The organism is Pseudomonas sp. Irchel s3f7, from assembly GCF_900187615.1.
GTDB lineage: Bacteria > Pseudomonadota > Gammaproteobacteria > Pseudomonadales > Pseudomonadaceae > Aquipseudomonas.
In genome coordinates this window covers 1-57,671 of sequence record NZ_FYDO01000001.1, presented here as the reverse complement: position 1 = coordinate 57,671, position 57,671 = coordinate 1, and the positions used below count along the sequence as shown (strand labels likewise).

Genomic DNA, 57,671 nt, shown 5'->3' with positions numbered 1-57,671 from the left:
GGCGCAAACAGCCTGGCCGTGGCGATTCCATGCCACCGCGTGGTGCGCAGCGACGGCAATCTGTCAGGCTATCGCTGGGGCGTCGAGCGCAAACGTCAGTTGCTGGAGCGCGAGTCGCTGGCGCTGGACTTACCGTGAGGTGTAGGGCATTGCGAAATCACGACTGGCCTTGCACCAGTCGTTGCGTTACAAATCCTGCTCCACCGTCCCAGCCCGAACTCAACGTCGGAGAACACTGCACATGAACCAATGGCCAGATACCCGCATTCTTGACCTGCTCGGGATCGAACTGCCGATTATCCAGGCGCCCATGGCCGGCGCCACGCTCTCCTCCATGGTCATTGCCGCGAGCAACGCTGGCGGTCTCGGCTCAATGCCGGCCGCCATGTTGAGTACGGAGCAATTGCGCGAAGAACTGAAAACGATTCGCCAACACACCCAGCGCCCTATCAACGTCAATTTCTTTTGCCATCAACCGCCGATGGCGGATGAGCAACGTGCGCTGGAATGGAAAAACCTGTTGCAACCCTACTACCAGGAACTGGGTGCCGACTTCGACGCGCCGACGCCGGTTTCCAACCGTGCGCCCTTTGATAACGCCACATGTGAAGTGATCGAAGCGCTTCGCCCCGAGGTCGTGAGCTTCCACTTTGGCTTGCCGGAAAAATCCCTGCTTGATCGTGTGAAAGCCACCGGCGCGAAGGTGCTGTCCTCGGCCACCACCGTTGAAGAAGCAGTGTGGCTGGAGCAAAACGGTTGCGACGCGATCATCGCCATGGGCTATGAAGCCGGAGGGCATCGCGGGATGTTCCTCAGTGATGACTTGAGCAGCCAGGTCGGGACCTTTGCGCTGGTTCCGCTGATTGTCGACGCGGTGAACATTCCGGTGATCGCCGCTGGCGGCATCACTGACGCACGCGGGGTTGCGGCCGCATTCATGCTCGGCGCTTCGGCGGTGCAGGTCGGAACGGCTTATTTGTTCACGCCGGAAGCGAAGGTCAGCGCGTCCCATCACAAGGCGTTGCGCACCGCCAAGGAAAGCGAGACGGCGGTCACCAACATTTTCACTGGCCGTCCGGCGCGGGGCATTCTCAATCGGGCGATGCGCGAACTGGGTCCAATGAGCGCCAAGGCGCCGGCCTTCCCGCTCGCTGGCGGCGCACTGATGCCTTTGCGCGCCAAGGATGAAGCGGATTTCAGCACCCTGTGGGCCGGGCAGGCGTTCAATCTTGGCGTTGAGCTAACCACCGCAGAACTGACCAAACACCTCGCTGAGGAAGGTTTGGCCAGATTGCTGGGGCGGTAACACGCCACCCTGTTGCAGCTGACGCGCCCTGCTCAGCTGCAACAAAATTGTGATTTGTGCATTTTCGACGTTCCGTTTGCATACAGTTCGTTATATATTTTTGTACATAACGAATAACCCCCTGGCTGCATTTGCCTACGACGGAGCCGTTTCATGATCATCCGCGCCTCACGTTTTGTCCCCACCGGCCTCGCAAGCCTGCTTGCCGTGTTCGCCTTCGGCTCTGCCCAGGCAGACGAAGTGCAGGTTGCCGTAGCCGCCAATTTCACCGCACCCATTCAGGCCATTGCCGCCGATTTCGAAAAGGACACCGGGCACAAACTGGTTACGTCCTTCGGTGCGACCGGTCAGTTCTACACCCAGATCAAGAATGGCGCGCCGTTCGAAGTGTTCCTCTCGGCAGACGACAGCACGCCGAAGAAACTTGAAGCCGAAGGTGATACGGTCAAAGGCTCGCGCTTCACCTATGCGGTTGGCACCCTGGCACTGTGGTCGGCTAAAGACGGCTATGTCGATGCCAAGGGCGATGTGCTGAAAAAGAATGAGTACCAGCATTTGTCCATCGCCAACCCGAAAGCCGCGCCTTACGGCCTGGCAGCGACTCAGGTGCTGGCCAAAGAGGGCCTGACCGACAAGGTCAAGGACAAGCTCGTTGAAGGCCAGAACATTACCCAGGCCTACCAATTTGTCTCCACTGGTAACGCCGAGCTGGGTTTTGTCGCCCTGTCGCAGATCTACAAGGATGGCAAAATCACCAGTGGCTCGGCCTGGATCGTTCCGGCCAGCCTTCACGACCCGATCAAACAGGACGCCGTGATCCTCAACAAAGGTAAAGACAACCCGGCTGCCAAAGCCCTGGTTGACTACCTCAAGGGGCCAAAAGCGGCCGCGGTTATCAAGTCCTACGGCTACGAGATCTGAATGTCGCTATCGAGTGCCGATTTTTCCGCCATTTGGCTGACCCTTAAACTGGCGTCCCTGACGACGGTCATCCTGTTGATCATCGGCACTCCGATTGCGTTATGGCTGTCGCGCACCCGCTCCTGGCTGCGCGGCCCGGTCGGGGCGATTGTTGCCCTGCCCTTGGTGCTGCCGCCCACGGTGATTGGTTTTTACCTGTTGCTGGCCCTCGGGCCCCACGGGTTCATCGGTCAACTCACCCAGTCACTGGGGCTTGGCACCCTCACATTCAGTTTTGCAGGGCTGGTCATCGGTTCGGTGCTGTATTCCATGCCGTTCGTGGTCCAGCCGCTGCAGAATGCCTTTTCCGCGATAGGCACCCGACCGTTGGAAGTGGCCGCAACACTGCGCGCCAATCCCTGGGACACCTTCTTCAGCGTGATCCTGCCGTTGGCCCGCCCCGGATTCATCACGGCGGCCATTCTCGGTTTCGCCCACACCGTCGGTGAGTTCGGCGTAGTGCTGATGATCGGCGGCAACATTCCCGATAAAACCCGCGTGGTCTCGGTGCAGATATACGATCACGTCGAAGCCATGGAATACGCGCAGGCCCACTGGCTGGCAGGGGCGATGCTGGTGTTCTCGTTTGTCGTCTTGCTGGCGCTGTATTCCAGCCGTAAAACCAAAATCGGCTGGAGTTGATTGATGATTCGTGCGCGTCTGAAACTGGCTTACTCGGGGTTCGCCCTCGATGTCGATCTGGAACTGCCGGGGCGTGGCGTCACTGCCCTTTACGGTCACTCGGGCTCGGGCAAGACCACGTGCCTGCGTTGCATCGCCGGCCTTGAGCGGGCTGATGAAAGCTTTATCCAGGTCAATGATGAAGTCTGGCAAGACAGCGAACAGAACATTTTCGTGGCGCCACACAAACGTGCCTTGGGCTATGTGTTCCAGGAAGCCAGTCTGTTTCCTCACCTCTCGGTGCTGGCCAATCTCGAGTTCGGCCTCAAGCGCATTGCGAAGCACGAGCGCCGGGTCGACATGGCGCATGCCACCGAACTGTTGGGAATCAGCCATTTGCTGGACCGACACCCGCAACACCTCTCGGGCGGTGAACGGCAGCGCGTAGGCATGGCCCGCGCCCTGTTGACCAGCCCGAAACTGCTGCTGATGGACGAACCGCTGGCCGCGCTGGACGCCCAACGCAAAAGCGAAATCCTGCCTTACCTGCAACGCCTTCACGATGAACTCGACATCCCGGTGCTTTACGTCAGTCATTCCCAGGATGAAGTGGCGCGCCTGGCCGACCACATCGTCCTGCTCAACAACGGTAAGGCACTGGCCAGCGGCCCGATTGGTCAAACCCTGGCCCGCCTCGACTTACCGTTGGCGCTCGGGGATGACGCGGGCGTGGTGATCGAAGGGTGCGTCAGTGCGTATGACAGCGACTATCAGCTGCTGACCCTGCAACTGCCGGACACCACTTTGAGTATTCGCGTGGCCCATACGCCGATGGCGGCGGGCCATGCACTGCGTTGCAAGGTTCAGGCACGGGATGTGAGTCTCAGCCTGCATAACATTGAGCAAAGCAGCATCCTCAACCGTCTGCCGGTCACGGTAGTCAGCGAAATGAGCGCCGACAATGCCGCACATGTCCTGATACGGCTGGATGCGGCCGGCACTCCGTTGCTCGCGCGCATCACGCGCTATTCCCGGGATCAGTTGGGTGTGCACCCCGGTCAGCAACTCTGGGCACAGATCAAAGCGGTGGCGGTACTGGCCTGAATCTCACGGCACGACCGCATCGGCGCGGGGTCAATCGCAGTAACGGCCACTGACTCCAGCGCAAGGACTCTCACCATGTCCGATGTATTGCCGCCCGACTTGCATTATGTCGATGACACTCAACCCGGCATCACCCGTAAAAAACTGCGGGGCAAGTTCTGCTACTTCGCCCCAACGGGGCAGCGCATGACCGACGCGGATGAGATCAAGCGTCTCAACTCACTGGCGGTGCCTCCGGCCTACACCGATGTATGGATCTGCACCGATCCACATGGGCATCTGCAAGCCACCGGCCGGGATGCCCGCGGTCGCAAGCAGTACCGCTATCACCCGCGCTGGCGGGAGGTGCGTGATGCCGACAAATACTGGCGCCTTCGGGATTTCGGCCGGGTCTTGCCGAAACTGCGTCAACAACTGGACCTAGTGCTGGCCGCGCCGGGCTTCAGTCGCGACAAAGTCATGGCCACGGTCATCACCCTGCTCGATTCGACCCTGATTCGCATCGGCAACAGCCAATATGCACGGGACAACCGCTCCTATGGCCTGACCACCTTGCGCAGCCGTCACGTTGAGATCAACGGCAGTGCGATCCGCTTCCAGTTTCGCGGTAAAAGCGGTATCGAACACCAGATCACGGTGAAAGACCGGCGCTTGGCACGAATCGTCAAGCGTTGCCAGGAGATCCCCGGGCAAAATCTCTTTCAGTACTTAGATGAAAACGGTGATCGGCACACGGTCAGTTCTTCTGACATAAACACGTACCTGCAATCGCTCACAGGTGCCGACTTCACCGCCAAGGATTACCGCACCTGGGCCGGCAGCGTACTCGCGTTGGCCACATTACGTGAATTGCGCTGGGAGACCGAACCGGATGCAAAGCGGCATGTGGTTGAGATGGTCAAAAACGTCGCCAAGCAATTGGGCAATACCCCGGCGGTCTGCCGAAAGTGCTACATCCACCCGGCCGTGCTCGATGCCTTCATTCTGGGAACGCTGGCGGAGTTGCCCAAACCACGGGCCCGTAAAGGCCTCACGCCCCAGGAAGTCGGTCTGGCGATGTTTTTGGAAACGATGCTGACCGCCCCCAAACCGACGAACTGACCTGTCTATTTTTTGCACGATCGCCAATGGCTTCTATAGTTGATCTGACATAAATCAACAGCGGAGACGCCATGGAAGACATTTTCGTCGTCAAGCGTTGCAACAAGATCATTATCCATGGCCGCAGAGATGGCGAGTCCGATCACCTGCCTCCGGACGCCGCCGTCTGGTACCGCATTGCGGACACCCGTACCCAGGGTTTCATCGGTGACGGCTACGATCTTGAAGAAGACGCCCAGCGTGTTTGCTTGCAGTTGAATGCCAAATCACAAGTCACAGCCAGACAAGGCTGAAGGACGCTCATCATTTTTTAACGGGTCTATACTCAATAGGCTGAAGGACCAGTGACCCCATCAGCAGTCAGCTCGCTCCCTGCGGGCTTTTTGCTGCCCTATCAGGTTCTTGAACGGAGGTGTTTCCCATGTCCGAAAAAGAGTCCATCACCACCCTGCTCACCCTTCTTGATTCACGTCAGGCCCGCCTTGCAGCGGCGTGCAAGGAAATCGCCGATTGGGTTGACCATCAAGGCGGGCATCCAACCGCGCTGAGGATCCGTGATCGCCTGAACGACATCGAAAAGGACACGCCGCTGATTCGCAATACGCTGTCTTCGCTACAACCGGTCGACCGGCCGCTGCCTCGGTTCAGATGATCAGATCCGGACACAAGGTACGAGAAAGCGGGTTGAACCCAGGCCTAGGATCGGCGATGCCACGGTCCGCGTGAGCGTGTGCGCCTGATCAAATATTGCGTTTGCCCCCCCCAACCCAGCCTGGCGCTGGGTTTTTTGTGGCTTGAAAACAATCGAACGTCACCGTGCCCGTGAGGTCAACCGTTCACACGACACGAAGGAGACGTTCCAATGGTGACTCACTTCAAAATCAGCGGGCACCTTGCCTGTGGTCACAAGGGCAGCAACCTCATATCAACGCGCGAACTCAATCGCGTGAAATGCAGAAGTTGCCGCAACACCGATGCCTACAAAGAAGCGCGCAAGGCCGAACGTAACGCAGTCCGACGCGCGAAGCGTAAAACCAAAACCGCCCGAATCCTCACGGACTGGCGCTCGGCCTGGACTGAAAGGCTGACCGCAATGGAAGGCTTGCAACGACTGCCACGTGGCTTTACCGGCCAACCCTTCGTTTAATTACCGTCTTCACGCTTAGGGCCCTACTGGAGGGAGATGCGATGAACAGAATTGTTCTGTTCATCATCGCCAGCCTGGGGCCCACATTCGCAATAGCGCTGGGCTGATATGTCATCACGTGAACGCGGTGGCGGCAGCTGGAATTCGAAATGGTTACTGAAGGTCGGACTCAACAATTGCCGGTGCCATGATCTCGCGCAACGACATGCGCTTGAATGCTTCAACCAGCCCTCGTCCCTCCTGCGGTTCACAAGTGATCGCCAACCGCATCGTCGCCTCGCCCAAGTGCCAGATCAGAAACGCGGCTTCCTCAATCTGTTGTGCGTCGCGCCCTGGATACACGCGAAGCATCGCCTCTGTCAGAAACCTTCCGGCCACCCGACTCTCCTCCAGTTCGAGCTGCAACAGCTGCTTGTCCGCCTGGGTGGCCGACCAGATGTCGCGCATGACCGGTGTCGCAAAAACAATCTCGTAGTACTGATCAAGCAGCCCCGAATACGCTGCCTGCAGTCCGGCCGCATCTTCAACCGCAGCCAACGCCTCTTCAATGCAACGACGACTCTCGGCGTTGTATCGCTCGGCCAGCGTGCGGATGACAGAACTCTTGTCGGGAAAATACTGGTACAGGGAACCGATTGAAATGTCAGAACGCTCGGCGATTTCGCTCATTTTGAGCTGGTCGCTGCCCTTGCTCGCAATCAACTGTGTCGCCACACCGAGAATTCGCTCCTGGCGCTCGCGGCTGCGTTGCTGGGTGGGACGGCGTCGAGCCGCTTCCATTGGCTGCTTCAAGGGTTCGATGGTCTTTTTGGGCACGAGCGTGCTTCCCGATCAATAACATGACATGTACTCACCTTAGCACTGCACAGGCGTGCCCCCAAGATGATGTCCATCCGTCGGGGATTTGAATTCGTAGCGTTGACGAATAAACATGAGCATCTATCATCTTTTAAACGTGAGCATAACTCACATTAACCGATGGAGATGACCGCGATGAAAACCTCTCAAGAAACCGTGCTGGTACTCGGCGCCACAGGCAAAACCGGCCGGCGGATCACAGAACGTCTTCAGACGCTTGGCGTACCCGTTCGCCTCGGCTCTCGAGATGCCAATCCACCCTTTGACTGGGAAGATCGATCGACCTGGGATGCCGTGCTGGACGGGGTGCAGGCGGTCTACCTTTCCTATCAACCGGACCTCGCCGTCCCTGGTGCGCTGGAAACCGTTCGGGCCTTCACCGACCTGGCTGTCAAACAGGGCATCCGCACATTGGTGCTGCTCTCCGGGCGCGGTGAAATCGAAGCGGAACACGCTGAACGTGTCGTGCAGAACAGTGGGATCGACTGGACCATCCTGCGAGCCAGCTGGTTCTGCCAGAACTTCAGCGAGGCGCACTTTCTTGAGCCGATTCTGCAAGGAGAACTGGCGCTCCCCGTGGGTGACATCGCCGAGCCCTTTGTCGATGCAGAAGACATCGCGGAAATCGCCGTCGCGGCACTGACCCAACCGGGGCACAGCCACCGACTCTATGAACTGACCGGCCCGCGAGCCCTGACTTTTGCACAAGCCATTGAGGAGATTGCCAGCGCAACACACCGCCGGATCGATTTCATCACTGTCCCTCGCGAAGCCTATCGCCAAGCACTGGAGCAGGAGCAACTGCCCCCTCAACTGATCGACCTGGTGTTGTATCTGTTCACCACCGTGCTCGATGGCCGCAACACCCCGGTGGCCAATGGCGTGCAGCAAGCACTGGGTCGGCCAGCGCGCGACTTTTCCGAATACGTGCGACGCACGGTCGCTTCAGGGATATGGGGAAGTGAGCGTTGAAGTCCGACGCCCAGCATTGGCGCCATCAAGCTTCCTCGACTAGGGTTCCGTATCGAACTGCAACACCTTAATTGGCAGGAGCCTGATAAAGGAGGAAGCAATGTCACCCATTCGTAGTGCCGAAAAAACCTACCGCCAGTGGTCCAGCCCGATCTTGCTTGAGCTCAAGGAACGAGAACATCAGTTGGCACCGTCGGACCGCCAGGCACTGCAGAATATTCTGCAGGAAAGACGGTTGATCAACCTCGGCAATCCATCCGGTAATGAGCGGCGCAATGCTGGCACGGAGACTGACAACAACTCGCGGTAACAGTCGGCCGCGCCGTTCATAAATCTATTTTTGATAATTATTAATTTCCCAACGCTTCTCCCGTGAGCCTTCAATGCACCTGGGAGGAGATTTTATCCAGAAGCCTGCAGGCGGCGGCTTTTAAGGATGTTCATCGCCGGTAAATCTGCATTTGTAGAGCGGCCCTCTCCTCCCAAGTGCGCTGTTTTGCCCCGCGTCTTGACCCAAGACAGGCAGAACAAAGGCCACATGCCGCACTTCGGTTTTTTCCACGTTCCAGACGCGGCGAAGCCACCACACGGAGGGATTCCAGGATGCTGATAAAAATCGAAAAAGCGAGTACGTCGGAAGGCTGGAATGTCTGGATGGACGGGTGGTGCGTTGCGTTCTGCAGCTATGCACAAGCCTTCGCATTCGTGACCAGGTTGGAAGGCCGAATCAATTCACCGCACCCCCTGCCTGTCAGCGTGGGCAAACTAGAATTGGAACTATCCTAATCACGCTAATACATCAGGAAATCCCTTCTAACTTTACGCCACGCCCATTCGCGTGGCGTTTGCCTTTCAGACGTTTAGCCCCACCCAGACGCGGCAGAAGTTGAACCGACGTTTCCGGTTCAAATGTCCATATTTGATAATTATTAATTTCCCTACTTCCGTCGCCCAGCTTTAAATGCGTCTCGAGGAGGGTTGGTGAAGGTGGGGTTTACAGGTGACGCCTTTAACGGACACTTCAAATCCAGCCCAGTCTGTATTTGAAGAAACCAACCTTCCTCTCCATGTGTACTTCTTTTGCCCCGTATCTTCCCCAGGAGAGCGGGGCTTTTTTTGGTCGGTACACATCGGAACCCCGAACCTCATCTGACCGTTCAGGTTTAACTCGTAACCCCCATCGCCTTTAGAACCACCAGCTGCGATTGTCGTCCAGTTCCTGGCGACACTGCTTGAGTTGGGCATTGTAGATCTCAGACTGCTGTTGCACTTTGCGTGCTACTTGCATCAGCCAAGGTTTACTGCGATAGGTGTTACGGCTATAGCCACCACGTCCCTCGTGGTAAGCCAGGTATTGATTGTAAGTGTCCCATTGGGAGATTCCGAGCTGACGGTGCGTGCCCGTGGCGTACCAACCGATAAACATGATCGCGTCATCAAAGTTGTCACGCGAACCACCGTTGCCAGTCCCCGTCTTGTATTCACCCCATACCGGATCCTGGGCCTGCGCATACCCGTAAGCAGAACTGACTCGCCCCCATGGAATCACCCATAGCAAGTAATCGCGAGGCGGTAATGCGTCAGCCACAAAGCTGCTTTCCTGCTTCATGATGGCCAACGCCACGTGCAGAGGCGTCCCATATTCCTTCTGCATTTCCAGCGAATCCTCGTACCAGTCAGGGTACTCACGATAAATACTGCAGATATTGCCTTGATCACTGGGTGGCGAAGTCACGCACCCAGTCAAAAACATAAACAATAACGTCAGTAGTAAAAACTGTTTCATTCATATCCCTCAAGAAAACAGAGCATAAAACGCCCTGGGTTTGCTGCAAGAAACCCGTGAGAGGTAAGCGCAGGCAAAAATGTCAGAAGACATGCATCTTGGCAGAGTCACTCTTTTGAGAGGCTGCTTTGTAAGTCGCTGTTGCGCGGGGATCCTGAAAATATCATGACTCAAGCATCGAAAGTATGCCTCGGCACAACGTGATAACGCTTCGCAGTCTAGTGATCAAACATACTTTCACTCGCTGGACCGGTATCGCCTCTGGCTTCCACTCTTGAAAATGGGCACACGCTACGAACGTTCGTGTGTGGGCTTATGTCGTGATGGCGACACTATTGGGGCTGTGTATCGGGAGTTTCGTGCAAGGATTAGTCGACATTCATTCCGAATGTGCAGCCTACGAGCAACCTGTAGGCCCATGCCTCTTCAAACACATCAGCCCGTAGGGTTTGACAGTGGTCCGGCAGGGAAGCTAGTTCGATTGCCTCCCGGTCGGGCTGCCTGGGTTAGTGATAGGCGTTATCGGTGATGGCTTAAACCTGGATCAGAACGCTGGCCTGCTGCGAATCAATAGTCGGGACCAGCCCCGAGCCCTGTTGATGTGCGAGCCAGGCCCGAGTCAACTTCACGTCGAATCGCCAGCCATGGGTTTCCATCCAAACGAGCGCTGTATGGGTAATTCGATAGTGTCCGCATTTCGCGCATGCTCTTTCATGGTAATCATCACCAACATCGACATCCGAAGCAGGCGCATCGCAAATTAGGCATTCCATATCTACCTCCATGGTTTGCCAGTGGACATGATGACCGGGGGGCTCGCCGATGAGCCGCGCGAGGTCGTGAAAATCCGGTCTGGAAGAGCGATTTGCAGATGCCGATGCTGGATTTAGAAAACGCTCAGGCAGAAATTACAACCTCCCTGTTTACTGTCTGTCATACCAGCCTCCACTGCATTACAAATCAGCCAGTGCAATATCTATAACTCACAGTCAATTAATTTTCACAGGCATTACTTACACAATCACATTTTTGATCATTCTTGCATTCAAACTTAGTTTCTCCACAGATGCATGCTTGCTTTGGGCTTCCTGCGTGACCAGCGGACCCCGCAGCAAGCAGTTGATTTTTATCATGTCTATCCGTCAAAACCGAAGAGCCTTTTACGTTACTTTCTTTGTGAGAATCAGCCGCCAGAGAAAAGCCAGATGATAAGACCATCATCATACAGAACGAACTTATTATTAACCTCATGATCCAACCCTCTAATGACGGCAATAGTTTTCGAATCGGATTTTTTATACCCTGGAAACTCAATTCACAAATATTACTTAGCTATATAGAAAGGAGGATTACGTGCTGTGCTTTTTTATCGCACACAGCTGACTGTTAAACTAACGTTACACCTCAAACATTGGTTAGCTAACGATCGCGCAACTCCAACAATCGCCATAATAAACATTCAGCAAAGGCCAACGGTTCCTTTGGCAGCGATGGACTTACCCGCCCTGCCCCCTGCCACTCTAAAGTCAGCCGTTATAGCGACAAGGACAGGTATTGCCCGATAAAAACAGTGGTGCTCATCGCAAACGCTATCGTGAATTTTCGGGGCGAATCGTCATCGACACCATTGCGTCTCACAGGGTACACCGTCGTTGTCGCCGTCCATTTCCACTCCTGGACAATTTTGCAGAAAGCTTTTGGCCTCTTTGCACGAGGTCATCTGTGAGCAATATTTGCGCCCATCGCATTTGACTCGAGCGGAAACGGGTTTCGGCGCAGTCACAGCCGTAGAGGTTCTCTGGGGATTCGAAAGCCGAGCCTCAACCCAGAACTTTAATTCAGGTGAAAGCTTCAACGCCAACAGACCAATAACAAGCACCACCAGAATCAGTTTCATCTTGATCCATCCATGAAGAGAGACCGTTTGCGTTCTCACGTTGCCAACAACCGCCTACCACCAAAAAAGGTCATGTCCACCGAAGACTCTGGGCCCGAATTACCCCTAGGGAAGCCCCGTTACATCGCGCAAGGCAAACAAATGTTCGTGCGGTACACGCGGGTCGCGGCCACCCTAAGCACATGTGGAATGTGCGTCTCCTCCCGCGCCCGCAAAAAAACCTTCCCAACTGGCTGATCTGAACGATTTACGTAGCTTTCCTAAATCGACTCTGAAAAAGCACCTTACCGTTTAGAAAATGATCTGTTTTATTATATTTTTGCAGCGATATGTTGACGAGTATAGTCGACATCAGGCCACTGTAAGCCCGAGACTTTTCAATAACATCGCTGCCTGACTTTTAGAGATAATCGCCCCCTTGAACTGCTTCGCCTCCATTAGCTTCAGTCCGTGCAAGCTAGCTTCGCGTAGGTCGACATTGTCAAATGCGGGCACCATTTACCCGGACATTACTTAGACTCCAACCTTTGAATACAGAGTGACGAAAATCCACTCCCCTTAGATCAGCGTCGGAAAAACCCAAATTATCCAGCTCACACTTAAGAAAGAAGAAACCAAGGAGAAATGCACCCACCAGCAATGTTTCTTTGAAGATAACCCCCCTAATGAAACAGCCCCGCTGAAATTAGCCCCCGTCAACTTGTATTCCGTAAATGTAACCATGCTCAAACGACAATTCTGCCAGTCATTGTTATTAAAGTCGCTATTCGACCCATTACGGCCGCTCGATGGAATGGTTAAGTAGCTGTCGCGATTGGCCATTTCTCGCCAAGCTTGGAGTCACCATAGGTTTTGATGACCTCAGAGATGATGACTTGATAACCGGCAAGCCAATTTTCCTGAGCAGCCTTTGCCTCAAGGTGGCGGGGATGCTCAACCAATACCTGAAGTGCTTCGAGAGAACTCCAGTAGTACACATTGGAGAAGAGACCCGTCTGTGGATTCTCCCAAGCTTCTTCGCCAAGGTAACCAGGGATCGATTTTGCGATTGCAGCGATTTCCTGATCGAGTCGGTGGAAGGCTTCATCAAACTGCTTTTTGGCAAAGATGAACGTTGAAGAGTACATAGGCTTTGCTCCTTTCGCGGCGTTTGCTTGCCGATGATTGCACTGACCGGACTTGGGTTTGCCTCAAACCTATGCTAGCTGGTTGGCACCCCAACTATTAGTAGACGATGCATCTGGCGTCATGTTTTCCGCCGATTGTGTCTGATAGCGTTCCTTGTCCGATGCGTAACTCCTTGTTCGGCTTTAGTGTCGCGCGGTAATCCCCCCTGAAATCCGAGCCCGGAAGCCTCTGCTAAAAGTAAAGATTTCAATCTCACATGCGTATTTTTCTGCCGTGGAAACCATGGTCGACTTTTTCAACAGAATCCGCCAGAAGCAGTCATTCGCACACGCCTATTTCAAGCCCGATAAAAGCCTGAGCACTTCAGGCTGAACGGGTTTGCGCCGAGACTATTTTCTACTCAGTGACCCAGCGGTCCGTCAGCTTCGCGCGCTAACAACTCATAAATCCGGTCATCTATCGAATGCGCTACATTGAAGCGCATCCAGGGCACTACTCGAGCATCCGGCATAAACAATTGCCCAGGTGCAAGCAGGATTTTTTCATCCCTGGCCTTCATGGCGAGTTCGGTGGAATTCTCGATCAGCGGATGGCGAGCCCACAGAAAAAGTCCTGCGTGTGGCTTCACAAATATTTCCATTCCCACGGATTCCAGCCGCCGAGCCGCGGTTTCGTGAGCGTGCGCCAAATTGTTTTGCAGCTGTTTGATGTGTTTGCGATGCCGTCCTTGCAGTAGCACATCGAGTACCAGTTCTTCGGCTATTTCCGAAGTAGTCAGGCCGCTGACCAGTTTTAGCGGCACCATTTCGTCGATCAATTCCTGGTGAGCGGCGATAAAGCCGACTCGCAGCGCCGGGGCGATGGTTTTGGAAAAACTGCCGACATAGATCACCCGCGATAACTGATCCATGCCGGCCAACGCCTGTTGACCGGTCGGGTCAAGGTCGGCGTAGATGTCGTTCTCGACGATCAGGAAATCGTATTTTTCCGCCAGTTGCAGTAGTCGATGGGCGACGGCCAACGACAGGCTGGTGCCGGTGGGGCATTGCAGGCGGGTGTTGGTGAAAAATACCTTGGGCCGATGAAGAAGAATGAGTGCTTCAAGTACGGCAAGGTCAACTCCGTCGCGGGTGCGCGGTACGCCCAGTAGCTTGGCCCCTTGCATATGCAGGTTGAGGAACAGGTTGTGATAACCCGGCTCGTCGACCAGTACATTGTCACCGCGTTGCACCAGGTAGCGCACCACCAAGTCCAACGCATGGCTACCGCCGCTGGTCAACATGATCTGCTCCGGGTGCGCAGCAATGCGCGTGTCTGCCAGTTTCTCAGCCAGCTTGGCCCGTAATCGTGCGCTACCCTTGGCGAGCCCGTAGCCGGAAAAATCACTCAATTCTCTACGGCCTAAGGCACGCAGGCTGCGTTGCAGGCCTTCGTGATCGGTCCACTGCTCGGGTAACAAACCGACGCCGGGACGCAGTTCCATACCCATTGGCTGAAAGACCTTTTGCAGCAGCAGATAGGCGTCGAAATCGACTTCGTTGTCTGTCGCGGTTGTCGCTGGTGGTGGCTCGGCAAGCGTCCCGCCCGACATGTCGCGCACGTAGAAGCCAGCATTACGCACGGGTGTCAGATAACCGAGCGCAACCAGCCGATCATAGGCCTCGACCGCTGTGAAGTGGCTGACTTTGTGAGTCTGGGAAAATTTGCGAATAGACGGCAATTTGCTACCGGGGCGCAAGCGCTGCTCTTTGATCGCCAGGCTGATACCGGTGACGATCTGGCTGACCAGCGACTCCTCCGAGCTGGGGTCTAAAAACATCATAGAAACAACCGTCCAAGCGTGGCGTTCTGCGGTGGGTGTATCGGTAAAACGACCATAACAGTGATGCAGCCCAGAAGTCTTTTCTGTTCATGGTGCCCCGGTAAAGGGTGTTGCACGATCACCCCATAGCCGGTCGACCAATTCGGTCGAAACATACCATGAACAAGGATGCGTAATGCACGACATCAGCTATCAATTCGATCGTAGCCGGATCTCCAGCGAAGAGTGGGAAACCCGATGCGATCTGGCTGCACTTTATCGATTGCTCGCCCACTTTCGCATGACCGATCTGATCGATACGCATATCTCCGCCCGCGTACCCGGTGAGGAGGGGCACTTCCTGATCAATCGCTACGGTGTGCTGTTCCACGAAATGCGCGCTTGCGATCTGATCAAGATCGATCATGAAGGCAATGCCGTGAACTCACATCACGGCCCCGGGAGTGTCAATCGCGCGGGGTTTAACATCCACTCGGCGATCCATGCGGCACGTCCCGACATCGCTTGTATCGTGCATACCCACACGTCAGCCGGTATTGCGGTTTCCGCACAGGAAGAGGGGCTGCTGCCGATCAGCCAGCATGCACTCAAGTTCTACCGACGGCTTGGATACCACGACTATGAGGGTATCGCGTTGAACCCCGAAGAAGGCGACCGGCTGGTTTTAGACCTGGGTTTGCACATGGCGATGATTCTGCGCAATCACGGGTTGCTCGCCGCAGGCCGGTCCATCGCCGAAGCGTTCAATCAGATCTATTTTCTGGAGCGCGCTTGCCAGGCCCAGGTTCAGGCCCTGGCCGGCGGCCGGCCGCTGCGGACGCCCCCTGAGGCAGTGTGCGAATTAACCGCGCGACAGTCCGATGACGAGATCGATCAAGAGCTGCACCAACTCGCCTGGACTTCCGCACTGCGCCTGATTGCCGGTGATCGAGAGGATTACCGGTGCTGAAGTACGGTCGACGGTCAGACCGTTGCCGATGACAGGAGTCACCCTTCTACTGGCCCCAGAGTCAGGGATGGGATAGCTGTCAGTGATCCCCCTGAACACTGCCAAGCGTGTTTCAAATCTGCCAAAACCAATAATCCTAGAGGTAGACATGAATAAGAAAACAATCGGAGCCTTGTTCCTCACAGCCATCACGTCGAGTGTCATGGCGGGTGAAATGACCGTGATTTCGTTCGGCGGAGTGAGCAAGGACGTGCAGTCGGAAGCGTTCTATAAACCATTCGAAAAGGCCACCGGCAACAAGGTGGTGGCCAGTGAGTACAACGGTGAAATGGGCCGCATCAAGGTCATGGTCGACACCAACAGCGTCAACTGGGATGCGGTACAGGTCGAGGGGCCAGAGCTGCTTCGCGGTTGTGACGAGGGGTTGTTTGAACATCTGGATACGGCACAGTTCGGCAAGCCGTCGGACTTCGTGCCCGGCACGTTCTCCGAATGCGGTGCCGGTCTGCTGGTCTGGTCGATGGCGATAGCTTACAACGCTGACAAACTCAAGGTCGCGCCGACCGGCTGGACCGACTTCTGGGATACACAGAAGTTTCCTGGCAAACGCGGCCTGCGCCGGGGGGCCAAGTACACGCTGGAAGCCGCATTGATGGCCGATGGCGTGGCTTATGCCGACATCTACAAAGTGCTGTCTACCCAGGAGGGGGTTGATCGAGCGTTTCGCAAACTTGACCAGATAAAACCTGATATCCAATGGTGGGAGGCAGGCGCGCAGCCGATGCAGTTCCTTGCCAGCGGTGATGTGGTCATGAGTACAGCGTTCAACGGTCGGGTTTTCGCTGGCCAGGAATCGGGGGCCAATGTACAGATCGTCTGGAAGGGAAGTATCTATGCCATCGACTCATGGGCGATCCCAAAAGGCAGCAAGAACAAAACGATGGCCGAGCAGTTTATCGCGTTCTCCCTTCGCCCGGAAAACCAGAAAGTTCATACTGAAAAGCTAGGTTATGGTTCGACCAACCAGCAAACCGCTGCATTGCTTGAGCCGGCGTTGGCGGCTCGCCTGAACACCGCCCCGACTAACCTGGGACAGGCGATGCCGATCGACAATGAGTTCTGGGTCAACCATGGTGAAGAGCTTGAGCAGCGCTTCAATGCCTGGGTGGCTAAAACGAACTGACGGTGTGTGGTGATGGCAGCCGACAAGGTGACGATTGACTTGACGTAGAGGAGGCAGCAGTCGAGATCAAAGACCGCAGGAAACGACCTCTGTTCAGCCCAGCCACTTCCCCTTCCCTTCACCGCCACACTATGAAAACACAAGCCCATGATTTTCCTTGAGAACGTCTGGGCTTGTGGTTTTTGACGACTAAAAAAGGGCCGGCGCATGAAGTCTGCCACGCGTTCATAGTCCTCAAACGGAAACTCCACGCCATAGCCGGCGGTCTGCCAATACGGCCGGTCCATGCAGTGGACGGCAGGAGCAGGGTCGTAGCGTTCGGCACCCGAACACTTGGCGTGAGCTGAGCGTCCACTTGAACTGACGCACGAACGCTTCGAGGTGGTTCTGCACCACGCGGTACAAAGTCACCAGGTCGCCGTTGATGTCGTTGAGCACCTCCTCGACCACGGAGGGTTCAGAAGTCGTATTTGACCCCAAGCATGCCCTCGTAGCTGTGGCTATCACCATCGAAGGCCTTCTGATAGCCCGCGGAGATGTAGAACGTGACTTTCTTGTCCGCCTGATAATCGACGCCCAAATTGGCCTCCCACCAGCTCCCGCCGATATCGGCCTCGAAGGGCACGAAGCCGTCGGCCGAAGAAAACTCGGTTTTTGGCTGGCCCTTGAACTCATGCCAGACGCTGGGACGCAGCCAGCCGTTGGTTCGCAAAGTTTCTCCTTTGTCGTTTTCGCGAAACCAGTCTTTGGCCAGGCGCACGCCCAAGCGGCCGATCAGCGAGTCAATGTCCTTGAAACGCACGTCGGCAGCGATGTCGTTGCTGTCATCGAGGTCGATGCGCGAATAGATCAATTGAGCCTGGGGTTCGAGGTAGAGATTTTCGAACTTGTCCTCGCCTTCACCTTCATCGATCAGGAACGGGTAGCCGCCTTCCAGTGACGCGGTATAACCCCAGCCCTTGCTGTCCAGCTCATCGATATCGCCCGGTTTGGCCTCGATATCGAAATGGTGGAGTTGCAGCACGCCATCGACGTAGGCACCTTCGGGACTGAAGTGCGTCCAGTAACCGCCCAGACTGTAGGCACGCAGCACGTTATTCCCGGCACCGAATCCGGTGTAATGCTCCACACCACCGTCAATCTTGCCGATGGCCAGGGACAGGCCTGCTTGGTCGTGGCTGCCATCAGTGTCTTCACCGTCGGCCTGCTCGGTTCGTAGTCGCATCAAGCACGGCCGCATTCGACTCAAAGCTGATGGTGGCGACCGGTTGAAACCGGCCAGAAGCAAGCCGTCATCGATTATGTGGACTCTCGTCTAAGTATCGATTTGGCGCCAGCACGGTCGCCAGTAATGTTTTAGGCAGACGCAAAAGAGCCATGTGTTTTCTCTTATCGTGGTGGTTCGAGGACTGCTTTTTCCGCAGGCGCCCTACTCTTCGAATATCGCCACCGCCCGAACAAAACCCGCCGACGCATGCTTGATCTTGTAAGGGAAACACGACACCTCGAAGCCACTGGCCGGCAGGGATTCCAGGTTGGCGAGTTTTTCCATTTGCCCGTAACCGATATCACGTCCGGCCTTGTGCCCTTCCCAAATAATCGAGGCATCGCCGTCGGCTGCAAAACGCTCACGGGTATATTTGAACGGCGCATCCCAACTCCAGGCATCAGTGCCAACGACCCGCACCCCGCGTTCCAGCAGATACAACGTGGCTTCTCGACCGATGCCCACACCGGCATCGAGATATCCCGGCTGGCCGAACAGCGCGCCGGCCCGAGTGTTGATCAGCACGATGTCCAACGGCTGCAATGCGTGACCAATTCGAGCCAGTTCCGCTTCGATCTCGTCCGCGGTCACCACATGACCATCGGCCATGTGCCGAAAATCCAGCTTCACACCCGGTTGCAGGCACCACTCGAGCGGCAACTCATCGATACCAAAAGCCGGCTGTCCGCCATCGGTGGTCGAGGCGTAATGCCAAGGTGCATCCATGTGCGTGCCGCTGTGAGTGGTGATGTGCAGTCGCTCGGCGGCCCAGGATTCGTTGCCCGGCATCTGCTCGAGTTGCAAGCCGGGAAACATCGCGGCCATTTCCGGCCAGCCTTGCTGGTGATCCATGTAATCGATCTTCGGCAACAATGGTGGCGGATCGGTGTAGGGGTTGTTGTCGAGGGTGACAGACAAGTCGACGAGGCGACGTTTTGGCTTAGTTGGCTGCGACATGAAAGGTGTCTCCGGTCAGCGGAAAATGTCTGGGATTCGAAGGGTTGAGGGCGTTGCGCACCAGCGTGGCCGCGTTACGGTCATGGTTGAATCCGGCAGCGCGCGCCTGCGGTGTTTTCAAGGGCGGCATACGTCCGAACAATGCTTCCAGTCGGGCGTCCGGCACAAAGCCGATCAATGCGCGGCGTTCCTGCCCATAACGCTCGGCCAATGCGTCAATCACCTGGGCAATCGACAGATGCAGAACCGGCAACTGCCACACCCGTTGCGCCCCAAGCAAGGTGCCATCCAGCTCTGCGGCGTGGATCAGGTTGTTCACGCAACAACGGGCGGACATCCACCACGCCGTCGCTTCTGGAGAAACCGGGCATTGATAGGATTGACCGTCGGCGAAGGCTCGCATCAGGTCGCTCATGAATGCCGAACGCAATCCATTGGGTTCGCGAGGTCGGGCGACGATGCCTGGCAGGCGCAACACACGACCGTCCACATCACCCCGCCGGGCTAGATCACTGATGGCGCTTTCCACCATGGCTTTGTGCGTGCCATAGGACAATTCGGGACGCAACTCGGCCGTCTCGTTCATCCGTGCGGGTAGAACACCGCCGTACACCGCCACGCTGCTGGCATACACCAAAACTGGCGGATGGGTTTTGTTGCGCAGCTGATTAAGCAATTCCAGGCTGGCCAGCAGGTTGACCTGGTAGCCGAGGTCGTACTGCTCTTCTGCCGTGCCACCGGGAACACTCACCAGATGGAACACCACATCAATGCCGTCGGCCAATACCCGACGCATCAAGGCCAGATCCGTCACGCTGCCGAAATGACGACGAAGACGGGCATCTTCCGGCAGGCCCTGCAAGTCTTTGTCCAGTACCAGCAACGAGTCGATGGCCTGCCCTCGCAAGCTGCCCAGCGCCAGCAGACAGCGCACGAGTTCACGTCCGACAAAACCATTGGCACCGGTAATCAATACACGCATAAAGCGCTCCTCAGCCTTGGGCCTGAACGATGCATTGATCGATTGCGCCGAACAGCGACTGGCCATCGCTGCCGGTGACATCCATGTGCACGCGGTCACCAAAGCGCATGAAGCCGGTTTGTGCGGCGCCCAGTTCGATCATCTCGATGGCGCGCCGTTCGGCAATGCACGCCGATCCCGCGCTTCTGTCGGTATTGGAGACCGTACCGGAACCAATCAGCGTGCCCGCTCGCAGCCTGCGAGTGAGCGCGGCATGGGCAATCAACTGGCCAAAACTGAAGTTCATCTGCCCGCCGTGCGGATGACCAAACCATTGGCCATTCCAGTGCACCTGCAAAGGCAAATGCACACGCCCGTCGCGCCAGGCGTCGCCCAGTTCGTCGGGTGTGATGGCCAGCGGGGCGAAGCTGGAGGACGGCTTGGCCTGCAAAAATCCAAACCCCGTACTCATTTCCCGAGGGGCCAGGGCGCGCAAGCTGACGTCGTTGATTTGCAGGATCAGTTTGACGTGTTGTTGCGCCACCTCGGCGGCGCAGCCCATCGGCACATCATCCACGAGCACCACAAACTCGCCTTCGAAATCGATGCCCTGGCTCTCGCTCGGCAGCGCGATATCGTCCCGTGCGCCAATGAAATCGTCGCCGGCGCCCTGATACATCAGCGGCGTGTTTTCGACCCCGTCGATGGGGTCAAGGTTGAACGCTTTCTGCATCAGCGCACCGTGACTGAGAAATGCCGAGCCATCGCACCATTGATAAGCTCGGGGCAATGGCGCCATCGCCTGGGCGGGATCGAAGGCGAAGGCATCCGCCGCCTCGCCCGCATTCAACTGAGCCGACAGCAACTGCAAGCGAGGCTCGGTAGTGCTCCAGTTCTCGATTGCCTGTTGCAAGGTGAGCGCCACGGAACGGGCATCCACTGCCCGGGCGAGATCCCGCGAGACCACGACGAGCTGACCGTCGCGGCTGCCGTTTTTCAGTGTGGCGAGTTTCATGCCGATGCTCCCTTGCCATTGCTCAACTCAGCGGCGAAACGCCCATCAAGCAGAATGAAGACCATGCGCGCCATCGCTTCGGTTCGGTTGCTCCAGGCGTGGTTGGTGCCACGTTGAACCACCACGTCGCCGCGTTTGAGGTGCACCTCTTCCTTATCCAGCACCAGCCACACCTCTCCTTCGGTGACGATGCCGTAGTCGAGGGTCTCGGTGCGGTGCATCAATTTATGCCTGGAGTCGTGTTGACCGGTGCCCGCTTGGGACTCGCCGATTTCAGCAAACACCGCCGCGGCATCTTCGGCGCTGACCTGGTTCTGCACGCTGTCCGGTGGAATATCCACCACGCGAATGACGCTGCCCTGTGGCCCGGGACTGAGTTGCAGGGGCTTGCTGCTTGGGTCACTGGCGTTGTCGAGCAAAGCCGGGCTGGTGCTGCTGTTCCACAGTTCGTAAAACACCGTACCCGGCACGGCCGATAGCGGGAACACGTTCGGCGTGGGTCCGCTACTGGCGACGATGGCCTGGCCCTGCTGATCGTGGCCGGTGACCACTCGTTTGAATTCAGGAAGCGCTTGCATGGAAAATCCTCGTTCAGTTTCCGTCGCCAATGGTCTTGCCACCGGCTTCAACATTCGCGTGCTGCAACAGACCGCCGAGCCTGGGTACGGCCAGGCAAAACACCGCCACCAGCAGTTGCGATCCGCCCACGATCCCTAACGCACGGGGCAGCGCCATGGCGTCACCATGGGTCAAGGCGAGAACCGCCAGGGGGCTGATAAATTCGCCGGCGAAGATGGCCGCGGTAAAACACCCCGCCGCCCGCCCGCGTTGATGGAAATTGACTTGCGCCATGATCCAGGTGATCAGCGTCGGCAACATCAAGCCAATGCCCAAGCCGTTGATGGTCACTGCGACCACGACCTGCACATGGGTCAAGGCCTCAGCCATCAGCAACCCGCCGATACCTGCCAGCACATAGGCGATCAGCAGCATGTGGTGCCCACGCATCCCGCTGAACAAACGAAAGCTCAGCGCACCGATCAGCACGCCCAGTTGGTTGGCGCCCATGGTCATACCGATTTGTTGCGGGGCATCTACTTGCAGAAGATTGAGCAGATAACCGGCCTGCACCGGCACGATAAACAGGCTCAAACCTGCCAGCAGTGACAGCACATACATAGGCATCAGCGCACGCCACGGAAACTTCCCGGTTGGCAACGACTGCAGGGGTTGTCCGGTTTGTGGGCGGGCTTGCGGCTCCCACAACTTCCAGGCCATCAGTGGCAGGAAAATCAAACCCACGGCGTACAACGCAAACGGGGTGCGCCAGTCGTTTTGACCCAGGAAGCCACCCAACGCGATGAACACAGCAGCCGACAACGACGTGGCGACCATCTGCAAGGCAAACAGACGCTCACGCCTGGCACCGCTGTAGTAATCGCCCATCAGCGTGGTGCAGCAGGTCATGATGCCCGCCTCGGCCAATCCGATACCCGCCCGGCTGAGTACGATGGCCTGCAGTGAATCGAGCCAAAGCGGCAGCACACCACAGAGGACATACAGCAGCATGCTCGCCAGCAACAAGGGCTTGCGCCCAAGGCGATCGGCGATCAGCCCGGCGAACGGCGCCAGCAAGGCAATCACCAACGCTGGCAGCGTCAGTACGATGGGAACCAGTACGGCGCTGCCGTCGACGCCAGCAAAGTGCGCCTGCATCCGCGGCAATACCGGGGCCAGCAACACCGCACCCAACACCGGCAGGCAGCTGCCGAGCAGCAACAACATCGACTGCGCCAAACCGGCCTGACGGATGGGTTTTACGAAGGTATCAGCGACCATGGCAGTGCTCCTTGAGGCGCAGGTGATGAACGTCCGCGACCACTGCTGGCTCGGCCCCCGCCCTATGGGCCACCGGCATTGGTACAACGGCGTCCTGCGCATTGCGCCCTGCGGGTAACAGGAAGTACGCCAGCGCGGGCAGCAACACCAATGCACCGACCATGTTCCAGACAAACATGAAGGCCAGCAGCACGCCCATGTCGGCCTGGAACTTGATCGGTGAAAACGTCCAGGTCGCCACGCCGATGGCCAGGGTGATTCCGGTCAGCATCACCACCTTGCCGGTGGATACCAGTGCGCGGTAATAGGCTTCGGACAGGCTCGCCCCTTGGCGCAGGTGACCCAGGAGAATGCTCATCACGTACAGCGCATAGTCGACCCCGATGCCGACGCCCAAGGCGATGACGGGCAGCGTGGCGACTTTCACGCCGATGTTCAGCCAGACCATCAAGGCTTCGCAGAGGATGGAGGTGAGCATCAGCGGAATCACCGCGCACACCGTCGCGCGCCAGGAGCGGAAGGTGATCAGGCACAGCAAAATGACCGCGCCGTAGACCCAGACGAGCATTTCGCGATTAGCTTGCTTGACCACAATATTGGTCGCCGCTTCGATGCCGGCGTTACCCGCCGCCAGCAGAAACTGCACCTCGTCGGTGTTGTTCTCGGCGGCAAATTTTTCCACATGCTCAACCAGGCGGGTCAGCGTCTCGGCCTTGTGGTCGGTAAGGTAGGCGTACAGGGTCAACAGGCTGCAATCTTCGTTGTACAACCCTCGCGGCGCGCTGGCGGTGATCATGTTGAGCATCGCCTGATTGTTCTGCAGCTCGTACCACTTCGGGTTGCCTTCACTGAGCCCGACCAGCATGCGCCGGTTAAGCAACGCCAGCGAGTTGGTCGAATCCACGCCCGGCAAGGCGCGCAGTTGCCAGTCAAGGGCATCGACCTTGGCCAGGATGTCGTAGCGTGCACAGCTGCTGGCCGGGGTTTTCACCATCACCGCGAACAGGTCGCTGCTGGCGCCGTAATGTCGGGTCAGAAAAGCATCGTCCTGGTTGTAACGCGAGTCCGCACGCAGCTCTGGAGCACCGGCGTCGAGGTCGCCGATTTTCAATTGCAGGCTGACCAGAAAGCCGAGTGCTGCCAAGGCGAGGCTGATGGCGATGCACAGGCTGGCCCAGCGCCGATGAGTGAACAGGTCCAGAAAACGCCAGAACGCATGGCGCGCCTGCCCGCTTTGTTCGGCCTGTTCGCTCTTGAGGCTCAGCTGCGCGGCACGCGGCGTCACGCCGACATAAGAGAGCAAAACCGGCAGCAAAATCAGGTTGGTGAAAATCAATACGGCCACGCCAATGCTGGCGATCACGGCAAGGTCCTGAATGACCTGGATCTTGATCAGCATCAGTACCGCAAAACCTACAGCGTCACACAGCAGCGCTGTCAGCCCGGCGAGAAACAACCGGCGGAAGGTGAAACGTGCAGCCACCACGCGGTGCATGCCACGCCCGATGTCTTGCATGATGCCGTTCATTTTCTGCGCGCCGTGGCTCATGCCGATGGCAAACACCAGAAACGGCACCAGTACCGAGTACGGGTCCAGCTGGTAATTCAGCAATGGCAGCAGACCGAGCTGCCAGACCACCGCCACCAGCGAGCACAACACCACCAGCACCGTACTGCGCAGGCAACGGGTGTACCAGAAAAGCACGGCAGTGGTGATCAAGATCGCGACGGCGAAGAACAGCAGGATCTGCTTAAGGCCGGCAATCAGGTCGCCGACTTTTTTTGCGAAACCGGTGATGTGAATCTCGATGTTGGCACTTTGATAGGTGCTGCGCAGGGTCTCCAGTTGTTCGGAAAGCACCGCGTAATCCAGCGCCTTGCCGTCGGTGGTGGTTGCCAACAATGGGACGTAGATGATGCTGGAGGTCTGGTCGAAGGCCACCAGTTGACCGAGTTCGTTGGAGCGTTGCACGTTGCGGCGCAGAGCATCGAGATTAGCAGCGGTGCCACTGTAGTCGTCCGGGATCACCGGACCGCCATCCAGGCCATCTTCGGTCACTGCGACCCAGCGCGTGGCCGGTGTCCATAGCGACTTCATGTACGCACGGTCGACACCCGGCAGCAGGTAGAGCTTGTCGCTCAGGGCCTGCAGGGTCTTCAGGTACTCGGCGTCGTAGATGTCGCCGCGCTTGTTCGCTACCACAATCCGCAGGGCATTACCCAAACCCGTGAGCTGTTTCTGATGCTCAAGGTAGTTTGCAATGTAAGGCTGCTGTGTGGGGATCATCTTTTCGAAGCTGGCATTGAGCTCGATACGGGTGGCTTGATAACCCAATACCAGGGTCGTCAGCACACACACCAGCAGGACCCACAGGCGGTGGTTGAACAGCGTGCGTTCCACCACTGAACCGGAGCGTGGATCGAAATTCGCCAGGCTGGCCGTGGCGTTGTCGAAAGACTTCATAACCTCACTCCGAAGCGTTGGCGTTTGACGGCGATAGGCGCGTCAAACCAGTGAAACCCGCCAGCGTCAGGCTGCCATCGGCGGCCTGGATAACACTGGAGACGGGCTTGCCGAGCGGTTTGCCATAGGGCACGAGCGTTGCACCGGGCTGGCTGTTGGTGCGAAACAAGGCGCCGCTCTGATTGACCAGCAACAACTGGCCGTCGTCGGTACGGATGGCATCGCTGAAAGACACCGGCATCGAGACCGGCGCAGGCTGGAAGCTCTGGCCCAGGTCGCGGGAGGCAAACGCATTGCCCTTCAACCCGGCCACCAGCAGCACACCGTCGTCGCGCATTTGCACGGTGAAAAAACTCCCCATGTAAGGGCTTTCCAACTGCGTGAATGATTGGCCCGCATCGTCGGAGCGCGCGAGGTAGCCCTGCTCGCCGGCGAGGAACCAGTGTTGCCCCTGTTGAGTGATCGCGGACAAATGCGCGCCCGTGGGGTTATCGATTTGCCCCGCGATGGATTGCCAGGTGGAGCCGCCATCGTCGGTGCGAAAGGCCAGGCCGTACGCCCCTACAATCAAGCCGTGTCGGGCGTCGACGAACTGCACGGCCAGAAACGGTTTGTCAGCCCCGTCACCCACCAGTCTTTCAGCCGTTTGCACACGCGCGGCGGCGGCATCCTGGTCGTTGGCCAAAGGCAGTTGTTGGCGCGCGGCAGCCAACTCAAGCTGTGCGGCACGCAGGCCATCCAGTTGCACCACCCAGTGCTCACCTCCGTCACGCGATGCCAATACAACACCCGCATGCCCGACGGCCCAGCCCGTCTGGGCGTCGACGAATTGCACCGCCGTAAGGCTGACCGAGACCGGCACTGCCGCTTGACGCCAGCTGACGCCGTTGTCATCGGACAGCAACACAATGCCCCGCTCACCCACCGCCACCAGCCGTGCGCCCGCCCGTGCCAGGTCCAGCAGCACCGCAGATTTCGCTTGCGGCGCCTGCATCGCCGGCGTTTCGAGTGCGTCGCCCACCGTAGCGGCGTGCGCGTGGCACAACGGCAAAGCCATAAGGCACATCAGCCGACCCACCACCTGACAGAATCTGTTCATTACCGACCTCGACAAACCTTTTGAAACCGGATCGCGATTCGCAAACCGCGATCCGGTCCGTCTCAACGAACCCCGGCACCCGCCATCGCCGCCGGCGAAAACTCGGAGGCCTTGTAGCGATCCACGATGCCGTACTGCTCGGGCTGACCGGTGTAGACGTTCTGGATAAACCAGGCGCCGGAGGTCAGGTCGTAAAAGCCCGAAGACAATTGCGCTTGCGCAGGCAGGTCCGGGAGTACTGCCGGCAACGACCACAGGGTCTTGGCCAGTTGACCATTGGCGTCCCAACGGTCGCCGAGCATGGCTTGCCAGGTGTCCTCATCGAGGTAATAACGACCCTTCGGCAACTGATGGCGCTTGCCCGGTGCCAGGTCCGCTTCCACAACCCACACTCGGTGCAATTCCCAGCGCACGTAATCCGGGTTCATGTGGTGAGCGAGAAACAGGTCTTCAGGTTTGGCAGCGGCCTGAACTTTGTTGGTGTTGTAGGGGATGTACATCTCCTGCTTGCCCACCAGCTTCCAGTTGAAGCGGTCCATGCGACCCTGGAATACGCTCAACTCGTCGAACGACATCACCCCGGCAGTCGCCGGCGTCGGCGTGTCGCAGCAGGCATTCGGCAGCTTGCGCACGCGACGTTGGCCGGTCAGGTAAACGTGCGCCTGGGACAGGTCGCCGTTGATGTTGGTACGGCCCATGATCTGTTCACCGGCGCGCAATGGCGGACCGACGTTGAGCAGTCGGAACATCCAGTAGTCACCGGCAAAGGACTCCGGTGTCCCTTCCTGGTAGTAATACGGCATCTCCTGAATGGCCTTACCGTCAGTGGTCATGACCTGCTTGCCGTCGGCGGTCATCAGGTAGTGACGAAAATGCATCGACACCGAGGTACCGCGCCAATTCAACACGTGGTTCCACATGGCTTCGGCGCCGTTTTGCGGGATCGGAAACGGGATGCCGCCAAAGGCGCCTTCGGGTACCGGGCCGGCGCTGCTATCCACCAGCTTGGCGCGGGTGGCATTTTTCAGGGTGTTGTCATACACCCACTGCGGCGCGGCAGCGGTGCGGCGTGTCGGGTAAACGTCGATGCGATACGTGTCCGGGAAACGCTTGAACATTTCCTTGGTGCCGTCGCTGAGTTTGCCGGCGTATTGCGCAAGGTTCTTCGAGGTAATGCTGAACAGCGGTTTGTCCGCCGCGAACGGGTCGGTACGCTTGCCGCCTTCCTTGAACGACGGATCGACTTTGGTGTAACCACCGTCCCAGGCGGGAATGGAGCCGTCGGCGTTACCGGCGCGCTCGGCCCCGAAGGGTGTCAGGCTTTTCGAGAGTTTGGCCGCGTCTTCAGCCGTCGCCGCCAGTGTCACTTGGCTGCAAATGGCCAGGCTGCCGAGCAGTGCCAGGCAAAGGGCTTTGAGCTTGAAGGCTCCGGATTTCTTGTTGTAGGTCATGCGCAAGTCCTCTTAAAACGTGGTCTTGACGGAGAAAGCCAGGTAGTCCCGGTCTTTCAGCGATTGCTTGTAATTGAACTGGCTGGCCGCGTTGAGGTTGGTGTCCTCGGCGCCGTAGTAATGCGTGTAGGTCAGGCCGGCGGTGACGCGATCCAGGTAAGTGGCGGTGATGCCGATGTTCATGTCGCCGCCGTTATCCGGGCCAAAGGAGCTGACAACGGCCGACTTGCCCAACGGGAAATAGCTGACGCCGATTGGAATGCTGATATCGATGCCGGAGAAAAACTGGCGGTAGGTCGGGGTGTAAACCATCTTGAATCCGAGGCCGTCATCAGTGGCGTTGGGGTCAAGCGCAGCGCGGTTTTTCGTGACGCTCAGCAGTCGGTTCCAGGCGATCTCACCGACCAGTCCCGATTCCCTGGCAATGAAGTTGGGGCCGAACGAAGCCAACACGTTGAGGTTGACGTGAGCGGTACGACCCACGGCGTACAGGGCATCGTCATCGTTATCGGCGACAACGCCCGGCAAGACGGTTTGACCGTTGGAAACCAGCGGCATGTTCCAGCGCATCGACGCTTCACCGGCAAAGCTGTACTCATCGACGGTGGTCGAAAAACTGGTACCGAATGCGCGAATGTCTTCCGGGTAAACCCAGTAGTACTCGCCGATCTGGCCCGTGCTGAAATTCGGTGCACCGCTGTTGGGCTTGAGGTAAAGCTTGGGGGTTTTGTCGTGGTACTGAATCGCGTACAGACCGTACTCGACGGTTTCCGCGCTGTACTTCAACTGCAGCCCGCCCTGCCCCGAACTCTTCGCCTCCTTGTCATTGCCGTGGAAAAACGCCGCCGGGCTGCCGGGATTGCCGCCGAGGAATGGGGGAAATGGCGCGCCCACGATCAAGCGTTCGTTGCCTTCACCAATGGTGTCGCTGGTGGAGAAGTAACTGCCGGCACCCGGCAGGCGCGTCTCCTCCCACTCCAGCTGGTAAAAGGCGCCGAGCGAGACGTCATCGGTCAGCTGGAAAGTCCCCGACAGTTGATTGACCGGCCGGGTGATTTCCTTGAACTGGGTGTTGGGTACGGACTGCGCTTTCACCACGTCGACCGGCGCCATGCCACCGGCAATGCCGTTGGCCCCGAAGAACAAGCTCTCGCCCCAGATCAAGCCGTGGCGGCCGGCGCGCACGGACGTGGCGTGATCGGCCAGCTCGCCGTTCCAGTACACGAATGCATCGAGCAACTCACCGTCACCGCCATGCAGATGACGGGTGTCATCGGTAAATTCGTCGTAGGCCACGGAACGGGCGTTGGCACGCGCCGGATCGTCGTTATCGTTGTCGTGCTGATATTCAGTGTCGTACCAGGCGGCGCCACTGAGGCGCGCGCCGACGTTTTTGAACGACATGTCCAGCTCGGAAAGGATGTCCGTGCGGTTAGAGATCAAGCCCTTTTTGAACGCCCGATCGCCGTCGTCCTGATTGAGCGCAACCCGCCCCTCACTTAGTTTGCTGCTGGGATCCTGGGCGCGCCATGCGGCGCTGTACTTGACGGTGTTGTCCCAACGCAGGCTGAAATCCGGATTGCCGGTATCCACCTGAAAGGCGTGTGCAGCCTGGCTGCACAGCACCAACGCTGCGGCCAACGAGAAACCAAAGGGTGCAGACATGCAGACCGGGCGGCGCGCAAGCGTCGCAGTCATGGAGCTAACCATCGCGTTAACCTCTTGTTTTTATAGTGGTAACTGCTGTGGGTGACGGCCCTGTCGAATCAGATCGGCTCAGCCGTGCGCGCAAGCATTTGCTTGACCAGGCCGATGCGGTCGAACTCGCGGTCGTGTTGCATTTCCTTGTCGCCCGCCAGCACCGAGCTTTCGCTGATGAACTTGCAGCGTTCGAAACGGCGTTCCATGAAACGCTGGAGAATTTGCTCAATACTGCCGTCGCCGGTCAGTTCTTCACTGAGCACGATGGCATCTTCTATCGCCATGCCCGCCCCCTGCCCCAGGTGTGGTGTCGTCGCATGGGCGGCGTCGCCGATCAACAAAACGCGGCCGCGGTACCAAGGCTCATTGACGAAAACCACTTCCATTGGCTTGTAAACCACTTGGCTGCTGTCGGTGATTTGTTCACGTAACTGGCCGACCAGGCCGGTAAAGCCTTGCAAGCGCTGACGCATCTGCTCGGCCAGCGTCTGCGGGTCCATCCAGGGATTGGATGGTTCGTGGGAGGTGAGGAACAGGTACATCAAGTCACCGGCCAGCGGCACCAGGCCAGCGTTGCCGTCAGCACTCTGGTAGTTGGCGAGGTGATCGATTTGCGGGTCGCGCGGGAAGTTGTAGCGCCATACCGATTGGCCGGTAAACCTGGGCGTGTACGTGTCACCAAACAGCAAATCGCGCACTTTGGAGAACAAACCATCGGCCCCCACCACCAGGTCATAACGACCGTGGCTGCCGTCGGTGAACAACACGTCGACGCTGTCGTCCTGGTCATTCAGGGTTTCTACGCTGAGTCCAAGGCGTACTTTGGCGCCCAGTTCCAGGGCCGTTTCACTGAGGACTTTATGCAGTGCCAGGCGTGAGATACCGACGTTCGCCGGGTAGGCAGGCCCAGCCAGGCGCTGACCCGGGATGCGTGCCAATTGCTGACCGGCCGGGCCATAGATGGCGACGTCTTCAAAGGCATACGCCGCATCGAGATAACCGTCGAGCACGCCCAGCTTGGCCATTTCGCGAACGACGTTGCTTTGCTGGATGATCCCGACACCGTAAACGGTCCATTCTGACTTGAGTTCGATCAGGTCGACTTCAATGCCCTTGCGCCGCAGTGCGATGGCTGCACACAAGCCGCCAATACCACCGCCCACGATCAGAACTTTGTTCACTGCACTCATGGTGTACTCACTTTTTATTCTTGTGATTCGATGCAGCGCCGGGCACTGCGTCGTTAGGTCCAGCTTCTCGTCAAAGCAGGGATTTGACTAATCGCGAGTAGGGATGCGATGTATCGCCAAACGCGATACCTCATCCGCCCCTGATATCGCCGTCTTTACAGGTATTTCCAACACCACCCAGCCCTCCTCCAGACGCCATGACAGCGCGTCCAGCCGTTGGCCCAGACACGGGCCGTAGACACATTCGCCGGTGTCCGGAAGGAACTGCGCACCGTGGGCGTAACAGACGATCAACTGACCGTCAGCCGACAAAAACCGGTCCTTGCGGTACTCCAGGCGTACATCGAGATGCGGGCAACTGTTGCGATAAATCCGCACCTGCCCTTCGTGCACCAGTGCAAAAACTGTGTCCCTGCCGCACTGCGATGGATCGAATCCGCGCGCCTGCCCTTCTGCCAATTCGTCCATCCGGCACAGGAAAAAATCGCTGTGGTCCATGACAGAAACCTTTGTAGGAGCGAGCCTGCTCGCGAAAAACCTGAGAGCACCGCGGGGCATCAGGCTCCCCGCATCATCGTTTGCCTCCATCGCGAGCTTGCTCGTTCCTACCGGGGCGGACCGCCCGGCGCCCATTTTTCTTTCGAGGTGAACAGGAACAACTGCGAGTTATCCGCCGACAGTGGTGCGCGGCGCGCCTCCCAGGCGTCATCGTGTTTGTCCATGTCGGCGTCGTATTCGATGTGGCAGCCCAGCGGACTGTTGAAGTACCAGAACCAGTTGGAACCAAAGAGATGACGGCCAGGGCCCCAGAAACTGGTCCAGCCTTTTTGTTCGAAGCGTGTACCGGCCAACAACACTTCAGTGCCACTGCCCATGTGAAAAGTGAAGTGTTCGCAGCCCTTCATGTGCGGCGGAGTCTGGATCATGAACAGGCAATGGTGGTCATCGGACCCCGCCGGACGCATGAATGGCCCTGCCCCGATGAAAGTGTCGGTGGTTCGAAAACCCAGGCGCTCGGCGTAGAAGGCTTCGGCCTTGGCGGCATCCGGGACGAAATACACCACGTGCGACAGCGTGCGCGGCGTGGCGCTCATCTCGAGGGTGATGCCCGGTTGGTTAAGCGGACGTTGTGGCGCGTGGCCGGCGGCGTTGGTCAAATCGTCTGGCGCGACGTAGGACTTGCGGACGGTGACCTGGAAAGCGATGGCAAACCCCATGTCGTCGACGCTGTGCAGCACGCCGTTTTCTCGGGTGACCTGACGGTCTCGCGCCAACTCGTCTTCGATGGCGTCGAGGTCAGCCACGCTGGCAACGCCGTAAACGGTTTCGCGAATCGACGGCGCCGGGCCGATGGCAATCGGTAGCGTCGGATCGTCCGCACGGCGAATGATTACGGCCGTACCGTCCAATGCTTCAAAACGCCCACCGCTGCTGTCGACGTCAACCGGCGCGAGGCCGTAATCACGCAGGCAATCGGTACAGGCTTGGATGTCATCGACGCCAAAGATCAGGGCATCAAGGCCAATGATGTTCATCGCTACCACTCCATTGAAATTAGTATCCGGAAGCAGGCACTGGCGGCTCGCAAGCGCACTCAGCGATGCATGGAATCCGGTGGTGGTGTCGGCAACAAGGCCGACTGCGGCGAAGATTGCCGTGCGGTTTGGCAGTTGACTAATCGCGAGTGAGGATGCGACCTATCGGCAAACGCGATACCTGAGTGCGCGGGATAACGGCAGACGGACGGGGTTGACGGAACGATGAATTAACCGGAATGTATCGCGAAAATAAATACAAAAGCGGATATGCCTGATGCGTTTCAACCACTTGGACCTGAACCTGTTGGTCGCACTCGATGTATTGCTTGAAGAGCAGAACATCACCCGTGCCGCCGAACGCCTGCACATGACGCAGTCCGCCACCAGTGGGGTATTGGGACGCCTGCGAACCTATTTCGAAGACGAATTGCTCGTGCAAGTGGGGCGTAAAATGCAGCCAACGCCTTACGCGCAAGAGCTTGCCAAACCCATCCGTGAAGTGCTGCTGACGATCCAGTCGTCGATCACTGCCAAGCCGGTGTTCGACCCTACGACCAGCAAACGTCATTTCCGCCTGGTGACTTCGGACTACCTGATCAGCGTGCTGTTTGCCCAGGTGATACAGAAGATCCATCAGGAAGCGCCCAACATCACCTTCGAAATGATCGGCCCCGGAGACAGTTCCGCTGATTTGTTGATTCGTGGCGAGGTCGATCTGATGATCGTGCCTGAGCGCTACATCATCGAAGGTCACCCTCACCAGTTGTTGTTCGAAGAAGAGCACGTCTGCGTCGTCTGGCAGGGCAATACCCAGGTCGGCGACAGCCTGACCCTTGAGCAGTACATGGACATGGGCCATGTCTCTGTCGGTTTTGGTCGCAGCCGGCACTTGAGCATCGAAGAGTGGTTCATGAACCAGTACGGTTTCAACCGCCGCATCGAAGTCATCACCAACGACTTCAACACCCTGCCGCAACTGGTCGTCGGTACCCAGCGCATCGCCACCATGCACCAACGTCTGGCACGGTTGTACGCCGAGCATTTGCCGCTGCGCATCCTCAATCCACCGGTAAAGATTCCGGTCATGTGCGAGTTCATGCTCTGGCACCGCAGCGTCGACGGTGACCCCATGCACCGCTGGCTGCGCGAACGCATCAGCGCATTCATCCAGCATCTTGAACACGATCATATCGCCGCTCGCGATACCTCCCATCCGGAGTCACGATTGGCTAATTAGCCGGGGCGTCCTTAACGTGCCTTGTGAACGACAAGGCAACCACAAGGACAACAACAACCATGTTCCGTTACTTCCCGACCAATTACGTATGGAATCTCTCCGTCGACCTGGCCATCGAGATGGGCGCCCGTATGGGCGAAATTGAAGAGATGTGCGCACCGCTACAGGAAGCCGCCCAGCAACCCGATGCTGCTGGAACCAAGGCGTTTCGCGAAACCTGGGCAAAGATGGCCGACAAACTCTGCGGCCTTGCTGAAGAAGATGAAGGCAATGGCCGACTGCTGTCTGCTGGTGAAAAGTACAACCGCGCCGCCACCTACTACCTGACCTGCGAACGTTTGCAAGCCCACGGCGCGCCGGGCCGGACAGAGCTGTACCAGCGTTTTCTGCAGACGTTCAAACGCGGTATCGAACTGTCTCGCGAGAACTGTGAGCGCGTAGAAATCCCCTACGAGGGCAAACATATTTCCGGTTTACTGGTACGTGCCGAAGGCGTGACCGGTCCGGCCCCGATCCTGGTGCAGGTCAATGGACTGGATTCGACCAAAGAAATGAAATATCGCGTCGGGCTGCCAGCGTGGCTGGCGAAGCGCGGTATTTCATCATTGATCATCGATCAGCCCGGCACAGGAGAAGCGCTGCGATTGCACAATCTGGTCGCCCGTTTCGACAGCGAGCATTGGGCCAGTCGGGTGGTCGACTGGCTGGAAAGCCGTAGCGACGTGGATGCCAAACGTATTGGCCTGGAGGGCGTCTCGCTCGGCGGCTATTACTGCCCGCGTGCGGTGGCGTTCGAACCACGGTTTGCGTGCGGTGTGGTGTGGGGCGCCAACCATGACTGGCGCGATGTGCAAAAACGTCGCCTGGAAAAAGAAGGCAGCTTCCCCGTTCCGCACTATTGGGCACACGTGTGCTGGGTGTGGGGAGCGAAAGATATGGATGAGTTCATGGCCATCTCCGAAAACGTGCACCTGGATGGCGTACTGGACCGGATCAAGGTTCCATTCCTGGTGACCCACGGTGAAAAGGACTCACAGATTCCATTGAAGTGGGCACATCGCACGTACGAGCAACTGATCAACAGCCCCAAACGCGAGCTTAAAATCTTCACCGAACGCGAAGGTGGCGTGCAGCATTCCAGCTTCGATAACAGCATCAACGCGGGCCAATACATCGCCGACTGGATTGCCGAAACATTAGGCGGCCACACCGCGTAACCTGCGTCCTCTACAAACTCGCTTGCCAGCGATGGCGATGTCACATTCGCCATCGCCAGCAAGCCGGCTCCTACCGATTTATGTGGTACCAAACAATCCGAACTCCCCCTCGATCCTGTAGGAGCTGGCTTGCCGGCGATGGCGTTTTGTCGAGCGCTGAACGAGCTCAGTTGGGTGCTCGAGGTACAGCAGCTATTGACGCCATCAATACGCGAGCATTGATGCAAGTTGCTGGTGGCATGCATGGCCCTGCCCTAGCCTCGCTTTGCATAACAACCCACACAGTGAAACGCCATGCCCGCCCTACACCTGAAATGCCAGACCCTGTTCGACGGTACCGGCCTGCAAACCCGTCAACAGCAAACCCTTATCGTGGAAAACGGCCTGCTGTCGTACGTCGGCCCGACCGCCCTCGCGCCGCCGACGCAACCGGGCGACACCCTGCTGGACGCCGGCGATAATTTTGTCATGCCGGGCCTGGTGGATGTGCACACCCATTTGGCCTTCGGCAACGCGCAGAGCGAAGAAGACATTGATATCTGGACCAGCGACGAGTTCCGTGCGCTGCGCGGCATGTTCTTCGCCCAACACGTGCTGGCCGCCGGTGTGACCAGCATGGTCTGCCCGGGCGATAGCGGCCAACTCAGCATCGCTGTGCGCAACGCAATCGCTGCCGGTTTGTTCGAAGGCCCGCGTATCGCCGCCAGCAGCCGGGTCATCACCAATCGACAGAGCCTCAACGACTGGTTTCCGAGTCGAGTAGGTGCTCCGGAGTATTTCACTGCGCGCCTGGTCACCAGTCGCAGCGAAGCGTTGGCTGAAATCCGCAAACAGGCCAAGGATGGCGTCGACCTGATCAAGATCGCCATGGACGGCACCCACCGCCGCCCGAACGGCGAAATCATCGCCGCGTTCACCGCCGAAGAAACCTATGAGATGGTCGAAGAAGCTCACCGCCTGGGCTGCAAAGTGGCGACCCACGCCTATGGCCGAGAAGCTGTGATGTACGCCGCACGCGCCGGTGTCGATCTGGTGTTCCATGCCTTCTACATGGACGACGACTGTATCGAGGCATTGCTCGAAGCCGGCAGTATTCTCGCGCCGACCATGACCTTCCCGCAAAACACCGTGGACTTCTGCCAACCCCACGATCCAGCCATCAGCACCGGTTATGCCGGTTACTGTGCCCGCACCCTGGAAGTCGGTTCGGCGGTGCTCAAACGTGCCAAGGCCGCTGGCGTGCCGTTCGCGTGTGGCAGCGACAGCGGTTTTGCGGTAACGCCCTATGGCGAGTGGCACGCTCGTGAGCTGGAACTGTTGGTCACCCGGCTGGGCTTCACCCCCGCAGAAGCGCTGTATGCCGCCACCAACGTCGGTGCGCGCTGCATGCCACGCGGTGAGACCATCGGCACCCTCGAAGTGGGCAAGCAAGCAGACTTCCTGTTGCTCGACGGTTCGCCGTTGCACGACATCCGCATCCTGCAAGACCGCTCTCGCCTTAAAGCCGTGTACAAGGCTGGCCAGTCCGTGCGCATGGAGCGCAGCCCCTACAACCCCAAACAGGTCTCTGATTTCAACTCGCTGAAATGGACTGATCTTTACACCCGGGACCGCGTGACCCAATTGGGCAAGTGGGCACAATGAGGACCAACGCCATGCAGCAACTCGACCTGATGACCGCCACCAACATCGCCAGCCATGCCATCCGCATCGCTCGGGAAACGGGCATCAACCCCCTTGCGGTGGCCGTGCTGGATGCTGCGGGTCATCCGCTGGCAGTCTTGCGTGATGAACATGCCAGTTTCCTTCGACCACAGATCGCCACCGGCAAGGCACGGGGTTGCTTGGGAATGGGCTTTGGCGGGCGCGAACTGGCCCGGCGCGCACAAGCGATGCCGGCGTTCTTCGACGCTATCAACAGCCTGACCGGCGGTGAGGTGATTCCCGTCGCCGGAGGCGTGTTGATTCGCAATGCCGAGGGACTGATTCTGGGTGCCATTGGCGTCAGCGGTGACACTTCAGACAACGACGAGCGCTGCGCTTTACAGGCTATTGAACAGGCTGCGCTGGTGGCGGATACCGGTGATCAGGTAGAGCACTGATCAAGCAACGCGGCCTGCTGCGATAACAGGCCGCGAAACCACACCATCGCCGGGTCATGATCTTGATAAGGGTGCCATTGCAATACCTGAACGGCATCAGGAAATGCCAGCGGTGCCGGGTGAATACGCAACGGATAATGTTGAGCGAAGCGCTGCGCCTGGCGGCGAAACACGGTGGCGATCCGGGCAGTACCGACGATGAATTCGGGCATCAACACAAAGCTTTCCAGGGCCACTGCCACTCGGCGATGAACGCCCGACTCATGCAAGTGCGCTGCATCCATCGCCAGATTTCGACCCTCGGCAAACTCGCGTACCACGTGCTCCGCCGCGCAATAGTCGGCCAGGCTCAAGCCTTCGGCGAACCGGGGTTGCCGAGCGCAGACGATGCAACAGAGCTCGTCGTTCATCAGCGGGATATGGGGGTAAGCCGGGTTCAATCGCCGCTGAGGCACAATCACACAATCGCTGCGGCGATAGTCGAGCGCTTCGCTGACCACGTCACTGTCACGCGGCACAGGCATGTCCCGCAGACTCAAGCGCACACCAGGTGCGATTCGGGCCAACTCAAGACTGACGGCTGGCAGCAGGACGCCAGCTACGTAGTCGGAAGCCACCAAAGTGAAGTGCCGAGTGCAACTGGCCGGTTCAAAATTGACCGGTGCATCGACAATCTCACGAGTCAGAGCCAACGCTTCACGCACTCTGGGAAGCAGTTCCAGACCCAACGCCGTGGGTTCCAGACGCCGTCCAATCTGGACCAGCAACGGATCGTTGAAATGCTCACGCAAACGTCCGAGCGCCGAACTGGTTGCCGACTGCCCCAGGCACAATCGCTCGGCGGCCCTGCTGACACTACATTCGCTCAACAAGGCGTCCAAGGCGACCAGCAGGTTCAAGTCAAGACGTCGATAACGCATGTCGTATCCAGTTTAAGTTTTCAGGTGTTTGAACTACGTCGCTGATCACACCCAGCGGGAGTGCTTCAGGTGTCGCGGTGAAACGCCCCTACCGCTTCACCAAGGCTGACGCTCAGGCGCTGCAAGTCGCCATTCGCTGTCTCCAGCCGAGCACACTCCTCGGCATTTTGCTCGACTACCCTGTCCACCTGCCCAAGCGCTGCATCGACTCGACAGGCTATGTCATGTTGCGATGCTGCAGCGTGGGCAATTCTCTGTCCGCTGTATTCAACTCGCGAGATGGCCTCGGTAGTCGCACCCAGGACCTGACTGGCGCGCACTGTCAGCTCAACGCCTTCGGCAGTCCGTCGCTGACTGTCGAAAAGACTGGTTGCTGTGTCGCCGGTGACCTTCCAGAGGCGTTGAATCATGCTATCAATCTCGCCTGTCGATGCTCGCGTTCGACTGGCGAGCACCCGAACCTCGTCGGCCACTACAGCAAAACCGCGACCCTGCTCACCGGCTCGCGCTGCTTCGATGGCGGCATTCAAGGCCAATAGATTGGTCTGTTCGGCGAGTGCGCTGATCACATCCAGCACACTGGTAATGGCCTGGCTTTCGCTTTGCAACAGTTGCATGGAACCCACACTGCTGGTCATTTCCCGCGATAGCTGCTGAAGGCTTTGACTCGCCTGTCGCACCAGGTCGTCGCCATGATGAATCAGCTTGCAAGCATCGCCCAGGCTCGCCTGGCTTCCCGCGACTTGCTGGTTGACCTGTGCCGCCGCTTGGGTCATATGCTGCATGGCCGCAACCACCTCGGCGGTCTGCTCGCGCTGTGCGCGCACACCCTGCCCTGTGCGATCGACCATTGCACCCAGCGAGACGGCCGCGGCGTCCAGTTGTTGCACGTCGCTGCCGATTCGCCCCACAAGATGGCGCAGCGCCTGCAACATCAGGTCAATAGCACTACCGAGCTGGCCCAACTCATCTTGTCGATCAAGCAGCGCGGGACGATCCTTCAGATTTCCCGCAGCCACCCGTTGCGCCAGACCCAGCATCATTTTCAGTGGCGAAACAATTGAACGCTGGATCAAAAGGCACGCGCCGATACTGAGCAACACGGCAAGCAGCACCATCACTGCAAGTTGCTGATCCAGACGTCTTTGGAGTAATTCATAAGATTGTGCAGCCCTCGCCCGCTCGGTTTCCAACACCATCGTCACTTGTTCAGCCGACACCGACATGCTCACTTGTTGCGCCATGGCCTGCTCACCGCTGCTGGCAAAACCCAGAAATGCCTCGCGGTACTCGGCCAACGCTGCACTGGCCTCATCCAGTGCTCGACGACGATCGCCATCGAGCTGCGAATTCAGACTGCCTAGCGCGCTGGCAAGCTCATTCACCCGGTTCACCCAATCGTCCCGATAACGGTTTTGCGGATCGAGGGAAAAATACAGCTCGCTGTCACGCAGATTGGCCAAGCGCTCGCGCAATGCCACCGCCTCTTCCAACTGCTGCATTGACTGCGCTTGGGGCAGCTGGTGTTGCTCAAGATTGAGGTTGATATCGTCTAATTGGTCGAGGAATACTTCGCTGAATCGCTGCCCTGTCGTTTCCGCCAGCACTTGCATACGCAGCCTCGCCCGAATCGCCTGGTAGCGCGCTTCGGCATAGGCCTGAAATGCCTTCAGGTAACGGTCGGATGACTGGACGAGCGTCTGCCTGAAACGCTCTCCCGAAAGAGCAAGCGACGGTCCGACTTGTAGTTGACGTAAAGAATCCTCGACCTGCGCAACCGATTCTCGTGACGGCAGCAAACCAAAATCCCGCTCGGCAAGCCGCGCCTGGGCAAGACTGGCTTTCTGGCGATCCAGCTCCCGTAACTGTGTGGTGCTTGATTGCGTTACCCGCACCGAATACCAAGCGGTGAGCGCCATGCCCATCGTGCAGATCAGGACCAGACCGAAGCCGAGCGTTAACTTGCCGCCGACACTGAGGCGGTTCAGCGAAGCACCCAATCGATGGACTCTCACTTGCTCGGCCTGTATGCGGCGATAGAGCGATCAGCCATCGAGTGAACCCCATTATTGTTTTAATCGGGGCAGGTTGACGTGACAGTGCGAAGCTGACCAATCGCTTGTGTGGATGCGACCCATCGGCAATCGCGATACCTGAAAGGCACTCGAGTTTCAGGCACCCAGATTCAAGCGTCTTCGGGGTCGTACTCGTTCACATTGGCGACCTGGGAATGCAGTCGGCCCAACAACTCGACGAGGGTGTCCACTTCCGAGGCAGATAGCTCGCTGAGCAGCCGCCGCTCACGTTCCAGTGCAACCTTCAGGACTCGCTCATGCAGGGCTTTGCCGCTGTCCGTCAGGCTGACGGTATAGCGCCGCGCATCCTTTGAATCGACCTGGCTGCAAATATGCCCGGCACCTTCCAGCGACTGCAATGAACGGCTGACCGCGCTCTTGTCGAGGCCGATCGTCTGGCAGATTCGGTTGGCGGTGATGTCATTTTCCACAGCAAGCATCGAAAGCATTCGCCATTCGACGACACCGATTCCGAAATGCTTGCGATAGCACTGCGATGCGCCTGAGGAGAGCTTGTTGGACAAGAAATTCAGCAGTGCCGGGACATAACGCGTGAGGTTCAGTTGGGATTCTGCAGACATTGAGCGAACACCTTGGATCGGCGGGGCCTTGGAATATTAGTTGACACCGCAACTAAATAATCGGAGGATTTCTCTACCGAACGTCACGGGCGATTCGCTGCATGATATGCCGCCGCCCTGCCTCATAAAAATAATTATCAGGTTTTGGTCATGAACCCCTTCAATCTCATCGCCTTCGTCTTTCTCGTGCCAGCACCCGGCTGATCCGTCCCCGGCCAGTGCTCTAACCGACGCTTTTTTTTCAGCAGCCACTTCAGTGTGGAGGGACAAGTCATGCTTCAAGTCAACGTCACCCGCAAAGCAGACGAAGCCGAAGGCATCTGCAGTTTCGAACTATGTGCCGCCGATGGCAGCACGCTGCCGGCGTTCGAGGCCGGCGCCCACATCGACATTCACATTGCCGATGGCCTCACCCGCCAATACTCCTTGTGCAACGACCCCAAGGAACGCCACCGCTACCTGATCAGCGTGCTCAAGGACCCGAGCTCCCGGGGCGGCTCCAGAGCCATGCACGAGCAGATTCAGTCTGGGCAAACACTCAGCATCAGCACTCCGCGCAATCTTTTCCCGCTTGATCACTCAGCCAAGCGACACCTGCTGTTTGGTGGAGGTATCGGTATCACGCCCATGCTGGCGATGGCCTGGGAGCTGTCACATCAAGGGGCCGATTTCGAACTGCACTACTGCTTCCGTTCGAGCCAGCGCGCAGCGTTCGTCACGATGCTTGCTGATACCCCATTCGCCGACCGCATAAAACTTCATGACGACAGTGGCCCCCAGATACAGAAGCTGGATGCGCCAGCCTTGCTCACGCCCTCCCACGCTGACACCCATCTGTATGTGTGCGGGCCGGCCGGTTTCATGAGCTACATCCTCGATTCAGCGCAGAACGCCGGGTGGCCGCAGGACCGGGTACACAAAGAATTCTTCGCTGCCGACCCTATCGATCAAAGCGCCAATGCATCGTTCGAAGTTGAACTGGCAAGCACTGGCCAGGTTTTTCAGATTCCTGCCGAGCGTACGGTGTTCGAAGTACTCGACGAGGCCGGCATAGAGATCGAGTCATCTTGCGAGCAAGGCGTCTGCGGAACGTGCGTCACTCGCGTACTGCGGGGCATACCCGAACACCGGGACAAGTTCCTGACAGTGGCCGAACACGCCGCAAACGACCGCTTTACCCCCTGCTGCTCTCGCGCCAAGTCATCACGCCTGGTGCTCGACCTGTGAATTCAAACAACAACATCAACCGTGCCTCCTGGAGAACACCATGAACACTTCCACTCTCCAAACGCTTGCCGAAGAAATCCCGGCGCCTGCCTTGCCCAGCTTTCCCCTCAACCAATGGTACGTCGCTGCCCTGGGTTGGGAGTTGAAGGACAAACCGGTAGGCCGGACATTACTCAACAAGCCTGTCGTGCTGTTTCGCAAGGCCAACGGCGAGGTCGCGGCATTGGAAGACCGCTGCTGCCACAGAGCATTGCCACTGTCGAACGGAACGCTGGAAGCGACCGGCATTCGTTGCGGTTATCACGGCCTGCTGTTCGATGACCATGGAAAATGCGTCGAAATCCCGGGGCAAGACAAGATCCCGAGCAAAGCCAAAGTGCCTGCGTATCACGTGCGTGAGCAGGACCAGATCGTCTGGATATGGTTTGGTAGCCAGGCTCAACCCGAGCCGATGTGTGAGCCGCCGACTTACTCCGTCCACAGCAGCGGCAAATACCTGTTCGACGGCAACGTCTACCACTACGACGCGCCTTATCAATTAATCCACGACAACCTCATGGACTTGAGTCATTTGGGGTATGTCCATCTGCGCACCATCGGTGGCAACGCCAGCATCCATATGAATGCGCGGATGAATGTGGAAAGTGAAGACAACGTCGTACGGGTCGTGCGCCATATGCCGGACTCTGTTCCACCGCCCACCTACACCGCCGCCTACCCCTTCAAAGGCAACGTGGACCGCTGGCAGGAAATCGAATTTCACGTCAGTCATCTGCGGATCTGGACCGGTGCGGTGGATGCCGGTACCGATTCACTGGATAACCCTGATCGCGGTGGCTTCCACATGCGCGGGTTCCACGGGGTAACGCCGGAAACCGACACCACCAGTCACTACTTCTGGACCATTGCCACCAACCCGGCGAGTGATCCAGAAACCATCAAGGCCAAGGTCGTTGAGCAAACCATCCTGACCTTCGATGAAGACAAGGAAGTGATCGAAGCCCAGTACCAGAACATGTGCCGGTTCGGCGCGCGTCCGATGATCGACATCCACGTCGATGTCGGCGCCAATCGCGCCCGCCGAATCATCGAGCAGCTTCGCCAATCCAGCGTTTGAGTCCTTCAGACCAAACTCAGGGCTCCAGGACATTTGCTGCCCCGAAGGCAGCATTTTGCAGCGCTACATAACAACAACTTCCTCGAGGAAAAAAGCATGTCTGGCAATCGTGGTGTGGTGTATCTCGGCGCTGGCAAGGTCGAAGTACAGAAAATCGACTATCCAAAAATGCAGGACCCGCGCGGTCGCAAGATCGAGCACGGGGTCATTCTCAAGGTGATTTCCACCAACATCTGCGGCTCCGACCAGCACATGGTGCGCGGCCGGACCACGGCAAAAACCGGCCTGGTGCTGGGCCACGAAATCACCGGTGAAGTGATCGAAAAAGGCAGTGACGTCGAGCACCTGAAAATCGGCGACCTGGTGTCCGTGCCATTCAACGTGGCATGCGGACGCTGCCGCTCTTGCAAAGAGCAACACACCGGTGTGTGCCTGACCGTCAACCCGGCCCGCGCCGGCGGTGCTTATGGTTATGTCGACATGGGCGACTGGACCGGCGGCCAGGCCGAATACGTGCTGGTGCCCTACGCCGATTTCAACCTGCTGAAACTGCCGGACCGCGACCGGGCCATGGAAAAAATCCGCGACCTGACCTGCCTCTCCGACATCCTGCCGACCGGTTATCACGGCGCGGTAACCGCAGGTGTTGGCCCGGGCAGCACCGTGTACATCGCCGGTGCCGGACCGGTCGGTCTGGCGGCGGCTGCATCCGCTCGCCTGCTGGGCGCGGCGGTGGTGATTATCGGCGACGTCAACACCGTGCGCCTGGCCCACGCCAAGGCCCAGGGTTTTGAAATCGTCGACCTGTCGAAAGACGCGCCGCTGCACGAACAGATCGCCGCGCTGCTCGGCGAACCGGAGGTGGATTGTGCGGTGGACTGCGTCGGCTTCGAAGCCCGCGGCCACGGTCATGACGGCGTCAAACACGAAGCACCGGCCACCGTTCTCAACTCGCTGATGGGCGTGGTGCGTGTGGCCGGCAAGATAGGTATCCCCGGCCTCTACGTCACCGAAGACCCAGGCGCCGCAGACGCCGCCGCGAAAATGGGCAGCCTGAGCATCCGCTTCGGTCTCGGTTGGGCCAAATCCCATAGTTTCCACACCGGCCAGACACCCGTGATGAAGTACAACCGCCAGTTGATGCAGGCAATCATGTGGAACCGCATCAACATCGCTGAAGTAGTCGGTGTGCAAGTCATCAGCCTGGATCAGGCGCCGGAAGGTTACGGCGAATTCGATGCCGGTGTGCCGAAGAAATTTGTGATTGACCCGCACAAGTCTTTCAGTGCGGCCTGAGCCTTAGATCAACGTCGCCCAGCGCTTCTCGAGCCTGAGCACCGTACCGCCCCGGAGTCGAGCCGCCGGCTCCCAGGCACCTTGCATGCACCACTGACCAACAAAAACAAGAAGGTATCGACATGTACACACTGCAACCTCCGCATAGTGAGGCGGCTTCGGCTGCCCGTCGTTCAAAGCATTTTTCCACCCACAGCTTCGGAGCCTGACGCCATGAGCCAGTCGATTGGGCAACAGCTGGACGAAAAACCCATGGTCAGCTTCCAGTGGGGCGTGGTTGCGCTCTGCTTTCTGATAAACATGCTGGATGGCTTCGATGTATTGGTGATGGCTTTTACCGCCGCGTCCATTTCCGCCGATTGGGGCCTGAGCGGCATTCACCTCGGCTACCTGCTCAGTGCAGGGCTTGTCGGAATGGCTATCGGCTCGTTGTTCATTGCCCCTTGGGCCGATCGCTTCGGGCGACGTCCGCTCATTCTGCTGTGTGTAGGCATCGCCGGGCTCGGCATGCTGGCGTCTTCGAAGGCGACATCCCCCGAGATGCTCGCGGTGCTGCGCCTGATAACCGGACTCGGCATCGGTGGCATCCTGGCCAGCAGCTACGTCATTGCCGGGGAGTACGCCAACAAGAAGTGGCGCAGTCTGGCCATTAGCCTGCAATCCACGGCCTATGCACTGGGCGCGACCATCGGCGGCCTCATCGCGGCGCAAATCATTCCGTCCCTGGGTTGGCGTTCGGTGTTCTTTTACGGTGGCATAACGACGCTGCTGATCCTGCCGATCCTTGCATTCTGGTTGCCCGAGTCCCTGGCTTTCCTACTGTCTCGCCAACCCCGGCGCGCGCTGGAGCGTATCAATGTTCTGCTGCAACGAGTCGCGATCACGTCCCTCGAGCGATTGCCCGAGGCGTTGCGTGAATCCAGGAAACCGCTACGAGCCACCTTCGCCGAGCTCTTTTCGCCAGCGCTGCTGCGTTCAACCTTGCTGGTGTGGAGCGCCTTCTTTCTGGTGATGTTCGGTTTCTATTTCGTCATGAGCTGGACGCCGAGGCTGCTGGTGTCGGCCGGCCTGTCGAATACGCAAGGCATCACGGGCGGTGTGCTACTCAACGTCGGCGGCATTCTTGGCACCTCACTGATCGGCTTGCTGGCGGCACGTTTTCGTCTGTCCCGAGTACTCATGACCTACCTTCTGGTCAATGCGGTGCTGCTGGCCGTCTTCGTGCAATTCACTGCCAACCTGAACCTGGCCTTCGCCCTGGTGCTGATGATCGGAGTTTTCGTCAACGGCTGCGTCGCGGGGCTCTATGCGCTTACCCCGAGCATTTACAACGCCACCCAGCGCGTCACTGGCCTGGGTTGGGGCATTGGCATCGGTCGCGCCGGTGCGATTCTCTCGCCATTGGTGGCTGGCCGTTTGATTGATGCGCAGTGGCAGCCCGCCGATCTTTACCTGCTGTTTGCCCTGTCCTTCGTCCTTGCGGCTGGCGCCGTCTGGCTTTTGAAGCCGCAACGGCTGCTGCAGCTGAACACCGTCAGCAACGCCTGATTCGACCGTCCATAACAATAAAAGCAGGACCGATCACATGCAAAAAAACACTTTATGCCCTTGGCGCTACAGCCTGGGCATGGCGATAGCCTGCGCCTCTTCCACTGCCTACGCAGGGTTCGTGGATGACAGCAGCGCGACCCTGACCACGCGCAATTACTACCTGGACCGGGACTACAAAGGCGACAGCCCCTATTCGGCCGCTCGCGAGTGGGCCCAGGGATTCATCCTCAAGGCCAACTCCGGTTTTACCGACGGGGCCGTCGGATTCGGCCTGGACCTCACGGGGATGCTGGGACTCAAACTGGACTCGTCGCCCGATCGGACCGGCACACAACTCCTGCCTTTTGACCCGATGACCCGTGAGGCTGAGGACGAATACTCTGAACTGGGTGTGGCGCTGAAGGCGAAAATCTCAAAGACCCGGCTATCCGTTGGAACGCAGTTCCCTGCCCTGCCGGTCATCACCGCGAGCCCTGCACGTTTGGTTCCGCAATCCTTTCGTGGTGCGTATGCGATGTCCGAAGACATCGACAAACTCACGCTGCACACCGGCCGTATGGATCGAGTGAACCTGCGGGATTCCACTGACTATCAGCCAATCTCACTGGCGTCGCCCAATGGCCGCTTCAAAAGGGGCGCCAGCTCGGAGCGTTTTGACTTCATGGGCGGTGACTATCGCTGGTCTGACACGTTGACCCTTCGCTATTTTCACGCCGAGCTGAAGGACATATACACCCAGGACTTTGCGGGAGGCATCCACCAGTTCCCCCTCGGCCCAGGCAAACTCAAAACGGACGTGCGGATCTACAACAGTCGGGAGAACGGTCGCGCAGAAGCCGGCAAGGTCGACAACCTGAACGCCGGTGCCATGTTCAGCTACCAGATCGCGGCCCACACCTTGGGCATGGGCTACATGTACCAGACGGGCGACACAGCAATGGCCTACATTGCTGGCGGGGAGCCAACGGTGCTCAGCGACGGCACCATGAGTGCGGACTTCGTCAACCCGAAGGAGCGGACCTGGGTAGCGCGTTATGACTACAACTTCGCCGCTGTTGGGCTACCGGGCCTGACCGGTATGGCTCGCTATTTGAGAGGTAGCCACATTGACCTGCCCCAATTGGGGGGAACTGACCTGACAGAGTCGTCGAAGGACGTGGAGTTGGCCTACGTCATACAGTCAGGCCCGGCAAAAGGCCTCGCCTTGCGCCTGCGCCATGCCTTGTATCGCAATGAGCAAAGTGCAGCCTCGACATTCAGGAGCGACAACGAAACCCGGATTAATGTCGACTACACGATTCAGCTTTGGTAACTGATAAGAGTCATTAACACTCGAGGTCAAGGCCGCCAGTTGATCAACAAGGAAGCGGATTAGCTGGCGGGCCCAGTAGGCGAATGGCGCAGCGGGTTAACAGCGAGATGACCGAACGGCCATGCCCCCAAATCTGCCCCCCCCCAACTTTTGGCTGCCTAGGTCAGTTTCGGCAACCACAGACAATAAAAAGCCCGCACTAGGCGCACTAGGCGGGCTTTTTGTTGGCTTTCGGATGATTCTGAAATCACCTGAAAATGATTAATAGTGCCGAAGCCGGAATCGAACCGGCACGCCCTTACGAGCGGGGGATTTTAAGTCATCCTGCCCCTCGCTAGCATACAAAAGCAGTTGAGCGCCGAGACCGGCCCTTGCCCGTGCTTACAGGCTTATAAACTTGTCAAATCAATAACTTACGGACATTCTTGGCGCGTAATGAAGCGCGGGTGAGAGCTGAGCGTGGCGTGCCAGGAATGGCAAAAGCTACCAGCAAAGCTCCCAAGTCGGCTCCCAAATAGCTCCCAACCTAGCAACCAAATTTAAGGTGCCGGATGCCAAATCGCAGACAGCAAAAAACACCAGGGTCTCGTTAGACGCTGGTGACAGATAGTGGTGTTTTTTGATGAAGCGAGATGGTGCCCCGAGCCGGAATCGAACCGGCACGCCCTGCGGCGGCAGATTTTAAGTCTGATGTGTCTACCAATTTCACCATCGGGGCATGGGAAATGCAAAAGCAGGCGCTGATTTAACCCTAAAACAAAACCAGAATCAATCACTTAGGAAATAAGCCCCCTTATGGCCAGGAAAATCAATTTTGCCAAGTCCGCATTGAACAACCTGACGTGCCCGGACGGCTAAGCCGACATCCTGGTGTACGACACGGAAATCAAAGGCCTGGCCATCCGGGTCTCCAAAGCAGGCGGTACGCTGACTCGCAAGCAGCATTCGCACCGACTTTGCCGCTATCTAATGCCAGTGTTAGTCACACCCAAGCCTATGGGATTGCCTGGCTGAATACTGGCGGACTGCCTAGCCGCCAGCACCATGGCCAAGGCTATGGGCAGCCACATGATCAGCCAGTCGGCATTAGGTTTGAGCCACAGACCGATGCCATCAGTGAGCAACGCCACGCTGGAAAAGGTCCACAACGCTAGCAGCGCACGACCCAGGGTGCTTTCACGGTTCAGCCAAGCGCGCCGCGCAGTCGCGCCCCAAAGCAGTAGAAACAGGAACAGACCCGGCAATCCCAGACGCACGCCAGTATCCAGAAACAGGTTGTGCGGGTGCTTGAACGACATTTGTAATTCTGGCACTGCAATTTTAAATGGCTCGAACCCCACCCCCAGCAGCCAATGCTCGCGAATCAACTGTACCCCCCCAGCCCACAGGGTCGGCCGGTACGACAGGCCGCGCTGGAGCACCATCTGCGATTCGAACATCAGCACGCCTACCACTCCGACCAGAACCAGCAGCAGGAGCGCCCACCACAGACGCGACCGCGATACGAGCACCATCACCACGAGTGCAACAAACAATGCCAGCCAAACGCCCCGCGTCTGGTTGAGCCCGAGAAAAGCCATATAGGCCAGAGCGATAACAACCAGCGGCACCACCCCGGGTTTCTGCCCCTGACACCGAAAGATGAAGAGCCCCAGCAGCGCCAGCGCCCCTGTCGCATGGGCGGCCATGATCGGTGTATCCCACAACCCCGGCGTGGCAATCCGCAATCCCGGCACCGGTTCAAGGACCCAGTAGAAATACGCAATGGAGGCGATGGCTCCCAATGCGCCAACTACAGCACTGCCTGCCAGCAGTTGCTCCAGCGACCAGCGCGAGCCCTGCGCTGCCAGCACAACGCCCAGGAGTGTCAACAACACATAAAAGGGCATCTTGGCCTTTTCCGGATGGTCCCCCTTGAGCAGTACAATCAGCAGTGTCCATGCTGCCAATGCCGCGAACAGGAGCATTTCCGGGTGCTTCAATTTCTTGCGAAAGTCACCCAGACACAGCGCCAACAGCGTAGGCAAGCAGAGAAATACATAGAGCAACTGGTGATAGTGCTTGTCGCTCGTTATCAACCACGGCACACAGAGAAAGATCAACAGACCGATAGCCGCCCAACGCGCCAACACCTCCTGACGCAAAACCAGACCTTTCTGCACTTCAACGCTCCTGTCGGATAATTCGTGCAGCCGCTCGCTGCAACTGGGCCTGGTCGGCATTCTTCCAGTCACCCTGCACGCAGTACTCCGCGGCCATATAGCTTAGGAAGTGTTCGCGGATGCACGCTTCCAGCGGCCAGTCGGGGAAAATCCGTGCGATCTCCATCAGCTCGGCGGCGGAGTCCGCATGCATCACCAACCCTGGAATATTGAAGAACGCCTGCCCGAGAGTCAGCACCGGCTTGCCCAGTAACAGACTCTCCAGGCCGACAGTGGAATTGAGAGTAATCACGAACTCGCTGGACTGAATCAGCTCTTGGGTACTGTTGCCGTTGGCGAACAGCAACCGCTCATGGCAACGCTGATGCAACTGAGGATAGGATTCGCGACTGGATGGATGCTCCTTGAACACCACGATCATGCCGGTTTCGGCTGCAAGCCGCTCGCCGAGAGCGAACAGTTCGCACATATTGCCCACCCAAGGTGAAAACAGGCGAACCTGAGTATCGCGATCATCCTGGAATGGGATGAACACGAAATGCTCGGGCAACTCAATGGGCTCAACTCCTGTCGAGCGTGGCTTGCGCGGCACCAGAGTGGTCTGGGCTGTAGCAGCATCAGCCGGAGCTTGATAACGGCGATAGAACTCTGCTTCGCGCGGTACCGAGTTATGAAAATTGACGCCCCGGGGATCGAGTGTGGTGGTATTAGGCAACAGACCATTTTCGAAGAAAAAAGTCCGACAGCCGACCGGCAGAACCGAGCGCAGCAACTGGCAGTAGCGATGGGAGCCATTCCACATGATTACCGTCGTCGGCTGTTCGCGCTCCACCAGCGCCAAGGCCCGCAGGCCGACCCAGGCCAACTCCAGACGCAGCAGCAGACGAAAGAAAACGCCTTCGTACTTGCGCTTGACCCTTCGCTCTTGGCACTTCTCTTCGAGCAAGTGCGCCCAATCGATACATTTGAGAATGCGCGGCAACTGCCAAGGTCGCGGCCAGGGCATCCTGCCGGGTACTATCACTTTGCCTCTGAGTTCGGTCTCATCGAGCAGACGCTGGAAATAGAGACTCTGGTGCTTGGCCAGAGAGAAGAACAACATACGGCTCGATGAGCCTCCCTGTGAATTTGGTTCGGCACTGCCGGCAATATGCTCAACGTGACGCATAGAACGATGGGGCATTGGGTTTTTGGTAGCGAGCAAGGGGTGGTGCTCGATGCTGGAAGACAAGTCGCCCCCGTCCAGCAAGGCTGTCAGCGCCTGCTGATTCATCGGCAGCCCCAACACGCCATGTGCCAGATGGAAGCAAGCGAACGTCCGCGCCTGGCTCGCGGCCCCGGCATAATCGTCCATTACCTCGGCCACACGAGCCTGCAGCGCACTGATGCTATCCACCACCGAGCCGAAGAAACGCTCCTGGCCGAAGATGTCGCGATCCTTGCTGAGGTTGCAATACAACACAGGTCGGCCGGCCAAGCCTGCCTCTATCACCGCATTGGACATGATATTGACCACCAGCGAGGCCTGGGCCAACGCTTCAGCCAGGCCACAGGTCGGCGCCAGCACCTTCAGATTGTCGAGTTCGGCGGCGGCCTCCTGCCAAAAGGGTCCCTGACTGCGCGGATGCATCTTGATCAGCACCTGGTAGTCCGGATTCGCGGCCGTCCAGTCACGCAGCATCTCGTAAGTGCGCCGGTAGCCTGGTTCCTTTTCCTTATCCGGGCCGATACCGAGGATTAGCATCACACGGTTCTCGGCTTGGGCCAACGGCAGGTCGAAGGCGCTGTCGATCATATGCGAGCCAACCAGCACCGCTGTCGAGTTACCGAAGCGCAGCTCACGCGCCTGCAGGGCTTCGAGCGAACTCTGGCCGAACAGAAAGTTGTAGTCATAGTCGTTCATGCCCAGGCGCTGCGAATGTTCCACCGTGGTCGCGTGGGCCAGGTGCACCAGCAGGCGCTGACGGGCATTCAGTGAAAGGCGCAGGAACGGTGCGTAGAGGCTGCCATTGCGGTCGTTGAGCAAAATGCGCGGCTGATGGTGCTCCACCAGCCATTCGGCGTAGGCAGCATGGCCGAAGTAACGGGTTGGCACACTGCACGGCGGACGTTTGAGCATGCGCAGGCGGAGAATGGTCCTTGGCTCCTCAAGGGCCGTTTCCACCAGGGTATGGCCACTCGAGCGCAGCCCCTCGATCAGCAGTTTCTTGCGCTGGAACTTGATCACCTTGGGCGCCGACTGCAACAGCAGAAAATCGCAGGGTTCGGCCATCACAGCGGCGGCCAGGCGGCGCTTGGCGCGCTGACCGAACAACCAGTCGCCGGTCTGCTCGCGGGCGAAACGCAAGGCGCTGCCGATCAGGCTATAGCGCGCGCGCAACAACAGCCAGCGATAGCGATCCAGGGAGCGTGCCTTGGCAGCCCAAGGGTTATTGGTGTCGTCCAGTAACATGGCAACCTTAGCGCAGGGCGATAAGTAAGATGGTGCGCAAAGGGCCATATTAATGGACTCTGCGAATATTGACAGCATTGGAGTGTCGTTCCAGCCGAACTTCATGGGATTAGCCCGCCGAACTGTTGGCGTAGTTGAAATCCCTCAGTTCAAGTCACGGCTATCGCGTGGTTGCGCTGGTTGCGCTGGTCGCGCCCGAAAACACAGTCACCCTTAACGTTTTCCCCAAGCGAGTTTCTTCACCGATAGTCTCTTGCACCAGCATGAGACACGCCATCATATCGAACTGCATTACTGTCCATGTACTTTCGCCGCGAGTCGAAGCCCCCTTTCGTCAGGTCGATCGCAAAACAATCAGGGATAGACCAAGATATTGATATTGCTGAGCTTCCGCTTATGGCCGATCTCTGCCTTTCGCCACCGGCAGCTCTGGGTCGACTACAGCCCATCACGATAGAAAATTACCAGCCAATTGCGGAATACATTCAAAAAATTGCGGAACACTTCACTTTTTCGAAGGCAATAAAAAACCCCGTAGATCACTGATCTACGGGGCTATTTATAGTGGAGGCCGAGGTCGGAATCGAACCGGCGTAGGCGGATTTGCAATCCGCTGCATAACCATTTTGCTACTCGGCCTCAAAACATTTGCTGTCAGGTAGCACAACATCAAATGCGTAAAAACTTGGAGTGTGAAGCACTACTACACTTCGCTATCCCCTTGAAAACATTCAGCTTTTTCAGCCGTCAGTGCTTTCGATGGCGTGAATTATGTACTGATTTCTTGAGGCTGGCAACCCCTTGATTTCAAAAAAAAATCTGGCGCCAGGTTTGCGGATTGCGTCGAACATCAACGACAGACGGATGACTTATGAGGTATCGCTCGATACCCTTGCCTGCCCGTCGCCTGACGGTTTCCAGTTAATATCCCATTTCACCCAGATGAGCATGCCATGAAATCCCCCGCAGGTTTGCTGCTGTCGGCTATCGAGCTGGACCGTGCCAGTGCGATTCCCCTGTACCGCCAACTGTATCTGCAGATTCGCAAACAGATACTCAACGGCAGAATCCAAGGGGGCGTGCGCCTGCCGTCGACCCGGACCTTGAGCAACGAGTTGGGGTTATCGCGGATCACCATTCTCAATGCTTTCGATCAGTTGATTGCCGAAGGTTTTCTGGCCTCGCGCACCGGCGCCGGCACGTATGTCGGCACTGAGTGGGAAAGCCGGGGTATCGAGGACGAGCAACAGCCCCAGCCGCCACGCCTGTCAGACCTGAGCCAGTCGATGCTATCGCTGCGCAGCGATCATTTTCGCGGGGTGTCTTATACCGATTGGGACCCTACGACCCCGACCTCCTTCCTGCCCAGCCACAGCACCTACGAGGCATTCCCGCAGGCGATCTGGCGGCGCCTGATGAACCGTCATCTGCTCAAGCCAACCAAAGCCATTCTGGGTTATGGCGAGTTGCAAGGCTTGCAGGCGTTCCGCGCAGCGATTGCCGAATACGTCTTCGATGCACGCGGCATCGATTGCGATGCCGAACAAGTGGTGATCGTTTCCGGCGCGCAGCAAGCATTCAACCTGTTGGGCATGCTGCTGCTCAATCCGCAGGACAGCATCTGGATGGAGGACCCGGGGCACATCGCCGCGCGCATTGCCCTGCAAGCCCAAGGCGCTCAGGTGGTCCCGTTGCGTATCGATGAACAGGGGATCGATGTCCAGCAAGGCCTGACCGAGTGCCCTGATGCCCGCCTGGTGTTTTGTACGCCTTCACGCCAGCATCCGCTGGGTGTCACCCTCAGTTATGCGCGACGCCAGGCACTCATCGATTGGGCTGCGGAGCACCAGAGCTGGATCATCGAGGACGATTGCGACAGTGAGTTTCGCTACAGTGGCCGCCTCCTCCCGGCGCTGTATGCCATGGACCAGATGGCCCGGGTGATCTACGTCGGAACGTTCAGCAAAGTACTCTTTCCGTCACTGCGCCTGGGTTACGTGATTCTGCCGCAGGCGCTGGTCGAACCCTTCTGTACCCTGCGCGCAGTCATGGATCGCAGCCCGCCCACGCTGCTTCAGGCGACGACGGCGGACTTCATGGGCGAAGGCCACTTCCTGGGGCACATCCGCCGCATGCGTGCGCTGTACAAGGCGCGCCAGCACGCATTGATCGAACAGCTTGAACAACAGATCGGCAGCTTTTTCAGGATCACTCCGACGGATGCCGGCATGCACCTGATCGCCTGGCTACCCCCGGAACTCAGCGACACCGACATCGCCCGGCAACTGGCCCGGCACAACATTCACACCTACGCCTTGAGCGACTACCGCATCAAGCATGCCTTGGCGCCAGCTCTGTTGATCGGCTTTGCCGGCACGCCTGAAAACCAGGCCCGGGAACGTGTCGAAGCGCTGGCCAATGCCTTGCGCACATTGGGTTATCTGCCACCGACCGCTTGATGTGAGACAAGTGGCCTTATCAATTAACTGATAATGGATCTATCGAGAGTTCCTGACTGGCGCGATAAAGGCACGGTGTCTGAACCAGGAACGACTCTAATGAACAATAAGATCCAGGAACGATTCAACGCCTTGCTGAGCCATAAGGTGGTCGAACACGGCGCAGTTCCCGCGCTGACCGATGCCCTGGCCCGGCGGCTGCTTGAACGTCTCGGCCAAATGCGGCTGTTTGCCCATGCTTACCCGCTACTGACCAACCTCACCCACGGTCGTGTTACCCCTGCCGACCTGCTGGATTTCGCCTATCGCCACGAGCTGCAAGGCCTGAGCCTGCACTTGCTCGACGGCGAGGAAAACAGCCTGAGCCAAATGTCATCCGTGCAGCTCCAGGCGTTCGCTGCCAAGGCCAAAGCGCTTGAGCTGGATCTGCACCTGGAAATCAGCAGCACGCGGAAAAAAGACGTCGACCAGGTGATTGCCATCGCCAGAACCCTGGGCGTGCGCAACATCCGTGTCTACTCACGTTACGAGGGCACGCTGTCGCACGTCATGGGCGTGATCGAAACCGATCTGCACTACCTCGCGCAGCAGGCTGACGAGCACGATCTGTTTTTTGATTTCGAACAGCATGAAGAACTCAAGAGCAACGAGATCGCGCAGCTGCTCAACCGTCTCAACCACCCTCGCCTGCACGCACTGTTCGACTTCGGCAACATGATCAATGCCTGCGAACAGCCCTTGCAGGCCCTGCGCACCATGGCGCCGCACATCCGCCAGACACACCTCAAAGGTGTACGCATCGTCCCCGAGCAAAACGGTTTCGGTCATTACGGTGTCCTGCAGGGCAGCGACGAAGACGATCTGCCCAGCGCCCGCATGCTGTTCGAGCTGTTGATGCTCGGCGAATCCACCCCACAGGTGATTGCGTTCATTCTCGAGCAGGAAAACCACTACGTGGCCCCGGCCTTCCGCCAGAGCACTGAAGCGGCCGACCCGTTTATTGCCTACCGGGAAATGAGCGAAACGCCGCTCCCGAACGGCTACTCCCTTGAGCGAATGCTGGCCGATGAACACCGTTGGGCGAACAACCAGGTCGCCTATGTCCGTAGCGTGCTGGCCGAATTGCGCACCCTGGCCGAACTGACGCTGGCCTCCCCTTCCAACGCGTGAACCTGACGACCCGATTACGCCCGGAGAACAATAATGACAATTCAAAACAAGGCCAAATGGCTCAGATTCCTGATCCTCATTCTTGGTGGCGGCACCATCTACAAGCTGGCGAACCTCAAGGATGCCTTCTATGTGCCCATGCAGGAATTCATGGGCTTGAGCCACACCGAGATCGGTGTTCTGCTGAGTGCCAACGCGATTATCGCCACCGCCCTGTTTGTGGTCGGTGGCCTGCTCGCCGATCGCTATGACACGCGCAAACTGATCCCCCTCGGCCTGATCGGCACCGGTGGACTGGGGTTGTACCTGGCGACCTTTCCACCGTTCAGCAATCTGTTGATCGTGTTCAGTCTGCTGGCCGTGTGTGCCGACTGCCTGTTCTGGCCATCGCTGCTCAAAGCCATCCGCAACCTGGGTGACGATCAGGAGCAAGGCCGGTTGTTCGGCCTGCTCGAAGGCGGACGTGGCGTGGTTGATACGCTGGTGGCCTTTTCCGCACTGGGCGTTTTCGTCGCCATGGGTTCGGGTGAAACCGGCCTGAAGTCTGCGATTCTGTTCTACTCGGTCATCGACATTCTGGCCGGCACCCTGACCTTCTTCCTGCTCAAAGGCGGTAACGCACCGTCGGTGGCCAAGCCGAAGAATGGTCTGGTGAACCTGATGGAAGCGATCAAGGTACCGGGAATCTGGCTGGTCAGCCTCAACGTGTTCATGGTCTACATCGTCTACTGCGGCCTGACTTACTTCATTCCTTACCTCAAGGAAATGTACGGATTGCCCGTGGCATTGGTGGGCGCCTACGGCATCATCAACCAGTACTTCCTGAAGATCCTCGGCGGGCCGGCCGGCGGTTTCATTGCCGATAAACAGTTCAAGAGCACCAGCCGCTACCTGAAGTGGGCATTCCTGGCGCTGCTGCCACTGATGGGCGTGATCATGCTGATTCCGAAAAGCCCGGGCTTCATCTATGCGGGCATGGCCGCGACCCTGTCCTTCGCCCTGATCGTGTTCTCCATGCGCGGCGTGTTCTGGGCCCCCATGGGTGAAGTCGGCATTCCCCAGCACATCACCGGCTCGGCCTTCGGCATCGGCTGCCTGATCGGCTATGCACCGGGCATGTTTGCCTACGTCATCTATGGTTCGATCCTCGACCACTTCCCCGGCCAGCAGGGTTACAACTATGTCTTCACGCTGATGAGCATACTGGCCATTGCGGGCTTCATGGTGTCCAGCCTGCTCTATAAAGCAGTGCGCAATAAATCCGTAACCGCTGGCGAGATGAGCACTGCGCAGGCCTGATCGTGCCTTCGAGTTAACGTAACCCTGAATAACGCGCAGACACAAAAACGCCACTCTATTGAGTGGCGTTTTGCGTTGTTCATGGATCGCCTATGCGATCAGGTAATGTTTGGCGATACACACAATCTAGGCAGCACCGAAGGTGCTCGCTAGACTCGCCACCCACCCAGGAAAGGACTCTCCATGAATAACGAGAATCGCGTCGTCACCGGTATTGCTCCCTTGAGCTATGCAAGACTATGGCGAGCAGTAAAGTTCGAAAGTTTATCGATTGTCGCTCTGCTGTTCGCTCTGTTTTTTACAAGCGGCTATGTCTATCTGGAAGTGATCAACAGTAAGTTAGGCGTACCCGTTACACGACTAGGGTTTGACAGCTATATGTATGCGGTATATGGCGGTGTCAATATCCTGATCATATTCACCGCCCTCCTCATTGCAATCGCAGCAGTGGCCGTATTCTCAACGATGATGCATTTCTTCGAGAACCCCGACCGCGCCTCACCTTCAGTAAATCCTAATCCCGAGAGTCGTGGTTACAGACTGGCGCTATGGCTGGAAAAGCGTTTCAAAAGATCCAGAGAACCCGTCATTGCCTCGTTGCTGATCAGCCTGGTCGCCCTTGGATTCTGGAGTATCTGGAAGATGACGGTCTCCCAATCGATAGAACGCGCCGAACTGGCCGCGTACAACGAACTGCGTCAGTGCACACCATCGTCCGTTCAACTCAACAGCCTGGATCTTGTGACCGGCTGCATCGTCGGAGAAAGCGATGATGTGCTTTATCTGGTGGAAAAACGAAGCGAAGGAAAAGAGGGCATTGTGTTTGAGAAACGGCAGGTCCCTAAAGTCAGAATCCGTATGGTCACGGGTACTGACACTCTGAAAAAGCCGGACTGACCTCCATCAAAATCCTTGAGGGTACGGTTTTCCCGAATGAGGAGAGATGTACGGCGTCGACAATGCGTTATCTACTACTACCCGCAAAACCCGTATTTCGAGGTACTCATTGATCTACTTGAAATTCGTAGCTGCGGGTAGCTTTTTTCGAGACCGGTACGTGTCAAGGTACCTGTCACCTTGTCTTACAGTTGCTAGCCCGTTGCGCTCTTAATTTCAGGGCGCTCTGGGTTTAAATACACAGCATCTGCCAACTTCCAGTTGCGTGTTCGAGTGCTCCA

The 57,671-nt window shown here is 57.9% G+C and carries 50 protein-coding genes, 2 tRNA genes and 1 pseudogene (1 of these 53 running past the window's edge); 26 read left to right on the top strand and 27 right to left on the bottom strand.

The window, feature by feature from the left end; all coding sequences use genetic code 11:
* The 9 genes from ada to CKW19_RS00245 form a co-directional block, all read left to right on the top strand.
* On the top strand, window positions 1-138 hold the 3' end of the coding sequence (gene ada, locus CKW19_RS00285; RefSeq protein ID WP_095056031.1) for a bifunctional DNA-binding transcriptional regulator/O6-methylguanine-DNA methyltransferase Ada. The gene continues 942 nt to the left of window position 1, outside the view; only the last 138 of its 1,080 coding nucleotides appear in the window; its start codon lies beyond the left edge, outside the window; its stop codon occupies window positions 136-138.
* 103 nt (window positions 139-241) lie between these two features.
* Window positions 242-1,306, top strand: a complete 1,065-nt coding sequence (locus tag CKW19_RS00280) for a nitronate monooxygenase family protein (RefSeq protein WP_095056030.1) — start codon at window positions 242-244, stop codon at window positions 1,304-1,306.
* Between the two features lie 153 nt (window positions 1,307-1,459).
* Complete coding sequence (modA, locus tag CKW19_RS00275; RefSeq protein ID WP_095056029.1) at window positions 1,460-2,227, top strand: molybdate ABC transporter substrate-binding protein; 768 nt, start codon at window positions 1,460-1,462, stop codon at window positions 2,225-2,227.
* Window positions 2,228-2,908: a molybdate ABC transporter permease subunit gene (modB, locus tag CKW19_RS00270; RefSeq protein WP_095056028.1), complete on the top strand. Its 681-nt coding sequence runs from the start codon at window positions 2,228-2,230 to the stop codon at window positions 2,906-2,908.
* Window positions 2,909-2,911: 3 nt separating this feature from the next.
* On the top strand, window positions 2,912-3,991 hold the full coding sequence (gene modC, locus CKW19_RS00265) for a molybdenum ABC transporter ATP-binding protein (protein ID WP_095056027.1): 1,080 nt from the start codon (window positions 2,912-2,914) through the stop codon (window positions 3,989-3,991).
* Between the two features lie 75 nt (window positions 3,992-4,066).
* Window positions 4,067-5,092, top strand: coding sequence for a DNA topoisomerase IB (locus tag CKW19_RS00260; protein WP_095056026.1), 1,026 nt, complete (start codon window positions 4,067-4,069; stop codon window positions 5,090-5,092).
* Window positions 5,093-5,163: 71 nt separating this feature from the next.
* Entirely contained in the window at window positions 5,164-5,385 is a 222-nt protein-coding gene (locus CKW19_RS00255; RefSeq protein WP_095056025.1) for a hypothetical protein, read from the top strand.
* Window positions 5,386-5,513: 128 nt separating this feature from the next.
* Window positions 5,514-5,744, top strand: a complete 231-nt coding sequence (locus CKW19_RS00250) for a hypothetical protein (RefSeq protein WP_046038414.1) — start codon at window positions 5,514-5,516, stop codon at window positions 5,742-5,744.
* Between the two features lie 210 nt (window positions 5,745-5,954).
* On the top strand, window positions 5,955-6,239 hold the full coding sequence (locus CKW19_RS00245; protein ID WP_095056024.1) for a hypothetical protein: 285 nt from the start codon (window positions 5,955-5,957) through the stop codon (window positions 6,237-6,239).
* A gap of 153 nt (window positions 6,240-6,392) precedes the next feature.
* Here CKW19_RS00245 and CKW19_RS00240 read toward each other — a convergent pair whose 3' ends face one another.
* Window positions 6,393-7,019 carry a TetR family transcriptional regulator gene (locus CKW19_RS00240; protein ID WP_095056240.1) on the bottom strand — a complete coding sequence of 209 codons (627 nt, stop codon included), beginning with the start codon at window positions 7,017-7,019 and terminating at the stop codon, window positions 6,393-6,395.
* 213 nt (window positions 7,020-7,232) lie between these two features.
* On the opposite strand from CKW19_RS00240, the gene CKW19_RS00235 reads away from it, so the two are divergent.
* Together CKW19_RS00235 and CKW19_RS00230 are read left to right on the top strand one after the other, a co-directional pair.
* On the top strand, window positions 7,233-8,069 hold the full coding sequence (locus CKW19_RS00235) for an NAD(P)H-binding protein (protein ID WP_095056023.1): 837 nt from the start codon (window positions 7,233-7,235) through the stop codon (window positions 8,067-8,069).
* A gap of 100 nt (window positions 8,070-8,169) precedes the next feature.
* Window positions 8,170-8,379 (top strand): hypothetical protein, encoded by a 210-nt coding sequence (locus CKW19_RS00230; protein WP_095056022.1) that lies wholly within the window; start codon window positions 8,170-8,172, stop codon window positions 8,377-8,379.
* A gap of 876 nt (window positions 8,380-9,255) precedes the next feature.
* Here the strand turns inward: CKW19_RS00230 and CKW19_RS00220 are convergent.
* The 5 genes from CKW19_RS00220 to CKW19_RS00195 form a co-directional block, all read right to left on the bottom strand.
* Window positions 9,256-9,855: a hypothetical protein gene (locus CKW19_RS00220; RefSeq protein ID WP_095056020.1), complete on the bottom strand. Its 600-nt coding sequence runs from the start codon at window positions 9,853-9,855 to the stop codon at window positions 9,256-9,258.
* A gap of 1,615 nt (window positions 9,856-11,470) precedes the next feature.
* On the bottom strand, window positions 11,471-11,752 hold the full coding sequence (locus CKW19_RS00210; protein ID WP_095056018.1) for an excalibur calcium-binding domain-containing protein: 282 nt from the start codon (window positions 11,750-11,752) through the stop codon (window positions 11,471-11,473).
* 481 nt (window positions 11,753-12,233) lie between these two features.
* Window positions 12,234-12,392 carry a pentapeptide repeat-containing protein gene (locus CKW19_RS29370; protein WP_371856331.1) on the bottom strand — a complete coding sequence of 53 codons (159 nt, stop codon included), beginning with the start codon at window positions 12,390-12,392 and terminating at the stop codon, window positions 12,234-12,236.
* A 157-nt stretch (window positions 12,393-12,549) separates the two neighbouring features.
* Window positions 12,550-12,879: an antibiotic biosynthesis monooxygenase gene (locus CKW19_RS00200; RefSeq protein WP_095056016.1), complete on the bottom strand. Its 330-nt coding sequence runs from the start codon at window positions 12,877-12,879 to the stop codon at window positions 12,550-12,552.
* A gap of 401 nt (window positions 12,880-13,280) precedes the next feature.
* On the bottom strand, window positions 13,281-14,702 hold the full coding sequence (locus CKW19_RS00195; RefSeq protein WP_095056015.1) for a PLP-dependent aminotransferase family protein: 1,422 nt from the start codon (window positions 14,700-14,702) through the stop codon (window positions 13,281-13,283).
* Between the two features lie 175 nt (window positions 14,703-14,877).
* Here CKW19_RS00195 and CKW19_RS00190 point away from each other — a divergent pair, with 175 nt between their 5' ends.
* Together CKW19_RS00190 and CKW19_RS00185 are read left to right on the top strand one after the other, a co-directional pair.
* Complete coding sequence (locus CKW19_RS00190) at window positions 14,878-15,651, top strand: class II aldolase/adducin family protein (RefSeq protein ID WP_095056014.1); 774 nt, start codon at window positions 14,878-14,880, stop codon at window positions 15,649-15,651.
* A 148-nt stretch (window positions 15,652-15,799) separates the two neighbouring features.
* On the top strand, window positions 15,800-16,834 hold the full coding sequence (locus CKW19_RS00185) for an ABC transporter substrate-binding protein (protein WP_095056013.1): 1,035 nt from the start codon (window positions 15,800-15,802) through the stop codon (window positions 16,832-16,834).
* Between the two features lie 200 nt (window positions 16,835-17,034).
* On the opposite strand, the pseudogene CKW19_RS00180 reads toward CKW19_RS00185, so the two are convergent.
* The 14 genes and pseudogenes from CKW19_RS00180 to CKW19_RS00115 all read right to left on the bottom strand — a co-directional run.
* Window positions 17,035-17,275 (bottom strand): annotated as a pseudogene (locus CKW19_RS00180) (DNA adenine methylase); the annotation flags it as partial.
* 16 nt (window positions 17,276-17,291) lie between these two features.
* A complete protein-coding gene (locus tag CKW19_RS00175; protein ID WP_256580275.1) occupies window positions 17,292-18,059 on the bottom strand; it encodes an autotransporter outer membrane beta-barrel domain-containing protein in 768 nt (255 codons plus the stop codon).
* A gap of 204 nt (window positions 18,060-18,263) precedes the next feature.
* Window positions 18,264-19,058: a cyclase family protein gene (locus CKW19_RS00170; RefSeq protein ID WP_095056011.1), complete on the bottom strand. Its 795-nt coding sequence runs from the start codon at window positions 19,056-19,058 to the stop codon at window positions 18,264-18,266.
* Window positions 19,042-20,040 (bottom strand): NAD-dependent epimerase/dehydratase family protein, encoded by a 999-nt coding sequence (locus CKW19_RS00165; protein WP_095056010.1) that lies wholly within the window; start codon window positions 20,038-20,040, stop codon window positions 19,042-19,044. Before CKW19_RS00165 ends, CKW19_RS00170 begins: the two co-directional genes overlap by 17 nt.
* A gap of 10 nt (window positions 20,041-20,050) precedes the next feature.
* Window positions 20,051-21,034, bottom strand: coding sequence for a fumarylacetoacetate hydrolase family protein (locus CKW19_RS00160; RefSeq protein WP_095056009.1), 984 nt, complete (start codon window positions 21,032-21,034; stop codon window positions 20,051-20,053).
* Complete coding sequence (locus CKW19_RS00155) at window positions 21,031-21,612, bottom strand: cupin domain-containing protein (RefSeq protein WP_095056008.1); 582 nt, start codon at window positions 21,610-21,612, stop codon at window positions 21,031-21,033. Before CKW19_RS00155 ends, CKW19_RS00160 begins: the two co-directional genes overlap by 4 nt.
* A 13-nt stretch (window positions 21,613-21,625) precedes the next feature.
* On the bottom strand, window positions 21,626-22,873 hold the full coding sequence (locus CKW19_RS00150; protein ID WP_095056007.1) for an MFS transporter: 1,248 nt from the start codon (window positions 22,871-22,873) through the stop codon (window positions 21,626-21,628).
* The gene (locus tag CKW19_RS00145; protein ID WP_095056006.1) at window positions 22,863-25,337 is read right to left on the bottom strand and encodes an RND family transporter; all 2,475 of its coding nucleotides are present in this window, start codon (window positions 25,335-25,337) and stop codon (window positions 22,863-22,865) included. The genes CKW19_RS00150 and CKW19_RS00145 overlap by 11 nt, the downstream gene beginning before the upstream one ends.
* Before the next feature lie 4 nt (window positions 25,338-25,341).
* Window positions 25,342-26,436, bottom strand: coding sequence for a YCF48-related protein (locus CKW19_RS00140; RefSeq protein WP_095056005.1), 1,095 nt, complete (start codon window positions 26,434-26,436; stop codon window positions 25,342-25,344).
* 62 nt (window positions 26,437-26,498) lie between these two features.
* On the bottom strand, window positions 26,499-27,887 hold the full coding sequence (locus CKW19_RS00135) for a DUF1329 domain-containing protein (RefSeq protein ID WP_095056004.1): 1,389 nt from the start codon (window positions 27,885-27,887) through the stop codon (window positions 26,499-26,501).
* Between the two features lie 12 nt (window positions 27,888-27,899).
* Complete coding sequence (locus CKW19_RS00130; protein ID WP_095056003.1) at window positions 27,900-29,597, bottom strand: DUF1302 domain-containing protein; 1,698 nt, start codon at window positions 29,595-29,597, stop codon at window positions 27,900-27,902.
* 56 nt (window positions 29,598-29,653) lie between these two features.
* The gene (locus CKW19_RS00125; protein ID WP_095056002.1) at window positions 29,654-30,778 is read right to left on the bottom strand and encodes an FAD-dependent oxidoreductase; all 1,125 of its coding nucleotides are present in this window, start codon (window positions 30,776-30,778) and stop codon (window positions 29,654-29,656) included.
* A gap of 87 nt (window positions 30,779-30,865) precedes the next feature.
* Window positions 30,866-31,276 carry a Rieske 2Fe-2S domain-containing protein gene (locus CKW19_RS00120; RefSeq protein WP_095056239.1) on the bottom strand — a complete coding sequence of 137 codons (411 nt, stop codon included), beginning with the start codon at window positions 31,274-31,276 and terminating at the stop codon, window positions 30,866-30,868.
* A 107-nt stretch (window positions 31,277-31,383) separates the two neighbouring features.
* Entirely contained in the window at window positions 31,384-32,313 is a 930-nt protein-coding gene (locus CKW19_RS00115; RefSeq protein WP_095056001.1) for a VOC family protein, read from the bottom strand.
* Between the two features lie 277 nt (window positions 32,314-32,590).
* Here CKW19_RS00115 and CKW19_RS00110 point away from each other — a divergent pair, with 277 nt between their 5' ends.
* The 4 genes from CKW19_RS00110 to CKW19_RS00095 all read left to right on the top strand — a co-directional run bounded on the left by CKW19_RS00110 (window position 32,591) and on the right by CKW19_RS00095 (window position 36,872).
* Window positions 32,591-33,553, top strand: a complete 963-nt coding sequence (locus tag CKW19_RS00110; protein ID WP_095056000.1) for a LysR family transcriptional regulator — start codon at window positions 32,591-32,593, stop codon at window positions 33,551-33,553.
* A 59-nt stretch (window positions 33,554-33,612) separates the two neighbouring features.
* Complete coding sequence (locus CKW19_RS00105) at window positions 33,613-34,770, top strand: S9 family peptidase (protein ID WP_095055999.1); 1,158 nt, start codon at window positions 33,613-33,615, stop codon at window positions 34,768-34,770.
* Window positions 34,771-35,064: 294 nt separating this feature from the next.
* A complete protein-coding gene (locus CKW19_RS00100) occupies window positions 35,065-36,414 on the top strand; it encodes an amidohydrolase family protein (RefSeq protein ID WP_095055998.1) in 1,350 nt (449 codons plus the stop codon).
* An 11-nt stretch (window positions 36,415-36,425) separates the two neighbouring features.
* Window positions 36,426-36,872, top strand: coding sequence for a heme-binding protein (locus CKW19_RS00095; protein WP_095055997.1), 447 nt, complete (start codon window positions 36,426-36,428; stop codon window positions 36,870-36,872).
* Here CKW19_RS00095 and CKW19_RS00090 read toward each other — a convergent pair.
* From CKW19_RS00090 to CKW19_RS00080, 3 genes are all read right to left on the bottom strand, one after another.
* A complete protein-coding gene (locus CKW19_RS00090; RefSeq protein WP_095055996.1) occupies window positions 36,857-37,792 on the bottom strand; it encodes a LysR family transcriptional regulator in 936 nt (311 codons plus the stop codon). The genes CKW19_RS00095 and CKW19_RS00090 overlap by 16 nt on opposite strands.
* Before the next feature lie 65 nt (window positions 37,793-37,857).
* On the bottom strand, window positions 37,858-39,792 hold the full coding sequence (locus CKW19_RS00085; protein WP_095055995.1) for a methyl-accepting chemotaxis protein: 1,935 nt from the start codon (window positions 39,790-39,792) through the stop codon (window positions 37,858-37,860).
* Window positions 39,793-39,977: 185 nt separating this feature from the next.
* Complete coding sequence (locus CKW19_RS00080) at window positions 39,978-40,448, bottom strand: MarR family winged helix-turn-helix transcriptional regulator (RefSeq protein ID WP_053160863.1); 471 nt, start codon at window positions 40,446-40,448, stop codon at window positions 39,978-39,980.
* 273 nt (window positions 40,449-40,721) lie between these two features.
* Here CKW19_RS00080 and CKW19_RS00075 point away from each other — a divergent pair, with 273 nt between their 5' ends.
* From CKW19_RS00075 to CKW19_RS00055, 5 genes are all read left to right on the top strand, one after another.
* The gene (locus CKW19_RS00075) at window positions 40,722-41,675 is read left to right on the top strand and encodes a PDR/VanB family oxidoreductase (RefSeq protein ID WP_095055994.1); all 954 of its coding nucleotides are present in this window, start codon (window positions 40,722-40,724) and stop codon (window positions 41,673-41,675) included.
* A 40-nt stretch (window positions 41,676-41,715) separates the two neighbouring features.
* Window positions 41,716-42,792: an aromatic ring-hydroxylating dioxygenase subunit alpha gene (locus CKW19_RS00070; RefSeq protein ID WP_095055993.1), complete on the top strand. Its 1,077-nt coding sequence runs from the start codon at window positions 41,716-41,718 to the stop codon at window positions 42,790-42,792.
* A gap of 96 nt (window positions 42,793-42,888) precedes the next feature.
* Entirely contained in the window at window positions 42,889-44,088 is a 1,200-nt protein-coding gene (fdhA, locus tag CKW19_RS00065; protein ID WP_095055992.1) for a formaldehyde dehydrogenase, glutathione-independent, read from the top strand.
* 213 nt (window positions 44,089-44,301) lie between these two features.
* Window positions 44,302-45,636, top strand: coding sequence for an MFS transporter (locus tag CKW19_RS00060; protein ID WP_095055991.1), 1,335 nt, complete (start codon window positions 44,302-44,304; stop codon window positions 45,634-45,636).
* Window positions 45,637-45,673: 37 nt separating this feature from the next.
* Window positions 45,674-46,951: an OprD family porin gene (locus CKW19_RS00055; protein WP_256580274.1), complete on the top strand. Its 1,278-nt coding sequence runs from the start codon at window positions 45,674-45,676 to the stop codon at window positions 46,949-46,951.
* A 633-nt stretch (window positions 46,952-47,584) separates the two neighbouring features.
* On the opposite strand, the gene CKW19_RS00050 is transcribed toward CKW19_RS00055, so the two are convergent.
* The 4 genes from CKW19_RS00050 to CKW19_RS00025 form a co-directional block, all read right to left on the bottom strand.
* Window positions 47,585-47,669: transfer RNA gene (locus CKW19_RS00050), tRNA-Leu, on the bottom strand.
* Between the two features lie 244 nt (window positions 47,670-47,913).
* A complete protein-coding gene (locus CKW19_RS00045; protein ID WP_160012822.1) occupies window positions 47,914-49,113 on the bottom strand; it encodes an O-antigen ligase in 1,200 nt (399 codons plus the stop codon).
* Window position 49,114: 1 nt separating this feature from the next.
* Window positions 49,115-51,565: a hypothetical protein gene (locus CKW19_RS28925; protein WP_256580273.1), complete on the bottom strand. Its 2,451-nt coding sequence runs from the start codon at window positions 51,563-51,565 to the stop codon at window positions 49,115-49,117.
* Window positions 51,566-52,130: 565 nt separating this feature from the next.
* Window positions 52,131-52,204: transfer RNA gene (locus CKW19_RS00025), tRNA-Cys, on the bottom strand.
* A 314-nt stretch (window positions 52,205-52,518) separates the two neighbouring features.
* On the opposite strand from CKW19_RS00025, the gene CKW19_RS00020 reads away from it, so the two are divergent.
* From CKW19_RS00020 to CKW19_RS00005, 4 genes are all read left to right on the top strand, one after another.
* Entirely contained in the window at window positions 52,519-54,024 is a 1,506-nt protein-coding gene (locus tag CKW19_RS00020) for a PLP-dependent aminotransferase family protein (RefSeq protein WP_095055988.1), read from the top strand.
* 99 nt (window positions 54,025-54,123) lie between these two features.
* Entirely contained in the window at window positions 54,124-55,194 is a 1,071-nt protein-coding gene (locus CKW19_RS00015) for a sugar phosphate isomerase/epimerase (RefSeq protein ID WP_095055987.1), read from the top strand.
* 33 nt (window positions 55,195-55,227) lie between these two features.
* On the top strand, window positions 55,228-56,493 hold the full coding sequence (locus tag CKW19_RS00010) for an MFS transporter (RefSeq protein WP_095055986.1): 1,266 nt from the start codon (window positions 55,228-55,230) through the stop codon (window positions 56,491-56,493).
* Between the two features lie 183 nt (window positions 56,494-56,676).
* Window positions 56,677-57,390 carry a hypothetical protein gene (locus CKW19_RS00005; RefSeq protein ID WP_095055985.1) on the top strand — a complete coding sequence of 238 codons (714 nt, stop codon included), beginning with the start codon at window positions 56,677-56,679 and terminating at the stop codon, window positions 57,388-57,390.
* Window positions 57,391-57,671: the final 281 nt, after the last annotated feature.

Bases quoted from the DNA above. Each gene is read 5' to 3' on its own strand.
- CKW19_RS00280 (WP_095056030.1), top strand. From the start codon at position 242: ATGAACCAATGGCCAGATACCCGCATTCTTGACCTGCTCGGGATCGAA.
- modA (WP_095056029.1), top strand. From the start codon at position 1,460: ATGATCATCCGCGCCTCACGTTTTGTCCCCACCGGCCTCGCAAGCCTG.
- modB (WP_095056028.1), top strand. From the start codon at position 2,228: ATGTCGCTATCGAGTGCCGATTTTTCCGCCATTTGGCTGACCCTTAAA.
- modC (WP_095056027.1), top strand. From the start codon at position 2,912: ATGATTCGTGCGCGTCTGAAACTGGCTTACTCGGGGTTCGCCCTCGAT.
- CKW19_RS00260 (WP_095056026.1), top strand. From the start codon at position 4,067: ATGTCCGATGTATTGCCGCCCGACTTGCATTATGTCGATGACACTCAA.
- CKW19_RS00255 (WP_095056025.1), top strand. From the start codon at position 5,164: ATGGAAGACATTTTCGTCGTCAAGCGTTGCAACAAGATCATTATCCAT.
- CKW19_RS00250 (WP_046038414.1), top strand. From the start codon at position 5,514: ATGTCCGAAAAAGAGTCCATCACCACCCTGCTCACCCTTCTTGATTCA.
- CKW19_RS00245 (WP_095056024.1), top strand. From the start codon at position 5,955: ATGGTGACTCACTTCAAAATCAGCGGGCACCTTGCCTGTGGTCACAAG.
- CKW19_RS00240 (WP_095056240.1), bottom strand. From the start codon at position 7,019: ATGGAAGCGGCTCGACGCCGTCCCACCCAGCAACGCAGCCGCGAGCGC.
- CKW19_RS00235 (WP_095056023.1), top strand. From the start codon at position 7,233: ATGAAAACCTCTCAAGAAACCGTGCTGGTACTCGGCGCCACAGGCAAA.
- CKW19_RS00230 (WP_095056022.1), top strand. From the start codon at position 8,170: ATGTCACCCATTCGTAGTGCCGAAAAAACCTACCGCCAGTGGTCCAGC.
- CKW19_RS00220 (WP_095056020.1), bottom strand. From the start codon at position 9,855: ATGAAACAGTTTTTACTACTGACGTTATTGTTTATGTTTTTGACTGGG.
- CKW19_RS00210 (WP_095056018.1), bottom strand. From the start codon at position 11,752: ATGAAACTGATTCTGGTGGTGCTTGTTATTGGTCTGTTGGCGTTGAAG.
- CKW19_RS00200 (WP_095056016.1), bottom strand. From the start codon at position 12,879: ATGTACTCTTCAACGTTCATCTTTGCCAAAAAGCAGTTTGATGAAGCC.
- CKW19_RS00195 (WP_095056015.1), bottom strand. From the start codon at position 14,702: ATGATGTTTTTAGACCCCAGCTCGGAGGAGTCGCTGGTCAGCCAGATC.
- CKW19_RS00190 (WP_095056014.1), top strand. From the start codon at position 14,878: ATGCACGACATCAGCTATCAATTCGATCGTAGCCGGATCTCCAGCGAA.
- CKW19_RS00185 (WP_095056013.1), top strand. From the start codon at position 15,800: ATGAATAAGAAAACAATCGGAGCCTTGTTCCTCACAGCCATCACGTCG.
- CKW19_RS00175 (WP_256580275.1), bottom strand. From the start codon at position 18,059: ATGCGACTACGAACCGAGCAGGCCGACGGTGAAGACACTGATGGCAGC.
- CKW19_RS00170 (WP_095056011.1), bottom strand. From the start codon at position 19,058: ATGTCGCAGCCAACTAAGCCAAAACGTCGCCTCGTCGACTTGTCTGTC.
- CKW19_RS00165 (WP_095056010.1), bottom strand. From the start codon at position 20,040: ATGCGTGTATTGATTACCGGTGCCAATGGTTTTGTCGGACGTGAACTC.
- CKW19_RS00160 (WP_095056009.1), bottom strand. From the start codon at position 21,034: ATGAAACTCGCCACACTGAAAAACGGCAGCCGCGACGGTCAGCTCGTC.
- CKW19_RS00155 (WP_095056008.1), bottom strand. From the start codon at position 21,612: ATGCAAGCGCTTCCTGAATTCAAACGAGTGGTCACCGGCCACGATCAG.
- CKW19_RS00150 (WP_095056007.1), bottom strand. From the start codon at position 22,873: ATGGTCGCTGATACCTTCGTAAAACCCATCCGTCAGGCCGGTTTGGCG.
- CKW19_RS00145 (WP_095056006.1), bottom strand. From the start codon at position 25,337: ATGAAGTCTTTCGACAACGCCACGGCCAGCCTGGCGAATTTCGATCCA.
- CKW19_RS00140 (WP_095056005.1), bottom strand. From the start codon at position 26,436: ATGAACAGATTCTGTCAGGTGGTGGGTCGGCTGATGTGCCTTATGGCT.
- CKW19_RS00135 (WP_095056004.1), bottom strand. From the start codon at position 27,887: ATGACCTACAACAAGAAATCCGGAGCCTTCAAGCTCAAAGCCCTTTGC.
- CKW19_RS00130 (WP_095056003.1), bottom strand. From the start codon at position 29,597: ATGGTTAGCTCCATGACTGCGACGCTTGCGCGCCGCCCGGTCTGCATG.
- CKW19_RS00125 (WP_095056002.1), bottom strand. From the start codon at position 30,778: ATGAGTGCAGTGAACAAAGTTCTGATCGTGGGCGGTGGTATTGGCGGC.
- CKW19_RS00120 (WP_095056239.1), bottom strand. From the start codon at position 31,276: ATGGACCACAGCGATTTTTTCCTGTGCCGGATGGACGAATTGGCAGAA.
- CKW19_RS00115 (WP_095056001.1), bottom strand. From the start codon at position 32,313: ATGAACATCATTGGCCTTGATGCCCTGATCTTTGGCGTCGATGACATC.
- CKW19_RS00110 (WP_095056000.1), top strand. From the start codon at position 32,591: ATGCGTTTCAACCACTTGGACCTGAACCTGTTGGTCGCACTCGATGTA.
- CKW19_RS00105 (WP_095055999.1), top strand. From the start codon at position 33,613: ATGTTCCGTTACTTCCCGACCAATTACGTATGGAATCTCTCCGTCGAC.
- CKW19_RS00100 (WP_095055998.1), top strand. From the start codon at position 35,065: ATGCCCGCCCTACACCTGAAATGCCAGACCCTGTTCGACGGTACCGGC.
- CKW19_RS00095 (WP_095055997.1), top strand. From the start codon at position 36,426: ATGCAGCAACTCGACCTGATGACCGCCACCAACATCGCCAGCCATGCC.
- CKW19_RS00090 (WP_095055996.1), bottom strand. From the start codon at position 37,792: ATGCGTTATCGACGTCTTGACTTGAACCTGCTGGTCGCCTTGGACGCC.
- CKW19_RS00080 (WP_053160863.1), bottom strand. From the start codon at position 40,448: ATGTCTGCAGAATCCCAACTGAACCTCACGCGTTATGTCCCGGCACTG.
- CKW19_RS00075 (WP_095055994.1), top strand. From the start codon at position 40,722: ATGCTTCAAGTCAACGTCACCCGCAAAGCAGACGAAGCCGAAGGCATC.
- CKW19_RS00070 (WP_095055993.1), top strand. From the start codon at position 41,716: ATGAACACTTCCACTCTCCAAACGCTTGCCGAAGAAATCCCGGCGCCT.
- fdhA (WP_095055992.1), top strand. From the start codon at position 42,889: ATGTCTGGCAATCGTGGTGTGGTGTATCTCGGCGCTGGCAAGGTCGAA.
- CKW19_RS00060 (WP_095055991.1), top strand. From the start codon at position 44,302: ATGAGCCAGTCGATTGGGCAACAGCTGGACGAAAAACCCATGGTCAGC.
- CKW19_RS00055 (WP_256580274.1), top strand. From the start codon at position 45,674: ATGCAAAAAAACACTTTATGCCCTTGGCGCTACAGCCTGGGCATGGCG.
- CKW19_RS28925 (WP_256580273.1), bottom strand. From the start codon at position 51,565: ATGTTACTGGACGACACCAATAACCCTTGGGCTGCCAAGGCACGCTCC.
- CKW19_RS00020 (WP_095055988.1), top strand. From the start codon at position 52,519: ATGAAATCCCCCGCAGGTTTGCTGCTGTCGGCTATCGAGCTGGACCGT.
- CKW19_RS00015 (WP_095055987.1), top strand. From the start codon at position 54,124: ATGAACAATAAGATCCAGGAACGATTCAACGCCTTGCTGAGCCATAAG.
- CKW19_RS00010 (WP_095055986.1), top strand. From the start codon at position 55,228: ATGACAATTCAAAACAAGGCCAAATGGCTCAGATTCCTGATCCTCATT.
- CKW19_RS00005 (WP_095055985.1), top strand. From the start codon at position 56,677: ATGAATAACGAGAATCGCGTCGTCACCGGTATTGCTCCCTTGAGCTAT.